The sequence below is a fragment of the Couchioplanes azureus genome, from assembly GCF_014648355.1.
GTDB classification, from domain to species: domain Bacteria; phylum Actinomycetota; class Actinomycetes; order Mycobacteriales; family Micromonosporaceae; genus Actinoplanes; species Actinoplanes azureus.
This window is the reverse complement of record NZ_BMQY01000018.1, coordinates 1-57,267: the sequence shown is the minus strand read 5'-3', so window position 1 is coordinate 57,267 and position 57,267 is coordinate 1. Positions and strand designations below refer to the sequence as shown.

51 protein-coding genes (1 of these 51 only partly in view) are annotated in these 57,267 nt (G+C 69.2%); 21 read left to right on the top strand and 30 right to left on the bottom strand.

The window, feature by feature from the left end; genetic code table 11:
* The 4 genes from IEY99_RS33190 to IEY99_RS33175 all read left to right on the top strand — a co-directional run.
* On the top strand, nt 1-487 hold the 3' portion of the coding sequence (locus IEY99_RS33190; protein WP_189208081.1) for a matrixin family metalloprotease. Its footprint begins 92 nt before the window's first position; the window shows 487 of its 579 coding nt (coding positions 93-579); its start codon lies beyond the left edge, outside the window; it ends in the stop codon at nt 485-487.
* A 21-nt stretch (nt 488-508) separates the two neighbouring features.
* Complete coding sequence (locus IEY99_RS33185; protein WP_189208080.1) at nt 509-1,066, top strand: hypothetical protein; 558 nt, start codon at nt 509-511, stop codon at nt 1,064-1,066.
* Nucleotides 1,067-1,977: 911 nt separating this feature from the next.
* Nucleotides 1,978-2,724, top strand: coding sequence for a DUF6193 family natural product biosynthesis protein (locus tag IEY99_RS33180; RefSeq protein ID WP_189208079.1), 747 nt, complete (start codon nt 1,978-1,980; stop codon nt 2,722-2,724).
* Nucleotides 2,725-3,069: 345 nt separating this feature from the next.
* Nucleotides 3,070-4,776, top strand: coding sequence for an IS481 family transposase (locus tag IEY99_RS33175; protein WP_229799491.1), 1,707 nt, complete (start codon nt 3,070-3,072; stop codon nt 4,774-4,776).
* 205 nt (nt 4,777-4,981) lie between these two features.
* Here the strand turns inward: IEY99_RS33175 and IEY99_RS35345 are convergent, their stop codons facing one another.
* From IEY99_RS35345 to IEY99_RS33155, 4 genes are all read right to left on the bottom strand, one after another.
* A complete protein-coding gene (locus tag IEY99_RS35345) occupies nt 4,982-5,221 on the bottom strand; it encodes a transposase (protein ID WP_189208078.1) in 240 nt (79 codons plus the stop codon).
* A 197-nt stretch (nt 5,222-5,418) separates the two neighbouring features.
* Nucleotides 5,419-5,919: a DUF4265 domain-containing protein gene (locus tag IEY99_RS33165; RefSeq protein WP_189208077.1), complete on the bottom strand. Its 501-nt coding sequence runs from the start codon at nt 5,917-5,919 to the stop codon at nt 5,419-5,421.
* A gap of 2 nt (nt 5,920-5,921) precedes the next feature.
* Nucleotides 5,922-12,464 carry a polymorphic toxin-type HINT domain-containing protein gene (locus IEY99_RS33160; RefSeq protein ID WP_189208076.1) on the bottom strand — a complete coding sequence of 2,181 codons (6,543 nt, stop codon included), beginning with the start codon at nt 12,462-12,464 and terminating at the stop codon, nt 5,922-5,924.
* A 970-nt stretch (nt 12,465-13,434) separates the two neighbouring features.
* Nucleotides 13,435-14,814 (bottom strand): Shedu anti-phage system protein SduA domain-containing protein, encoded by a 1,380-nt coding sequence (locus IEY99_RS33155; protein ID WP_194505985.1) that lies wholly within the window; start codon nt 14,812-14,814, stop codon nt 13,435-13,437.
* Nucleotides 14,815-15,249: 435 nt separating this feature from the next.
* On the opposite strand from IEY99_RS33155, the gene IEY99_RS33150 reads away from it, so the two are divergent.
* On the top strand, nt 15,250-15,573 hold the full coding sequence (locus IEY99_RS33150; protein WP_189208074.1) for a hypothetical protein: 324 nt from the start codon (nt 15,250-15,252) through the stop codon (nt 15,571-15,573).
* A gap of 238 nt (nt 15,574-15,811) precedes the next feature.
* Nucleotides 15,812-16,471, top strand: coding sequence for an HIRAN domain-containing protein (locus tag IEY99_RS35340; protein ID WP_189208073.1), 660 nt, complete (start codon nt 15,812-15,814; stop codon nt 16,469-16,471).
* Between the two features lie 391 nt (nt 16,472-16,862).
* Here IEY99_RS35340 and IEY99_RS33140 read toward each other — a convergent pair whose 3' ends face one another.
* The 8 genes from IEY99_RS33140 to IEY99_RS33105 all read right to left on the bottom strand — a co-directional run bounded on the left by IEY99_RS33140 (nt 16,863) and on the right by IEY99_RS33105 (nt 22,230).
* Nucleotides 16,863-17,189 (bottom strand): hypothetical protein, encoded by a 327-nt coding sequence (locus IEY99_RS33140; protein WP_189208072.1) that lies wholly within the window; start codon nt 17,187-17,189, stop codon nt 16,863-16,865.
* A gap of 223 nt (nt 17,190-17,412) precedes the next feature.
* A complete protein-coding gene (locus IEY99_RS33135) occupies nt 17,413-18,012 on the bottom strand; it encodes a hypothetical protein (protein ID WP_189208071.1) in 600 nt (199 codons plus the stop codon).
* Nucleotides 18,005-18,769: a hypothetical protein gene (locus tag IEY99_RS33130; RefSeq protein ID WP_189208070.1), complete on the bottom strand. Its 765-nt coding sequence runs from the start codon at nt 18,767-18,769 to the stop codon at nt 18,005-18,007. Before IEY99_RS33130 ends, IEY99_RS33135 begins: the two co-directional genes overlap by 8 nt.
* Before the next feature lie 17 nt (nt 18,770-18,786).
* Nucleotides 18,787-19,107: a PE domain-containing protein gene (locus tag IEY99_RS33125; RefSeq protein WP_189208069.1), complete on the bottom strand. Its 321-nt coding sequence runs from the start codon at nt 19,105-19,107 to the stop codon at nt 18,787-18,789.
* A 30-nt stretch (nt 19,108-19,137) separates the two neighbouring features.
* Nucleotides 19,138-19,737 carry a YbaB/EbfC family nucleoid-associated protein gene (locus IEY99_RS33120; protein WP_189208068.1) on the bottom strand — a complete coding sequence of 200 codons (600 nt, stop codon included), beginning with the start codon at nt 19,735-19,737 and terminating at the stop codon, nt 19,138-19,140.
* 90 nt (nt 19,738-19,827) lie between these two features.
* Nucleotides 19,828-20,094, bottom strand: a complete 267-nt coding sequence (locus IEY99_RS33115) for a transcriptional regulator (protein WP_189208067.1) — start codon at nt 20,092-20,094, stop codon at nt 19,828-19,830.
* 211 nt (nt 20,095-20,305) lie between these two features.
* The gene (locus tag IEY99_RS33110) at nt 20,306-21,022 is read right to left on the bottom strand and encodes a creatininase family protein (RefSeq protein ID WP_189208093.1); all 717 of its coding nucleotides are present in this window, start codon (nt 21,020-21,022) and stop codon (nt 20,306-20,308) included.
* Nucleotides 21,023-21,042: 20 nt separating this feature from the next.
* The gene (locus IEY99_RS33105; protein WP_189208066.1) at nt 21,043-22,230 is read right to left on the bottom strand and encodes an NsdA family TPR-like regulatory protein; all 1,188 of its coding nucleotides are present in this window, start codon (nt 22,228-22,230) and stop codon (nt 21,043-21,045) included.
* 164 nt (nt 22,231-22,394) lie between these two features.
* Between IEY99_RS33105 and IEY99_RS33100 the strand changes: the two genes are divergently transcribed.
* The 11 genes from IEY99_RS33100 (at nt 22,395) to IEY99_RS33050 (ending at nt 31,375) form a co-directional block, all read left to right on the top strand.
* Complete coding sequence (locus IEY99_RS33100) at nt 22,395-23,261, top strand: hypothetical protein (RefSeq protein WP_189208065.1); 867 nt, start codon at nt 22,395-22,397, stop codon at nt 23,259-23,261.
* A gap of 63 nt (nt 23,262-23,324) precedes the next feature.
* Nucleotides 23,325-23,780 carry a single-stranded DNA-binding protein gene (locus IEY99_RS33095; RefSeq protein ID WP_189208064.1) on the top strand — a complete coding sequence of 152 codons (456 nt, stop codon included), beginning with the start codon at nt 23,325-23,327 and terminating at the stop codon, nt 23,778-23,780.
* Nucleotides 23,781-23,790: 10 nt separating this feature from the next.
* A complete protein-coding gene (locus IEY99_RS33090; RefSeq protein WP_229799489.1) occupies nt 23,791-24,720 on the top strand; it encodes an FtsK/SpoIIIE domain-containing protein in 930 nt (309 codons plus the stop codon).
* Between the two features lie 73 nt (nt 24,721-24,793).
* Nucleotides 24,794-25,174, top strand: coding sequence for a hypothetical protein (locus IEY99_RS33085; protein ID WP_189208063.1), 381 nt, complete (start codon nt 24,794-24,796; stop codon nt 25,172-25,174).
* 135 nt (nt 25,175-25,309) lie between these two features.
* Nucleotides 25,310-26,158: a DUF6197 family protein gene (locus IEY99_RS33080; RefSeq protein ID WP_189208062.1), complete on the top strand. Its 849-nt coding sequence runs from the start codon at nt 25,310-25,312 to the stop codon at nt 26,156-26,158.
* Entirely contained in the window at nt 26,158-26,838 is a 681-nt protein-coding gene (locus tag IEY99_RS35165; RefSeq protein WP_308427114.1) for a hypothetical protein, read from the top strand. The genes IEY99_RS33080 and IEY99_RS35165 overlap by 1 nt, the downstream gene beginning before the upstream one ends.
* The gene (locus tag IEY99_RS33070; RefSeq protein ID WP_189208061.1) at nt 26,835-27,119 is read left to right on the top strand and encodes a hypothetical protein; all 285 of its coding nucleotides are present in this window, start codon (nt 26,835-26,837) and stop codon (nt 27,117-27,119) included. The genes IEY99_RS35165 and IEY99_RS33070 overlap by 4 nt, the downstream gene beginning before the upstream one ends.
* Complete coding sequence (locus IEY99_RS33065) at nt 27,116-28,117, top strand: hypothetical protein (protein ID WP_189208060.1); 1,002 nt, start codon at nt 27,116-27,118, stop codon at nt 28,115-28,117. The genes IEY99_RS33070 and IEY99_RS33065 overlap by 4 nt, the downstream gene beginning before the upstream one ends.
* A 101-nt stretch (nt 28,118-28,218) precedes the next feature.
* A complete protein-coding gene (locus tag IEY99_RS33060) occupies nt 28,219-29,889 on the top strand; it encodes a replication initiator (protein WP_373293489.1) in 1,671 nt (556 codons plus the stop codon).
* 80 nt (nt 29,890-29,969) lie between these two features.
* On the top strand, nt 29,970-30,170 hold the full coding sequence (locus IEY99_RS33055; protein WP_189208058.1) for a helix-turn-helix transcriptional regulator: 201 nt from the start codon (nt 29,970-29,972) through the stop codon (nt 30,168-30,170).
* Between the two features lie 2 nt (nt 30,171-30,172).
* Nucleotides 30,173-31,375 (top strand): tyrosine-type recombinase/integrase, encoded by a 1,203-nt coding sequence (locus IEY99_RS33050; protein WP_189208057.1) that lies wholly within the window; start codon nt 30,173-30,175, stop codon nt 31,373-31,375.
* Nucleotides 31,376-31,456: 81 nt separating this feature from the next.
* Here IEY99_RS33050 and glnA read toward each other — a convergent pair whose 3' ends face one another.
* Complete coding sequence (gene glnA, locus IEY99_RS33045; protein WP_189208056.1) at nt 31,457-32,881, bottom strand: type I glutamate--ammonia ligase; 1,425 nt, start codon at nt 32,879-32,881, stop codon at nt 31,457-31,459.
* Between the two features lie 221 nt (nt 32,882-33,102).
* Here glnA and IEY99_RS33040 point away from each other — a divergent pair, with 221 nt between their 5' ends.
* On the top strand, nt 33,103-33,486 hold the full coding sequence (locus IEY99_RS33040) for an RDD family protein (protein WP_189208055.1): 384 nt from the start codon (nt 33,103-33,105) through the stop codon (nt 33,484-33,486).
* Here IEY99_RS33040 and IEY99_RS33035 read toward each other — a convergent pair.
* The 11 genes from IEY99_RS33035 to IEY99_RS32985 all read right to left on the bottom strand — a co-directional run bounded on the left by IEY99_RS33035 (nt 33,461) and on the right by IEY99_RS32985 (nt 47,112).
* Entirely contained in the window at nt 33,461-34,630 is a 1,170-nt protein-coding gene (locus tag IEY99_RS33035) for a glycosyltransferase 87 family protein (RefSeq protein ID WP_229799488.1), read from the bottom strand. The genes IEY99_RS33040 and IEY99_RS33035 overlap by 26 nt on opposite strands.
* A complete protein-coding gene (mptB, locus tag IEY99_RS33030) occupies nt 34,627-36,039 on the bottom strand; it encodes a polyprenol phosphomannose-dependent alpha 1,6 mannosyltransferase MptB (RefSeq protein ID WP_229799487.1) in 1,413 nt (470 codons plus the stop codon). Before mptB (IEY99_RS33030) ends, IEY99_RS33035 begins: the two co-directional genes overlap by 4 nt.
* Entirely contained in the window at nt 36,036-37,520 is a 1,485-nt protein-coding gene (gene mptB, locus IEY99_RS33025) for a polyprenol phosphomannose-dependent alpha 1,6 mannosyltransferase MptB (RefSeq protein WP_189208054.1), read from the bottom strand. The genes mptB (IEY99_RS33030) and mptB (IEY99_RS33025) overlap by 4 nt, the downstream gene beginning before the upstream one ends.
* Nucleotides 37,521-37,553: 33 nt before the next feature.
* A complete protein-coding gene (locus tag IEY99_RS33020) occupies nt 37,554-38,522 on the bottom strand; it encodes a hypothetical protein (RefSeq protein ID WP_189208053.1) in 969 nt (322 codons plus the stop codon).
* Between the two features lie 4 nt (nt 38,523-38,526).
* Nucleotides 38,527-39,237, bottom strand: a complete 711-nt coding sequence (locus tag IEY99_RS33015) for a hypothetical protein (RefSeq protein ID WP_189208052.1) — start codon at nt 39,235-39,237, stop codon at nt 38,527-38,529.
* Nucleotides 39,238-39,341: 104 nt separating this feature from the next.
* Nucleotides 39,342-40,934, bottom strand: a complete 1,593-nt coding sequence (locus IEY99_RS33010) for a hypothetical protein (RefSeq protein WP_189208051.1) — start codon at nt 40,932-40,934, stop codon at nt 39,342-39,344.
* Entirely contained in the window at nt 40,927-43,962 is a 3,036-nt protein-coding gene (locus tag IEY99_RS33005; protein WP_189208050.1) for a bifunctional [glutamine synthetase] adenylyltransferase/[glutamine synthetase]-adenylyl-L-tyrosine phosphorylase, read from the bottom strand. Before IEY99_RS33005 ends, IEY99_RS33010 begins: the two co-directional genes overlap by 8 nt.
* A 1-nt stretch (nt 43,963) precedes the next feature.
* Nucleotides 43,964-44,749 (bottom strand): type 1 glutamine amidotransferase, encoded by a 786-nt coding sequence (locus tag IEY99_RS33000; protein ID WP_189208049.1) that lies wholly within the window; start codon nt 44,747-44,749, stop codon nt 43,964-43,966.
* Between the two features lie 35 nt (nt 44,750-44,784).
* Entirely contained in the window at nt 44,785-45,222 is a 438-nt protein-coding gene (locus IEY99_RS32995; protein ID WP_189208048.1) for a GNAT family N-acetyltransferase, read from the bottom strand.
* Between the two features lie 33 nt (nt 45,223-45,255).
* Complete coding sequence (locus IEY99_RS32990; RefSeq protein WP_189208047.1) at nt 45,256-45,681, bottom strand: DUF350 domain-containing protein; 426 nt, start codon at nt 45,679-45,681, stop codon at nt 45,256-45,258.
* Nucleotides 45,682-45,759: 78 nt separating this feature from the next.
* Entirely contained in the window at nt 45,760-47,112 is a 1,353-nt protein-coding gene (locus IEY99_RS32985) for a glutamine synthetase family protein (protein ID WP_189208046.1), read from the bottom strand.
* Between the two features lie 130 nt (nt 47,113-47,242).
* On the opposite strand from IEY99_RS32985, the gene IEY99_RS32980 reads away from it, so the two are divergent.
* Both IEY99_RS32980 and panB read left to right on the top strand, forming a co-directional pair.
* On the top strand, nt 47,243-49,051 hold the full coding sequence (locus IEY99_RS32980) for an NAD+ synthase (RefSeq protein WP_189208045.1): 1,809 nt from the start codon (nt 47,243-47,245) through the stop codon (nt 49,049-49,051).
* 99 nt (nt 49,052-49,150) lie between these two features.
* The gene (panB, locus tag IEY99_RS32975) at nt 49,151-49,981 is read left to right on the top strand and encodes a 3-methyl-2-oxobutanoate hydroxymethyltransferase (RefSeq protein ID WP_189208044.1); all 831 of its coding nucleotides are present in this window, start codon (nt 49,151-49,153) and stop codon (nt 49,979-49,981) included.
* A gap of 1 nt (nt 49,982) precedes the next feature.
* Here the strand turns inward: panB and IEY99_RS32970 are convergent, their stop codons facing one another.
* The 4 genes from IEY99_RS32970 to IEY99_RS32955 form a co-directional block, all read right to left on the bottom strand.
* Complete coding sequence (locus tag IEY99_RS32970) at nt 49,983-51,410, bottom strand: RNB domain-containing ribonuclease (RefSeq protein WP_189208043.1); 1,428 nt, start codon at nt 51,408-51,410, stop codon at nt 49,983-49,985.
* Between the two features lie 75 nt (nt 51,411-51,485).
* Complete coding sequence (locus tag IEY99_RS32965; protein ID WP_189208042.1) at nt 51,486-52,739, bottom strand: hypothetical protein; 1,254 nt, start codon at nt 52,737-52,739, stop codon at nt 51,486-51,488.
* 86 nt (nt 52,740-52,825) lie between these two features.
* Complete coding sequence (locus IEY99_RS32960) at nt 52,826-53,032, bottom strand: hypothetical protein (protein WP_189208041.1); 207 nt, start codon at nt 53,030-53,032, stop codon at nt 52,826-52,828.
* 157 nt (nt 53,033-53,189) lie between these two features.
* Complete coding sequence (locus tag IEY99_RS32955) at nt 53,190-54,215, bottom strand: aspartate-semialdehyde dehydrogenase (protein WP_189208040.1); 1,026 nt, start codon at nt 54,213-54,215, stop codon at nt 53,190-53,192.
* A 60-nt stretch (nt 54,216-54,275) separates the two neighbouring features.
* Here IEY99_RS32955 and IEY99_RS32950 point away from each other — a divergent pair, with 60 nt between their 5' ends.
* Nucleotides 54,276-55,076 (top strand): class I SAM-dependent methyltransferase, encoded by an 801-nt coding sequence (locus tag IEY99_RS32950; RefSeq protein ID WP_189208039.1) that lies wholly within the window; start codon nt 54,276-54,278, stop codon nt 55,074-55,076.
* On the opposite strand, the gene IEY99_RS32945 is transcribed toward IEY99_RS32950, so the two are convergent.
* Entirely contained in the window at nt 55,073-55,681 is a 609-nt protein-coding gene (locus IEY99_RS32945; protein ID WP_189208038.1) for a M15 family metallopeptidase, read from the bottom strand. The genes IEY99_RS32950 and IEY99_RS32945 overlap by 4 nt on opposite strands.
* 74 nt (nt 55,682-55,755) lie before the next feature.
* The gene (locus tag IEY99_RS32940; protein WP_189208037.1) at nt 55,756-56,892 is read right to left on the bottom strand and encodes an ABC transporter permease; all 1,137 of its coding nucleotides are present in this window, start codon (nt 56,890-56,892) and stop codon (nt 55,756-55,758) included.
* Nucleotides 56,893-57,267: the final 375 nt, after the last annotated feature.

The following is a 57,267-nucleotide window of genomic DNA, read 5'->3' as shown; positions in this document are numbered from 1 at the left end:
GGGCAACTCGCTGAAGTGGCAGAATGTGAGCTCGAGTAACGCATACTCCAACCCTGCCGAGTGGAGCATCATCGCTTGGAACTCGTCGTCGACGCAAATCCAGTTCACCAAGGTCAGCTCGGGAGCGAACCTCCGCATCACCGATGGGAACTTCGGCAACGTGATTTTCGATGGAGTTCTGCTCGACGCCAGCGGAGTTCATCCAGACAATGACAACCCGTTGCACACCTGTCAGAACGGCTTCTGGTCGCAGACCAACACCGCCTGGTCCAATCGTTACCACACTGACAGTTATCCGGGAGCCAAGAAGCAGAGTGTGATCGTTCACGAGATTGGACATGCTCTGGGCCTCTGGCACCGAGAAAGGCCTACCGGGCCCTGTTCCGATGTCAGCGTGATGCATGGCGACACGGGGCGTCGCTACGACGTCTGCGGCGTCAATACCGTGACGCCCGACGACAGACTCGGCGCCAACTCGCTCTACTGATGCGGTCCAGAAGGAGACTAGATGTTCACCCGTAAGATCGCATTGTTGGTGGCCGCGACCGTCGGCATCACCGGATGCAGCGTAGGGCGCACACAGGATGCCCCGGTTCCACCGGCCGAGCCGAAGAAGGCCGAGCTTCACGTAAGTCGTGCCAAGGATTACACGACGATGGCTCAGTTGAAGCGCGACAGCACCGCCATCCTCATGGGTACAGCGGGCGCCTCTTCGGTCGAAGAAACGGCCGGAATACAATTCACGGTCACCCAGTTCACGGTGAACAAGGTCATGTGGGGAAGCGTTCCGTCGGGAACTGTCGCGATCAGGCAGCTCGGCGGCCCCGCGGCCGACTCTGAAGACACCTCGGTGCTTCTGTCCGAAGGATCGCGGTATGTCGTCTTCCTCAAGCCGTTCGAGATGACACCTGGCGTCGCAACCGGACAGTACATCGTCACCGGCGACAGAGGCCTGTACCAGCTCGACGGCAAGGGACGCCAATACACCTTCAAAGGTGGTTCCGAGTCGTCGCTTCCTTCTTCGATTTCTACGGACAGCGCCGACACGGGGCAGTTCCTGAAGTAGCTGCGTCGCTCTTGGGGCGCGGCGACCTGGTTGCTGAATCGACCGCCGCGCCCCTCTCCCTCTCCCGTTTCGACAACGTCGCGCCTGCCGTTTGCCGACAGACCCAGGCCGTCCGTCAAGCCCGTGCGACCCCGGTACGGGATGAGTGACCGACTGAGTGACCACCGGCGTGCGCAGCTCCGGACGGCATGGACGTCGACGGATTAGTTACGCAAAACGGCGGCCATGGCGGCTAGGAGCCGAGCATGACCGCCGTTCTTCGCGCGGTACCCGAGGTCGGATCAGCGGGCGCTTCTTCGATCAGACGTTGTAGTACATCTCGAATCAAACGCGCTGTAGCGTTGACCTGCACGAGGGCTAGAAATCTGAGGGCTGACCTGCTTCAACGCTGGCCGCTGGTTCTCATTGTCTTCCACTCGTTTTGCGGCGGAGTTGTCGCGTGGTTGTCGCGATCGATCTTGGTCGCAATGCATCGGACAGTGAATCTGCGACCCCTCGGCCCCCAGGATGGTCAACACGCTCCGTTGACCAGCACAGGCGTGCGAATGTGCTGGTCACGCTTGGTGGTGCTCGTATGTCTTATGTGGGTCGGCAGGGTACGGAAATCAAGATCGTCTCCCAGGCTTCTCCCAACGAGCGGGGTGGCTTCTGCCTGTGCGGGCATCCCGTCGCGCAAGCCTCGCTCGGCCGGGCCGCGCCTGCCCGGTCAAGGTGGAGCGCCCCACCGGACGAACGACCTTGACCGGGCAGGCGCGGGCTGGTTGCCTCCGGTGTGCGCTGGGTTGACGTTCAGGTGCAGGCATCCCGGAGTCGCCGGGTCCAGGGGCGGAGCCCCGGCCGCCGGAGGCCCGTCCCGGGTCGTAGGGCCGGAGGCCCTACCCGCCGGAGGCGAATACGGCAGACTCGCTGCTGTGACGAGTTACCCTGATCCAGCCGACCTGTATCCCGATGTGGCCGCGATGGGCAGTCTCGCCGCAGCGCTGCAGGCAGCGGCGGCCGAACACGGGCTTTCGCTGGGCCAGGTGGTCGCCGACGAGAGGCAGCCGCTGTATTACGCCGGCGTCACCAGCGCGACCCCGTTGCGCAAGGATCTTGGCGTTACCGCCGGAGCGGTCGAGCGTTGTTGGGTGATCACCGGTTGGGGTCAAGGCATCTGGCTGATCGGCGGCTCCACGCAACATCTGACCGATGTCGCCCGGGCGGCGCAGCTGTGGCGCGACGGGGTACCGCTACGCGACATCGAGCAGGCGGTGCCGTTTGTGGAGCTGCCACGACTCGCCGAAGCTGCCGAACAAGGGCCGGCGCAGGTCGTAGCGACCCAGTGGCAGCTCTTGCGTGAGGCCGCTGACCAGGCACCCTGGCCAGAATACCGAGAGCTGCTCGACGCGGCCTACGCCGAGCCGAAGCTGCGCCAGCTATACCCCTACACGAGCCACTGGGCCCTGAAGTTCTCGACTACTACGGGGTACCCGTTTTCCCCCAACGCGGTGTGCGTGGAGACGCAGAATGGTCAGTTCGTGGTGAGGACCTCATGGGATGGCGTTGTCCTCGGCCAGCCCACCACCGCCGAGGAGGCCGTTTCGCTGGTCTTGTCCCGGCTGCCCAGCGATGTCGGGCCCGCGACGGCAGGGCCATACCCGTACGGGGACGAGTCCTAATAGGCTGACGCCCTTTGCACGTGAGCCCCGGTCGCCGCGGCGAACGAGCGACCGGGGCTTCGGCGTGTCCACCGGACGCCGCGGTGTTTGCTGCCGGCTCGCGCCGAGAGCGAAGCGGCAAGGCGCGAGCCGGCAAGCGGATCGGACCGCGTGGCGGCCCGGAGGGCTGCCTTGAAGACGTATAGAAAGTTCTCACGGGAATGATGTCGATCGTGATGTCCCGTCACGGCTGATGCTTGACAGTCGCGTCCCACCTGATGCTTGACATGATCACCGTTTGGCTTCCTGATCACGTGTTGTTGCGGCAGCGCGGGGTCTGGGGGCCGGGGATTGGCACTGGTGGCAATGTCGATCGTGGTACAGCGGTATCAGGCCGTGCTGGCGGTCCTGGCCGGGGATCCGGTCGTGGAGGTGGCCGGCAAGGTCGGAGTGTCGCGGCAGAGCGTGCATGCCTGGCTGCGCCGTTATGCCGACGAGGGTCTGGCCGGTTTGCAGGACCGGTCGCATCGCCCGGACAGCTGTGCTCATCAGGCATTGCCGCAGGTGGAGGCGTTGGTGTGTGAGCTGCGCCGGCATCACCCGAAGTGGGGGTCTCGGCGGATCGCGTTCGAGTTGGGCCGCAATGGCTGCCCCGGCGATGTGATGCCGTCACGGATGACGGTCTATCGGATCCTGATTCGTCATGGGCTGATGACTCCGGCCAAACGGCGCCGGGGCCGCAAGGACTATCTGCGCTGGGAACGCGATCGGCCGATGGAACTCTGGCAGATGGACATCGTCGGTGGGATCTTCCTGACCGACGGGACCGAGGCCAAGGTCGTCACCGGCGTCGACGACCACTCCCGGTTCTGCGTGATCGCCTCGGTGGTGCGCCGGGCCACCGGCCGCGCGGTCTGTCTCGCCTTCGCCGAAGCGCTGTTCGAGTTCGGGGTGCCCGAGGAGGTGCTGACCGACAACGGCAAGCAGTTCACCGCCCGCTTCGGTAACGGTGGCGAGGTGATGTTCGACCGGATCTGCCGGGAGAACGGCATCGTGCACCGCCTCACCCAGCCCGCGACACCGACGACCACCGGCAAGGTGGAACGCTTCCACCAGAGGTTGCGGCGGGAGCTGCTGGATGACGTCGCGCTCTGGCCGGATCTGGACAGTGTGCAGGCGGCGATCGACGTGTTCCGTCACGAGTACAACACCGACCGGCCGCATCAGTCGCTGGACATGGCGTTTCCCGCCACCCGATTCCGGCCTGCCGAACCCGGCGTGATGCCCCTCAAGCTGCCCGCCTCGCTCACGACACCAGGCGAACCGGCCCTGCCGCCGGTGCCGCTGCTGGTGAGCGCACCCGCGGTGACGTCCTGGTCCGGCGACGCGGTGGAATTCGACCGGGTCGTGCCACCGTCGGGCAATCTGCAGGTGGCCGGGAAACAGTTCTGGCTCGGCCCGAACCAGTCCGGGATCACGGTGACGTTCTGGGCCGACACCGACGTCATCCACCTGCTGATCGGCGGCGCCCGGATCAAATCAGTGCGGTCGCACCTGTCCGTCGCCGACCTCACCGGCCTGCTGCGTCAGGGCGGGCGCCCGGCCGGTCCGCCACCGCTGCCCCCGGCCGAGCATGGTGACGCGGTCGAGGTGGACCGGAGCGTGAACCGGGCCGGCAGCGTGTCGCTGGGTCAGCATCTGGTCCTGGCCGCGGAGATCCTCGGCGGGCGCCGGGTCGGGATCCGCATCGAAGCGGCGACGCTGAGCTTCTTCGACCTCGACACCCGTCACCTGCTGCGGACCCGGCCGAACCCGCTGACCCCGGCCGACATCAGCCGGCTCCGTGGCGTGCGCCCGGCCGGCCCGCCGCCGCAACCCGCGACCGCCGCAGTGCCTGTTCAGCGGCGGGCGTCGAACTCCGGCGTGGTCATGGTCGTCGGGCAGAAAGTCGCTCTCGGCCGCGCCCACGCCGGCAAGACCGTCACGATCGAGGTCACCGACACCGACCTGACCATCCACACCGACGCCGGACCCCGCACCGTGCGACGCACCAACGACCAGCCGATCCGGTAACCTCAAAGCCAGCCGACCCCGCAAGGTCAGCACCGAAACCTAGACCAACCGTCAAGCAACAGCTGGGACGCAAACGTCAAGCATCAGGTGGGACTAGACATGATGTCGATCGTGACCTCGGTGACCGCGTCTGACCCCTAGTGCTCACCGGCTTAGTGGCTGCCGTCCATCACCGCCCGCGACCAGTCGATCCCGCCAGCGGCGGTCAGTTCGGCGAGCAGCAGCCGGTGCAGCCGATCGAACACTGCAGCTCGGTCCAGCGCTTCAAGCGCCGCCAGCGCGTCATGCCGGAGCCGAAGCCGAGTTCTTGAGACATGTCCTCGCAGCCGATGCTGGCGTACAACACCAACAAGAGGCCGTGCAGGCAGAACCGGTCCGGCACCGGCCGTGGCCGCGGCGCCCTATCCGCCACGGGTTGCAACAGCGGCTCGATGCGATCCCACAACGCGCCATCGATGCCACCAACGCTCGATGCAACGCTGATTCACGAGTCCGTTTTAGCAGCTCTTAGCACTCAGTACAGATCGACCGCGGGTGGGCGCCGGTTCTCGCAGCGCGATCGGCTCGCTCGCTCTTTCGGGGCCCAGTTTCTTGATATCGGGTCCGTTGCCAATTGCGTGATCCACACCGCGCGCCTCACATTCATGCGCTCGAAGGCGGCAATTGCTGTTGATGGATCGAGGAAATTGCCGCCTCCTGCAGTCCCACTAATCCGTCGTTCTTCATTTCGACAAGCCGGGATCTGAGCGCAACGTAGTTCACAGACGGGGGTATGTCTACCGCCATGTAGTTGGGCGAGTCGCTGAACTCCCACGAGCAGCCGGACTCCATAAGCATCTGCTCCACGAGAGCCTCGGCGCGTGATTCCATTAAAATGATGCGGATTGTTGAATGCCCGGACCCTTCCACGAAGCTCTCGAAAACTACTTCACGGCGCTCATGGTCGGGTACCACCCTGATGATGTCGCCGTACGACACGCCTCTCACGTAGAAAGGAATGTTCAAAACTCGAAGATGCAGCTTGACTTGCGTCTTCGCGGCCCAAAGACGTTCCGTGGAGAAAGGAGGCCAATCATCCCGTTCTCGTGGAAGGTCGAACGTGACCTTGAAACGCCTTTCCTCACTTGCAGTCGATTCACTCATCTTCAGTCCAGAAGGTCTCTAAGCTCGGCATCCCACTTCCAGAGGGGCTTCGTCGATTTGTGGCGGTTGCATCTCCGGCAGGAAACGGCTCCATTGTGAGATCCTCCGTGACCTCCCAGTACGCGCGGTTCCCTGTGGTCAATCTGCGCATCATCGGGCTTCCCGGGGACGCCTCTCGTGGAGGGCCGGCGAACCACAGTAATATTGCAGTATTCACATTTTAGAATGCCGCCGTTCTTCTTCAGGTTGGCCTCGTAGACCTTCTCTCTTTCCGCATCGGTGAAGTCCAGTCCTTCTCGATCACAGTTGTGCACAAGTACCGGGGTTTTGTCGGCGAGTACATAGTACGTGTGGATGTCGGCGACGGTGAGGTTGTACATCGTGCGGCGACCGTCGAAGGAGCGCACATCTATGACGCGCTGCAGGGTGTTGTCGGCTGCGAGCAGGCTTGCAGCCGTGGTCAGCTCCCCAGCGCCGACCCACTCGTCGGTGGACTGATCCCAGAAGGGGTGTTCCTGAGTGGTCCGGATGAGCGCCTGCTTTCCGTCTGACGTGCGAACGGTCAGGTTTGTGAACTTGCGGTCGTCGTTGATGTGGGTGGCGGTAACCTCGCGACCCTCAGTGCGACTGGTTTTCGGATCGGTGGCGAGTACCTTGTCGCCGACTTTGATGTCGGCGATCTTCTTGCTGCTGCCATCGGCCATCAGGACCCGCGTGTCCGGGGTGAAGCTATTGCCCGAACAGTCGTCGCTGGATGGATCCTCTCTGTCTGGCTTGGGCTTCTTCGGTGCCGGTTTGGCATTGGGTTTGGGTTTCGCAGGATTTTTGGGGCGCTGGTTTGCAACCTTCCTGCCACCAGACTTTTTCCCGCCGGCCCCCTTGGTGGAACTCTTGGGTCGGCTCTGTGGCTTGGCTTTGCTGCCTCCAGCCCTGGGCCCCCTGACGATCTTCTTTGGAGGCTTGGGCGTGGATCGCCTGGAGGCGCGGGAGCGTCCGAATACCTTCTCGTTGTGCGCGTCTCGTGATTCAGAGCGGCTGAACCTCGGGGTGACCGTCTTGCCAGGCTTTGCTTTGGCGTTTGAACCGCGGCCCTTCGAGCTGCTGCCCTTAGAAGTGCGCCTGAAGATGTTGTTCCAGCTGGGCATGGCAACGCGGGGTACTGCTGCGAGTCCGCCGCCTCCGCCGCCGGCGCGGGGGTCGAATGCGAGTCCGTCGGGGTCGGAGAAGCTGATGGGGTTGTTGTTGGCGTAGGCGTAGGCGTGCAGGGTCTGTGGGTCGCCGGGGGTGGTGAGGGGGTCGACGGAGATGAAGCGGCCGGTGGTGGGGTCGTATTCGCGGGCGCCGAGGTGGGTCAGGCCGGTGGGGTCGGTGGTGCCGCCGACGAAGCCTTTGCGGTCGGGCCAGATCGCGGCCGGTCCGCGGGCTTCGCCGAAGGGGGTGGTCCGGCGGCGGGTGGAGGTGAGGGTGGCGGCGTTGATGGCGAGTTGTCCGGTGCCGTGGTGGTCGCTGATCATCCAGGTCAGGCCGTCGGCGGAGGTGCGGACGGCGTCGCCGTAGTAGCGGGTGCCGGTGGCTTTGCCGGTGGTGTCGACGCGGATTTCGCTGTGACCGAGTTCGAGGGTTACCGCGGTGGGGTCGATGGTGATGAGCCGGGTGCCGTCGGCGTCGTAGGTGTAGTAGTGGGTGCCGCTGGCCGCGGTAGCGAGGCTGGAGAGCAGTCCTTCGGCGTCGAAGGTGTAGGTGTCGGTGCCGGCGGTCGTGGTGCGGGTTTTGAGGTAGCCGCCGGGGTCGTAGGTGTAGGAGGTGGCCGGGCCGCCACCGCGGGTTTCGCGGCGGGTCAGGGTGTGCGGCTGCGCAGCCCCGGCGGCCGGGGTGGTGTAGTCGCGGATGGTGTCACCGGCCGGGCTGTGGCGGGTGTCGGTCTTGCGGTTGCCGACGAGGTCGTAGGTGAACGACTGCCAGTACGCATCCGGTCCACTGACCGCGGCCTGGGTGGGGCTGGTTTGGCAGGTCGCGGCGGTGGTGGTCCAGGCCTCGGTGAGGCGGCGCAGGTAGTCCTGCTGGAAGCACTGCTGGGTGACGGTGGTGTTCCCGGCGGCTTCGTTGACTTCGTTGATCGCGGTGATGTTGCCGCTGGGGTCGAAGCTGTAACGCTCGGTGAGCTTCTCGTCGAAGCTGTCGGCCGCTCCCGGCCGTTCGGTGGATACCTGCGCCTTGGTGCGCCGCAGGGTGGAGTCCTCGTAGCTGTCGATGAGGCGCACGCGTTTGCCGCCGCTGCCGAGCAGGCGCTGAGTGACGCCACCGTGCCAGGCGTAGGTGGCCGACGCGAGGTAGGTGTCGGTGCCTGCCAGGCTGGCGAGGTCACCGGCGTCGGTGTAAGTGGGCGTAACGGTCTCGGCGGGCAGGTCCGCGACCGCCGGGTACTTCACCGAGGCCGGGGAGCCGTCCGGGTGGTAGGTGTAGCCGGTGGTGTAGGTGCCGCTGATTCCTCGATGCCCCTCCGGAATCGTGACGGTGGAGCCGGTGGGGTCGTACAGGTCGGTGTAGCCAGTAACGGACTTGGTGTACTGCTTGTCACCGATATGGCGTACCGCGGAGGTGAGCTCGCCCTTGGCGAGGGTGTCGTAGGTCCACGTCGCGCGAAGGGGTCCGGTCGCGTGGGCGTCACGCAGCTCGGTGACACGGCCGAGTGCGTCGTATTTGCGCCACAGCTTCTTGCCGCGCCCGTCGGTGGTGGCGGTGAGCTGGTCGGCGTCGTCGTACTCGTTGACCACGGTGCCGGCGTCGGGGTCGGTGCCGCCGGTCAGCCGGCCGCGCAGGTCATAGGTGCGGGTCCATTTGTTGCCGGCCGGGTCGGTGATGGAGGTGAGCTGTCCGAGCCGGTCGTAGCCGTAGTTGGTGATGTCGACCGGGTCCTGCGCGCCCGGGCCGCGGTGTTGCTGCAGCCGGGTGACATCACCGGTGACGTCGAGATACGTCGTGGTCTTGGTGCCGCCGGTCGGCGGGGTCACGGTGACCCGATCACCGCCGTACGCCGTTGTAGTGGCCCACTTCTTGGCATTGCGCGACCACAGCGCGGTCTCGGTCGGGCGTTCCAGGGCGTCGTACGTCGACCGTTCCTGAATGTCGACCGCGGCGTCGTCGAACGTCGCCAGGGTGCCGGTGGGTCCGGAGGCGTTGTTGTAGAACTGGGTTTCGGCGCTGACCAGCCCGCGTGCGTCGTAGCGCAGGTCGGAGATCACCCGCTTGCCGTCGGGTGCGGTGCTCTGCTGCTGACGCGGCCGCTCGAGACCGTCGTAGATTTCGTACGAGCTGATCTGGTTGCCGTTCGGGCCGAGCTCGCGGGTGCGGGTATGGCTGGGCCCGGCGGTGCCATTGACGGTGTAGTCGTACTGGGTGTTCGGTGTCTGGCTAGTGGTCCGTCCGGGCAGCCACAACTTTGTAAGCCGGCCCAGCGGGTCATACTCGGCCCGGGTGGTCTTGCCGTTCGGGTCGGTTTCGGTGGTGGCCTGACCCCGGACGTCAAGTTGAGTCGTCGTTGCGTGCTGGGCGGGGTTGGTTTCCGTCTCCGCCGTGACCGGCCCACCGGTGGCCGGGGTGTAGTCCGTCTTGGTGGTTCGGTTCAGCGCATCGGTCTCCGTACGGACGCGCCCGTACGCGTCGTAGGTGGCGGTACCGGCAGTGACCCAGTTGGCCGTGGTTCCGGTGTAGGAGGCCAGGTCGTCGGTGCGGGTGTCCAGTCCTCGCGTGGGTGCGGCGCCGAGGGTGGTGGAGCCGTCGTAGTAGGTGCGCTCCCCGGACAGCACGTCGGCGGGGCCGGGGTTGTCGGCGCAGTTGGTGACCAGGTCCTCGGCCGGGTAGTCGATCAGCCAGGCGGCCGGGTTGGTGTTGCGGGCATAGGTCGTGGTGGTGCAGGTGTCGTCGTCGGTCGGGCCGACGAGTCCGCGGTCGATTTCCTTGGTGACCTGGCCGTAGGTCGGGTCGTAGACGAACTCGACCTCGCGTTCCCGCCAGGTGCCCGAGGCGGGCAGGAACTCGAACGTCTCTTCCTTGGCGACGTCGGTGAAGTACGAGCGGGTGGTGGTGGGCTGGGCGTGCGCGGCCGCTTCCACCCGCTGTCCGGTCTGGTTCTGCCACGGGTGGAAGCGGTGCTTGAACAGCGGCGTGGTGGCGTCGGCGTCGTAGTCGACCTGTTCGAGCAGCTGGCCGGCCCGGTAGCCGTAGTCCGTCCACTCGGCGCCGTGCGAGTCGGTGATCGACGCCGTCCGGGCGGTCTCACCGGCGTCGGTGCGGTCGCCGTGCATGCCCCGGAAGTACCGGTATTCCGACCGGGTCCGGGTGCTGCCGGCCACGCCGGTGGTGATCGAGACGTTCGAGTAGCCCCGCCAGTCCGACCAGGTGCGCAGCGGCAGCGAGAGTCCCCACTTGTCGCTGTCGTTGTGATGCCACAACACGCTGGAGTCGGAACCGGTGGTGCTGTAGCCGTAGCTGTGCACAACGTCCGGTGATCCGCCGACGAGGTCGCGTTCGGTCACGCTGATGACCCGGTACTTGTTCCACCACGACCAGCCTCCCGGGGAGCCGGGCGGGGCGTAGTACTGCGGGAAACACCGCATCGAGTTGTTGTCCGGGTTCGGCAACGCAGTGGGCGAGCAGTTCGAGTCGCCATAGGCGATCTGCAGCTCGCCGCCGGTCTCCGAGGTGATCCGGGTGAGCCGGTACTTGTTCGACGTGGGCACGGCCGCCGCGGTGTTGTAGTCCGTGCGGTTCGGCTTGCGCGTACCGCCGAACTCGACCTTCGGCAAAGCCTGCGTACCGCCGGTACGGCCGGTACGGGTGATCGACGCAAGCCACAACGACGGATCGGTGCCGTCATTGGTCACCGGGAATTGATGCGTCAGCGCCCACTCGTCGACGGGCGTGTACGCGCCTGCCACCAGTACCGACGTGGTCACCTTCGCCAAACGCTTAGCGGTCCAGAACGACGGCGCCGGGTTGTTGTTGCACGGCGCCGCGTTGCACTGCAGATCCCACGGGGTGTCCGGCCAGTTCGCCGTGACCGGCGTGCTGCCGTTCCAGCAGGTGGCCAGGCACCGATCACCCGGCGTGAAGTCCACCTTCATCGGCGCTTTCGCGCTGGTCTCGCTGCCGGACCGGCTGCCGTAGTCGATGCGCGCGAGCCAGCCACCGCGGTCGTAGGCCGCCACGGTAGCGGTTCCCGCGAGCTTCGTGCGGCTGGTCTCCTTCTGGTACCAGTACGACATCGAGTTGCCGTCCGGGTCCACGACGTAGTCCAAGTTCCAGCGCCACGCCATCGCGCAGTACGAGCCGGCGAACCCGCCGGTCTTGTAACACGGCTCGCCAGTGCGGTTGGCGAACACCGGCACACCCCACACCGACGAGGTGACCGGCTGGCCCTCCTGCCAGCCCGGCAGCCGGCTCTTACCGAACCAGTACTGGGTGCCGTCCGGAGTGGTCAGCTTCCAATGCTCATTGTTGTAGAGGCCGGTGCCGCTGCCACCGGTGACCAGCTCCAGGTAGGAGCCGTCGTCCTCGGCCAGGCGCCACTTACCCGTCGCGTCGTCGAGCACCAGCTCGGTCGACTGGCCCCGCCACGACAGCACCGCGTTCTGATCCCGGTAGCACAGATCGTCGGTGGCGTTGGTGTACTGCGCGGTGGTCGCCCCGGTCACGTCGTCGCGGCACGCCCGGTACTGCCGCTCGATGAAGCCCGGCTCGAAATTCCAGCCTTCACCGATCCAGGACGGCTGCGCATTGTTCGCGTTCGTGCGCCCGTCGACCGCGCCGGAGCTGTAGCCCAGTGCCAGTTCCGGCTCCAGCTCGCCGGGGGCCGGCGGCACCTGCAACGGGTACGACCAGGAGAAGTCGCCGGACTGCTTACCCGCCGACCACGACGCCGCCTCGGTCAGACTGCTTCGGGCGAAGGTGCCGGTGTCCACACTGGCAGCGGCGGCGGTGACGGCCAGCACCATGGCCTGACCGTCCTTGGCCGGTGGCACCTGCGCATCGGCCACGACCGTCGACTTCGCCACGTCGTTCTTCGCCGGCACCGGGGTCGCGGCCTGGCACTGCTCTTTCGCCGGCGTCTGCACCGCACAGGCCGGAAGCTGTACCACCTGCATGCGTCGTGCCCAGTCGCCGCCGAACGCGTGCTGCAACGACGAGTAGTCGATCTCCACCGACATCGGCGCCTTCGCCGCCGTCTCGTCGGTCCGCGACAGGCGCAGCATCAATCCGGTCACCCCGGCAGCTGCCGCCTTGTCCCGGCCCAGCACCTCGGACTCCACCTGCGCGACCGGCTCGTCGGCGTTCAGGCGCGCAGCCGGTTTGCCGGCGGCTCGAGCTGATGCCGTCGCCGGGCGCCCGATACGGATGGGCTGCCCGGGCACCTCGACCAGACCCGAGTCCGGGATGGCCACCTCGGACTTGTCAGCCGCCGGCCACTGCACCGCAGGCGCCTTCCACAGGTCCACCTGCGACTCCGACACCTGCCCGTCACGCGTCTTGGCCTTACCAACCGCCACGGACCGGTTCCGGTCGACGCCCGGCGGCGGCTTCGGCTCCGCCTGAGCCTGCCCCGCGAACGGCAACGAACCAGCGAAAACCACCATCGCGACCGCGATGACAGCCCGCCGAATCCAGGGCCACAGCACCGAAAAGACGCGCGACGAACCGACCTCAGAGACCATGCCAGGCCACCCTCCCCCGTATGCCCAGAATCGAGCGGGCTGGATACTACGGGTCGCCTACGACACGTCGCAAACAAGATCACAGAGCGTTAGGTTCTACCGTCAAGGGCACTTCAACGCTGTCCAGGAAGGTCGTTCGGCGGACATAAGCTAGGTCCGAGGCTACGGGTACTGTGTGTAACGCCGCGAAATACCTGCGTGATGCAGGCTGGAGACCTACCCGTGGCCGCTGTGGAACGAGCACGCATGACCAGCGGCGCCTGGGCCCTCGGCTGGTCACGTCGATAGAGCCACGCCGCCCCGAGCAGGCGAAGGTGCTACTAGAAGTTGTTCAGAGTCTCTGTACGCCTTCAAGGCGGCCCGGAACGGGCCGCTCACGCCGCCGCCCAGGGGGCGTCCGCGCAGCTCCGCTGTCGCTACGCGCGCGGACGCAGGCAGCCCGGCGGCTGGCGTGGAAGGCGGATCGGGCCGCGCCGCCGACAGGGCCTGAGGGTCGGGTGATGGGGCACCCGGCGGCGGCCACGGGAAGGCTAGGCGACGCGGTCCGACAGACCTCGCCAGGCCGTAGCGCGTGACCGGGTCGATGGCCGGTCGGGCCTACTGCGCCTCCGGCGGGGGCACTCCGGTTCTGGGATGGTCCCGCCGCCCGTCACCCTCGTCCCGGGCAAGCCGAGCAGACCCCCGCCGGCGCCCGCCAGCGTGGGTGCCTAGCGTCAAGGCCGTCTTGACGCGGCGGACGCCGGCGGTGCCCCGCTCCCACGATGGGCGGGTCGAGGGCGACGGGATGGCAGAGCAAGCCGTGTCTTCATTCGGTTGAGAGCGACGCCTCGTTCTCGAATACGTGCCATCTCGCTCTTGCAAGCAGCTCGTCGAATGTGACGATCTCCGGCTCGTATACGTTTCGCCGGTACAGCTCGAAGCACTGATGCTTCGGCTGGTGCATTTTCCCCTCCGCTGAGCAGAGGGACTCGAGGCTACCGAGGATCAAGTACGAGCGAGGTCGCACGAGTGCGGTGAACTCCCCTGTAAAGTAGCCCGACTTCTTTTCGGCAAGGTAGGTGCCAATGTCATCACAGGCTTTATGAACGGTCTGCTGAATTTGGGTAACGCCGCCAGCAAGGTCTACGGAGGGCGCCCAACATCCAGGGCGGTATTCTATCTTTTGCAGAAGGGAGGTTTGATGATGTTTGATTTCCGCGAAGACGAGGCTTCGTATCCTGCCGCTCGTACGCAGTAAGGCATCGACCCTTTTGCCGGGCCCGTCAATCGAAAAACCTGAGACGGTCTGCTCCAGTTTCTCATCACTCCATGAGGTAAGAAGCTGACCACCTAAACTAACACCCAAGATCCAGGGATTCTCTTGGAGGAAGTCTTGCCACACTCTTTCTGGGCCTACACCACCCTTAGGCTCTCGCTCGGACTCGAAGAACTCGGCGTCGTCCAGCAACCTCTGGAATCTTTCCAGTTGTTTGCGTCTCTTCGCGAGCGCAATGATGTCGTCCGCCGTTACATCGTTCTCGATGGCAATTCGGAAAGCTTCAGGATTCTGCCGGTAAGCCGTACCGGCACCTCCTGGACTCGCGAGTAGCTCTGCGATATCTTCGTCGAATTGGACAACGTTTTTATAGAGGTTCATTAAGCCCTGGAGGGTCAACCCATCAATGCCAAGGCTCTTCATGTGGGTGCTGAAAGCGTGACTGAGAGAGTCGGGGGTATACGGCTCGCCTCGCGAATTTGAAATGATATACCCTGCGCCAAGGTTCCGCACGTGGCGCCATACTTCCGGGTGAGTTGACACGAGATTTGCGTCACGCCGATCGCTACGGACGTGAATGCTCTGGTCGTCGATATCTTCTCGCAGCAGCTCCGCGATGTTCATAGGCCCAAGGCCTGCAAATAGCGCCAAGGTCGCTACAATTCGCCAGCGTCCATCAGCTTCGCGCATCACTCGCTGATAGTCCTTGAATCGTGCCGGTTGACGCCTATTGCGACGGCTGGGCGGGAGCGTTACCCCCTCGGTTGGATCTTTAGTCAGTTTTCCAACTGAGAGAGCCCAGGAGTAATATCGACGCAGGTGTCCGAAATAGGTTCGCCTGGTCTCGACGGCATTCTTTCTGTCGAGCCATCCTTGCAGCTGCTCAGTCGTTACGGCATTGAGGTCGCCGAGATCGATGAATACCCGCATGAGAACTTTGTACTGGTCCCCGATCGTATTCTTCGCCAAGCCTTGAGCAACGCGGAACTGCTCATGAGCATAGATGTCGGAATGCGACAAATGCGAGCCCTCCTCGCTCTGAAGCGCCTCGATGGCGTGGCGTGATAGTACGGCGATTCACCGCGTCGCACTAGCTGAGCGCCCTCCGAGGTCGAGGCAGGTCGATCGAGGGGGTGCGGGATGCTCGCGTCCGAGTGCGCTACGACGGACGCAATACCCCTCAGTGCAATTGACCGCAACCAGTTCGGATGATCTCGGGCAGACCGAGGCGGCCCCGGACGGCTTCCGAGGTCGAGGCCAAGGACGGACGACGCCGGACGAGCCACCCAGGACTTGCAAGCATGGGTTTGAAAGAAGCGGACGACTTGTCCGCCCACCGGCTTCAACTGGACGCACTCTGGCTCCATGTCCGAAGAAGATCAATTGCGCGCGAATATCAGAAGACTTGAGACGCAGCGTGTAGCAACCGCCGAGATCCACGAAGGGCTCAAGGGAACCATCCAGTCGCCAGAGGCTCATGTCCTGCAGGAGGCATACGCGACCAGAGACAAGATCGTGCAAGCGGGCCGTCTCGATCTCTTGCCCAAGGCTGAAGAGGTGATCCGCAACCTTGAGGAGAAGGAGCAAGCAGCGCGAGATGCGGCACTTGGACTTGCGCGCGCTGATGAGCAGGCAGCCGACGTGATCGCGGAGACGAAGAAGCTGCTTGACGATCAAGGCGACAGCTAGCTGCGGTAGAGCCGGCTCGTACATGGCAAGTGTGGGTGTCTAACTGGGTGACAACCGGAAAACAACGGCGGTGGACAACCATGGACACGGATGGACGGTTCCCGCAGCTCAAGCATGCTGCAGTTCGAGGCCGCGACACCATGATCGTTCCTTGACACGGAAGCGGTCCTGTCTTCGGGCAAGGAAGAGCAGTCGATCGGCCGTCGAGGTTGATGCCCGTCGCTGCGAGGGTGGAGCCATGGGACTCCTCGACCGGATTTTCGGACGCCGATCCAGCGAAGCGACCACGCTGACACCGCGTCACGGGCAGGGGGATGCGGCCACCACTTCGGGCGTAGCTCCCCAGCCAGCACCTGATGAGCGATGGTACGTGCCTCACGACGGGAACCGCGACCGCTTCGTCGGCTCTAACGGGATCCCTCCCCTTCACCTTATTCCCTATCGCGACTTCCAGGGCGAGTCGGTCTTGCGGCTGTGCGAGGACGCCACCGGCCTATTGATAGGCCCGACGGATAATCGGCTTGCGAGAGCCGGGGTCTATGTATCGCAGCTCCGGGGTGAGGCTTACCACCGTGAAGCGTGCCGGGCGGGGGACTTCCACCCAGGCCGGCCCGTTCGGCTCGTCCGAGAACCAGCCAACGAGTTCGATCCGAACGCAGTGGCGGTCTACGACGACACGGGAAAGCACATGGCCGCCTACGTCAACAAGCAGAAGGCGCGGACGTTGGCCCGGCTACTGGACTCGGGCGAGCCTATCGAGGCAGTGTCTATCCGGGGAACCGGCTCGGGTGTCCCTTGCGACCAGGTTGCCATCTTGGCTGCCTCGCCGGAGGTTCTACGCCGACTCCTTGAACCACGACCGGCGCACTTGCCTCCGCTAGTTCATCAAGGCCGATGAGCATGATTGTATGCGATGGCAGCCAAGATCCAGCCAGGGAAGCTCGCATGAGCCACACTGCGCAGTCCGCTCGTGGGGCAGGCTCAGCGGCACGAGCGACGAGGGTGGTCGCGCAAGGGCGACGCACAAGAAACGATTGGCGGCCGTCCGGGCGGCACAGGACGAGGCCGAGCAAGCCGGCGATCGGGTCCTGGCGGAGGCGTGGGCTTCGCTCGCCACGTCGCTGCACCGTCAGGCGTTGTAAGCCGCACCGCAGGCGTTGACAGCAACGGTGACAGCAACCGGCCCGAATGACAACGGTTCGCACGAAGCGGTGATGTACGGCCGTCCGAGGTCACGGACGGGGGTGGACGCTGCCGGACGACCCGCCTAGGACTTACAAGCGAGGGATCTACTCGTCCGGCCACTCGTGAACGCTGATGGTCCATGGAAGGTGCGGTTCGTCGCGTTCTGCGATGTGCCCCGGTTCAAGAGTCGCGAGTTCGGCGACAGATGGGTCGGCATCCGCGACGTGCCTGATACAGGCGACGACGCTCGCTCCGTCGTTCGGGTCGTTGACGCCATCCCCGACTAGCCAGTCGTTGTCCTCATCGTGAATGACGACCCGGGCCGGCTCCTTGCCGGTCAGCACGGTGCGTTGGATCACCGCGCCGAGGTGTGCGGGGAAGCGACCGTCCTCGAACGGGAAGGCTACGTCTCGGAACACCTCACCTGACATGAGGCGAGTATGAAGGTGTCCAGGTCGGCCCCGTGGCCTAGTTGACCAACTTTGTGACAACGGGATCCTACGGCACCGGACGATCGTGGACGGTTCGCCCAGTTCAGGCTGCAAGGCGCCGCGCCCAGAGCGCCATGATCGTTCCTTGACACGGAAAAGGTCTCGTCGCAGGCTGGTCATGAGCCAGCTCAAGCGCCTTGCGCAAGATCGCAGAGCTGCGCGTCTACAACGATCGGTGAAGTATCCGAGTCAAGGCCGTTGCGGCGATGCTAGCGGCGATGAACCAGGCGAGGTAGTAGAGGTTTCCCGCATCCGTGAAGGGCGAGTCGAAGACCTTGATGGAGGTGAAGAGGCGAGCGGCCTCCGGCGTGGTGGCCAACGTGCTGGCACCGCGGTGGAGAAACGTGCCTTGAGCTACGAGCAGCACTGCTGTGCACGCGGCTTGGATCTTCCACAGGAGGCCGAGGATGCGCCGTCCGGTGTCCCCGCGTCCGCGGAGCAGAAGCAGGAGCAGGGTGGTCGTGACGGCCGTGACGAACGCGAGGATCGCCACTGTCCACGCGGATCCGAGGACCAAAATTCTGGTGTGCCGCAGCAGCGACAGCTGCTGGTCGATGAGGTCCGCAGCGTCGGGGGCGCACGCTGGTACGGACTGGCACTCACGCCTCGCAATATCGGCTTCGCCGGTCAGGGGCAGCAGCATCTGGCGGATGTAGGCGCCGGTTGTGAGCCACGCGAAGATGACCGCGGAGACAATGGCGAAGCTCCAACTGCCGGCGAGGTGCCAGAGTCTTCGGGGGCTGCCGGTCGAGTGGTCAGCCAACGTTGACCGCCTGGGGCCAAGTGCCGGCTGGGGGCCCAGACAGCTTCTCTACGTTGTTGATCGAGGCAGTGGCATCGCGTGCGTTCTTGAGCAGGTCGACAACTCGGTTGGCGATGTTGAACAGCTGGTTGAGCGCCTTCTCGACCAGGTCGCCGGCGGCGTCGGCGACGGCGTTGATGGCTTCGATGAGCCCGAAGACGGAGGCGGCGTCCACAGCGGCCTGGGTGACAGCGCCGGCGATAAGGGAGATGTACTCGCCCATCTTCACCGCGTAGTCGACGTTGGCCTTGGCGATCGTGAACAGCCAGGTGCTGATGAAGTCGGCCTTGGTGGCCATGTCGCTGGCCGCCGCCTGCTGGAATGGCAGCTTCGCGGTGTACGCGTCGGCGGCCTGGCCCTTCCAGTAGACGAGCTTGTCGCCCTTGACGGGCACTCGGCCAGCAGCGGCCGAGGCCGGCTTCTGCACCTGATTCAGCCAGTCGAAGCTGGTGAGGATGAGTGAGACCACCGGAGTTGAGTGTTCGACCGTGTATCGGGCCTTCTCGATGATCTTCCGCAGTCCGTCCTGGGCGCCCTCGAGTTTTTCTTTGATCCACAGCAGGACGGCGCCACCGAGCAGCCACCGCTTCTCGTTGATCTCACCGACGAGCCGGTTGAAGCCGTCGATGATCTGTTGAATGCCGGTGCGGACCTGCTCGATGGCGCGTTGAAACTCTGCCGTCAGGCCGTCGGGGGTGACCGCGGGATCCGGGGCCATGGGTGCTGCTCCTCGCCTCAGAGGTTTCCGTAGATCTTCGTCAAGGTCTCGGCGGACACCGCGTCGCTGCCGTCATACTCGTCGGCGGCCCGGTTGAGAGCCCCAGCGATCTGATCGAACTCGGCGGCACCCTCGCCGCAGCGGTCCTGCACGAACTTCTGGTAACCGGCGTAGATCGGTGCCGCGGCGATCGAGATGCCGTCCCCGCACCAGAACGCGCTCGTGTCCAAGGTCAGGTTCGCGACGCTTCCCGCGACGGTGTGCAGCTCGTCGGACAGGGCAAACCACTTCTTGGCTTCCTGACGCAGTGCGTCGGTGACGACTTCGGTCTTGCTCATGAGAAGGGTTCCTGTTCCGTGGGTTAGCCGTCAGCTGGCGGCGTGGAAGGCGGCCAGTGCGTCGGCGGCGAGCCGGTTCGGCGATTCCTGCAGGGCGGCCGGCGTGTCGATCTGCACCTGCGAGATCGTGAACCCGCTGACGATCAGGCGGACCAGACCCGCTGGGCCTGCCACCACCCGTTCCGTGATCTGTCCCTGTGCCAGCCGACGGGAGGAATCCAACGTGTCCTCGATGCGGTCAAGCCGTCGCCGCAGGTTCTCGAACCAGGCGCGGTCGTCAGGCTCGCTGGGCTCTTCGGCAGGCTGCCGTACTCGCACGGGCGCCTGATCCACCACAGATGTGGGATCGATGCTGGCGGCAGCGTCGACCAGAGCCGCGCGATAGGCGCTCAACACCGCATCCTGTAAGCCGGAGGGGGTGAGCTCGTCGCGCCACCAAGCGCTGATCAGTACGTCCGTTACCCGTCCGCGGCGATCCATCCGTACGACCACAGCTCGGGTCGGATCGCGACCTTCCACCTCAGGCTCGGCGCCGGCGCCGGCGCCGGGAACGGTGTGATCAGCTGCGGCCGCTCGTAGCTCCTCATCGCTACCGAGGACGTCGAGCGATACCAGCTCAGGACTGCTCACCGCCACCTCCGCACGTAGGCCGACTACCGCTCGGCATAGTAGCCGCCCTGGGTACGCGCCTGGCGTCCCGTAACAGCGGGTGACTGTGGCTCAGCCCGGCGTGCGACGTCGCATGACCGCACACGCGTGGTTGCTGTTGGTGAACTCCGCAACGTTGACCAGGTCCCAGCCATACGGAAGCAACATCTCAGCTCCAGCCAGAACAGCGCTCAAGTTGTCCATCCCCGTCCCCCGTTGCGACACCACCCCGAGCAAATGGAAGGGGTAGCCGTTCAAATCGGCTTGCCCCTCGAACAGAGCCTGAGCCGTTACCAAGCGCGAACTTGCGATCATTTCTGCTGTCTCCGGCCTGACCATGAGATCACTCTAGAGAAGGCGCCAACGCTGCTGTACAGCAGCGAAGTACAGCAACCGACGCGCTGTAATCAGCTTGTACGAGACCTCTCCACCCCCGGCTGGCCTGGTACACAGCTCAGCCCGACCGCGTGCCCCGAATCCCTCGATCGCAGGTCTGCCCTGGCGGAAAGTGCCCGGCGCGCCCATCGTTGGAACCAAGGGGATCAAGAGCTTAAGCCCTGTCCGGTTCCGTCATGAGTGAGTAGGTGGAAGCGAAGGTACGAACGAGGCTGGCCATGGCACGGACACCCTTCTCTGCTGTGCCGAGCGAGGGGCGACCAATGACTCCCGACTTCGTGTACGCCGTCATGCCAAGGGTGAGCAGTTGCGGCCGCTCGGAGGTCCAGTCAGCCGACTCGTTGCCCGGGCGGACTACCTCGGGGCAGTAGGCCAGCAGCAGCGAGGTCTCCAGCTCGCCTGCATGCATGTCCTCGTGTCCGTTCGTCTGCATGCCGGCGTCCTCCCGCGCCTGGTGCCACTCATGGCCCTGAGGGAAGACAGCAATTCGCGGGCCGCTGACGGAGGCCTCTTGTGCAACGTTGCTCAGCACGTAGTTGCCGCCGTGACCGCTGATGATTACCAAGCGCTCCACTCCGCTCGCTGCGAGAGAGCCGGCGATGTCGGTGACGACCTGGTGCAGGGTTCGGGCGCTGATGCTGACGGTCCCGCGCCACCCCGCGTGCTCGTGCGAGCACGAGATTGTGATCGGTGGCAGCAAGAGCGCCGGATACCGACCGGCGATCTCCCTGCCGATCAGGCCTGCGACGATCGTGTCGGTGGCGAGGGGCAGGTAATCGCCGTGCTGCTCGAAACTACCGACGGGCAGCAGCGCGACCGGCGCGTCTCGATCGGATTCGTCCCTCGATGTCGCCGTGGTAATCAGATCGATCAAGGCCGGGCTCCTCGTAGCTACGCGGCCGGGCGGAACAGGCTGCGGATCCGGTCGCTCAGATCGGATACTTCCGCATCACGCCGCCACGGCGCCAGTTCAACGCGCAGACGCTGGAGCTCGGCGAGTGCCCGACCTGAGGGAGCCGCACGAACGACGTCAACGGCATGGCGACCCTGGACGCAAGCGCGCTGGACATCCTCGCTGGCGGCGTACGCAAAGCTGAGTCGCGCCAGGCAGAGACCCTGATCTCGGCGCAGCTCCGCTGGCCAGGTGCTCAGGCTCCGCTCGTAGGCTGCGATCGCCTTGCCGAACTGTTCAAGTCTGCTCCAGCAGCTCGCGGCCTCCATGCCGATGTAAGCGGGCGTGCAGTAGTCCGTCAGGCCATCCGGCTCGTGGTCCCGCTCGACAGCTGCCCGCGCGGCATCCAGTGCTCGTTCACACTCTCCGGCGTCGCCGAGCCGGGCGTGAGCGCGCCCGCGCAAACGCAGTACAAGCGCTCTGCCCCTCGGCGAGAGCTTCCCGGGACCGCGAAGCGCGGCCTCGGTCAGGCCGATCACTCGCTCCGGCTTGTCCAGATCTGCGGCGATGTCCGCCTTGCGCATCAGCACGTAGGACGTTTCGGAGGTCCGGCCGATTTCCAGCGCATAGTCCATGGAGCGGTCGGTGAACCTCATCGCCTGTTCAGCGATGCACGCATCCTGATAGAGCCATCCCGTGAACTCGTTGTAGCGAAGCGCCAGCAGAAGCAGCTCGTCGCGGACGCCGTCGCGCGCATTGGGCAACATTTGGTCGAGTAATGCGGCCTGCGCCCTGACGACATCGACTAAGTGGCTCGGTCCCATCAGGTTATCGGCGCGCAGATGTTCTGCAAAAACATTCCGGAAATACTGCACCATCTCTGGACCCACAGGCGGCGCGATGTGAGAGCGTGCAGGAAGCTCCACATCACCCGCGGTGAAGCCGAGTTCGTCCGGAGTCTGGCAATAGACCTGGCAGAGCAGCCGTCGGTACAGCGGATCGCGGAGAGGAAGCCCGTTCTCCCAACGCGAGAGCATCGTCTTCAGGCTGTTCGACGTAGCGACTTGCACACCGGATGCGGCGGCAGCCTTCTGGAGAGCACGGATCGTCTGGTCCTGCTTCCAGCCGAGCTCCAGGCGAGCAGCCTGCAAGGGTGTTGCAGCGCGGGCTGACATTCCGTAAGCCATGCCGAGTTCCTCTCGATGCGGACGCGTCCAGTGTGCACACATTGACCCTGGTCGCGCACCGGTTAACTCGTTCGATCAGCGGCTGTTAACTTCCATCATCTGACACTGCCGATCTTCACCGTCGTCTTATGGATCCGGACGAAATAGCGAAGGGAGGCTCTTGAATGGGAAGGCGACTGGTTGACAGGTCTGCCATCGGCACGGTGGCGATCGTGGATGCACCGGAGTCGCAGTGGTACGCGCGACGTGCACGCGTCACGGCTGTCGTCGTTGGTCTGTCAACGGATGCGTTGGTAACGGCGGTGTCGAGCGTGTTCTTTCCGCTGCTGTTGGCGGTGGCCCTGGGTGCGCTGGCCGGTGTCGCGTGTGCCGTGATCGCTGCGGTGCTGGTACGAATCTGGCCGGTACTGCGGGTGGTGTGGTGGTGGTCGATCGAGATCACGACAACGGCGGGCGTGGTTGGCGGTTGGGTCTCGCTGGCCCATCTGACCACTTCGTGGCTCGCGTCGGCGGTCGGACTGTTCTTGGCTGCTGGATGCCTGTTGCCGCCTCGGGTTCGCCGATTCGTGTGGGCGTGGTCGTGGTGCCTGGTGGTCCGTCACCGGCTGCGGTTGTACTTCGCCACGCTGGCACGTGCTGTGGTGCGCACCGGTGGCCCACGTCCGGTGGCGTTGCCGTTGTTGTTGTGGGCGCGGCCGACGCCTGCGGGTGAGCGGGTGTGGTTGTGGCTGCGTGCGGGTCTGTCGCTGGAATCCCTGGAGGGTAAGGCTGGACTGATTGCGGTGGCGTGCATCGCTAAGCAGGTCCGGATCGCGTCTGCGTCGGAGCGTTACGCCGCGCTGCTGCGTGTGGATATCGCCCGCCGTGACCCGCTGACGGGCCGGATCGACTCGCCCCTCGCAGGGCTGATTCCGAGCTTGCGCAACACCGATGCAGATGTGCCGGTGTCGCCGGCCATGCCGCCGGTCGGCTTGGAGCTGGCCGACATCGAAGACCCCGCACCCGAAGCGCCGCGTGGTGGTCGCCGATGACCTCCCAGGTGCGGGTGCCGGAGCAAGTCCCGTTGCGAGCTATCACCGACAAGGAGAACTGAGATGGCGAACGAAACCACAATCACCATGGTCGGCAACCTGACCGCCGACCCGGAACTGCGGTTCCTGCCCAACGGCACCGCGATGGTGAAGTTCACAATCGCGTCCACGCCGCGCACCCTCGACCGGCAGTCGGGCGAGTGGAGAGACGGCGACCCGCTGTTCCTGACCTGCACGGCCTGGCGTGACATCGCCGAGCACATCGCCGAGTCCCTCGCGAAGGGCACCAGGGTCATCGTCACCGGGCGGCTGAAGCTGTCGCGGTGGGAGGACAAGGATTCCGGCGAGAAGCGCTCGGCGTACGGGGTAGACGTCGACGAGATCGGCCCGAGCCTGCGATTTGCTCAGGCCAAGGTGCAGCGGATGAACCGCAGCAGCAAGAACGACGGGTTCACCCCCGACGCGCCGCAGGACGACGCCTGGAGCATCGCCGCTCCGGCTTCTCCAGCGGCGGCCTGAGGGCTGAGCGGTGCAACCCGTCCTCGCCGCGAACACGGCACTCGGCCCGGTCAAGCCCGGACTGCGCCTGTCAATCTTCGACCCGATCCCGATCGGGATCGACGAGTTCGGCATGCAGGTTTTCATCCGGCTGATCTGGCGCAACCTGCTGATCGGCGGCGAGCCCGGCGCCGGCAAGTCGGCACTGCTGAACGTACTCGTCGCGTACGCGGCGCTGTGCGCGAACTGCAAGCTGATCCTGCTGGACGGCAAGCAGGTAGAACTCGGCCAGTGGCGTAAGTGCGCCGACGCGTTCGTCGGCCCGAACATCGTCCAAGCCTTGGTCCTGCTGACCAAGTTGCAGAAGATGATGGACAACCGGTACACGTTCCTGCTGGACTGCGAACGCCGCAAGGTCGTCGAGAAGATCCAGACGCTCTCACCGGTTACCGGCGAGATCAGCTGGGTACCGGACGCGTTCCAGCCGTACGTGGTCGCGATCGACGAGATCGCCTACTACTCGGCCACAACCGGGGACAAGAAGCAGCGCGAAGAGTTCGCCGCGCTGCTGCGCGACCTGGTCGCCCGGGGGCGGGCGGTCGGCATCATCGTCATCGCCGCCACACAACGCCCGTCCTCGGACATCATCCCGACATCGTTGCGGGACCTGTTCGCGTGGCGGTTCGCCGGCCGGTGCACCAACGACAGCAGCTCGGACATCGTCCTCGGGCACGGCTGGGCCAACAAGAACTGGACAGCTAACAGCATCAGCCCGAACAACCCCGGCGCGGGACTGCTCATCGCCGAAGGCGGCAGTCCGCAGCTCGTGAAGACCGCCTACCTGGATGACCGCACGTGCGCGGCCATCGCCGCCTACGCGGCCACCCTGCGCGCCACCGTCATGCACACCGAGGCTCGCAAGCTCGCCCCGGTCCCGGTCCCGGTCCCGGCCGCGGCTTGACGCGCCTACTCCAAGCCACCCCGCACATCCGCGCGGCTGGAATCCATCCATTCGAATCGAAGGGAATCGATCAATGACCAAGCGTCTCCCGGCCACTCGGCCGCCCCTACCCCGGGTCGTGCACTATGTCGACCCGTCCACCCCGGCCGAGCTGGCCTACCCGATGAACCCGGCCCAGCTCGCCGCCCGCCAGCGTCAGCAGCAGGCCATGTACCTGCGCTGGAAGGCGCGCCAGGAAGCCATCGCCGCCCGCGACCGCAAAATCCGACGGTTCTGGCTCGGCTTCGGCGCCGTCGTCGGCCTGGCCCTCGTCACCGCCCTGTTCGCGGCGGGATGGCTGCTGTGGACCGGCATCGGCCTCGGCGCGCTCGCCGTGCCCGTACTGATCGCCATTGTCGCCGCGCTCGCGGTTGGCGGTCACCGCTGCATCACCGTCGTGCAGCACTGGCACTGACGGCCATGCGGCCATCACAGCTGTCCCTGTCCCTCCTACTGCAAGCCGACGACACCGGAACGAGCCATGAGAAAGCGATCCCGGTGTCGCCAGCCCTGAAGCACTGACCTATCCCGTTGGAGAGGAGCCAGCATCATGCACGGTACCCAATCCCAGGGCGGAGCCCGCCCTGAGCCCACCCGCCGATTCGACGGCCGGCCCGAATCGGACTACGACCGCAGGTTCTTCGACCTGCGTGAGTCCGACGACGCGGCCGAGTACTACAGGCAGAACGAACTCGATCACGACCGGGTGCCCACCGGAGACAGCTTCATCGCCTGGTGCCACAAGCAGGCGCAGGCCTCTGACGGCTACGTCGTCACCGAGGCTGGTCTGCGGGCCCTCGCCGGCACCGAGCCGGTGGAGGCTCCGGGTTCGGTCGGCTCGGTGTTGCGCTCCGCGGCGCTGTACCTGGAACGGCATGGCTGGATCCAGGGCGCCTACTACGACAGCACCACCACGTCGTTCACGCCTGCGGCGTGCATGGTCGGCGCGATCGGCATGGCCTGCTACGGCGGCCCGGTCGAAGCACCGGCGCAGCACTTCGACGACCCCGGCTTCCTCGACTTCGAAGAAGCCGTCCTGCACCTCGACCGCTTCCTGCTGGTCGAGGACGGCTCGCAAGCGTATGAGTTCAACGACGTACGCGGCCGCACCGTCGACATGGTCACCGACGTGTTGCGCAAGGCGGCGGCACGCCCGGCCGAGGAACTGATCGACGCACTTCGGCTCATCGATGCGCGCAACGCCGACATGGCCGTGCTGGCGCAGTTGCTCACGCCGTGTGGCATCTGGAGCGAGACCGACACCAAAGTCACATGCCCCAGTTGTGGGCGTCGCGTACCGATCATCGATGGCCGGTTGGCCACTCACCTGCGACACCCCAGTACCCCGACCGACAACTGCGACGGCGGCGACCCTGCCCTCCTGGGCGGTGACGCCTGATGAGCAAGAACACCGTCAAGGCTGGCTTGACGCCCAAACCGCGCACCAAGCGCACCAGGCGTGAGGTGGAGAACGCGGCGTTCGACGCGTTCGTGCGCCGGATCCTGCTGGCCTACGGCCGCCGCGTCGCCGCCGGCGACGTCGAAGCTCTGCGTTCGCTCGCGTTGTTGTCGGCTGAGGTCGACGCGGTGACCCGCCTGGCCGTGGCCGGGCTGCGCAAGAGGCCCTACTTCTACTCGTGGTCGGAGATCGCCGACCGGCTTGGCGTGTCCAAGCAGGCCGTGCAGATGCGCTACGGCGACCGGACCGACCGCGGCGCCCTCGACCGCCGGCTCGTGGAGACCGGTCTGGGCGTCACCGTGGCGACCCTCGTGCAGGTGTTCGCCGATCACCACCCCGGTAGTCCGGCCACCAGCGTGTGTCCGGGCTGCGGCTACCGCTACCCCGACGGGGTCAGCGACTGCCCCACCAACGCCACCGTCCGGCCGCTGCTGCGCCGGCGACGCCACGAAGACGACGACGCGGTGGCGCGGTTGTCCCCTGTCCAGTTCGCCGACCTGCACGCCACCAAGCCCCGCATCCCGCGGGCAACGGCGGTCCGGCAGGCGGCCTTCACCGCGCTGATTCCGGACCGACCCGCAGCACTGTTCGACCTCACCGGAAAGGACTCAACGCCATGACCAACAACCCGTCCCACACCAACAGCAACCACTCCCAGACCCCTGAGCGGGATGTCCCGGCTCTGCCGTTCCACTACTTCGTCGCCATCATGTCGGCCGAGCCGAGGGGCATGCGGACCATGCAGATCGAGGTCCACCTCTCCCGGCGGATCACCACCATGGACCAGGTCAAGGACGTCCAGGAGTGGGCGCGCACCACGCACCACCTCAGCAACCCGCTGATCGTCGGGTTCACGCTGCTGCGTAACGACCTGGCCGACCGGCGCCGGACTCGGTCATGACCGTCAGCGGTCGTGGCTGGGCCTACATCGGTGCTGCCCTGGGCGGCACCGTGTCGATCGCGGCGAACATCGCCCACTCTTACGTCCCACCTGCGGGTGCGACCGACGGGTGGCACCCGAACCTTGGTGCCGTGATCGGTGCCGTGTTCTGGCCGGTCGCGTTGTTCGTGACCACCGAAATCCTGACCCGGGTGGCCTGGCCGTCCGGGCACGTCTGGCAACTGCTGCGCTGGGCGGGCATGCTCCCCGTCGCCGCCGTCGCTGCGCTGGTGTCGTACCGGCACCTGTCCGGGCTCCTCGACTATTACGGCGAAGAGCCCCTCGTGTGTGTGCTCGGCCCGCTCGCTGTCGACGGGCTCATGGTCATGTCGGCTGGTGCACTACTGGTCACCGTCACCCACCCGCACACCCCATCCGTATCCGCCCCGGCCGATCTCGACCCCAAACAGGTCCCGGCCCCTATCCCGACCGCCGTCCCGGCGCCGCACCACGCCGCGCCACCGGCGGCGAACCCGAAGCCGCCCATCCCACCGGCAATGACGCCGGAACCTGTGACGGCTTCGCGGACCGACCTCGTGCCGACCCCGGCACAGGTCGCCGCACGAGTCACCCCGAGCCCGACGAGCATCCCGCTACGACCGGCCGCCGACCCGTCGGCTGCCAGCGTCTCGAAGCCCCGACCCCGCACGACCGAGCAGACGACCACGACAAAGCCGCTGGCCGCTCCCGCCGCCGACACCCCTGTCACCGAGCCGGAGCCCGCACAGCTTGCCCTGCCGTACGCCGTCGACCCCGGTCTGCTGGCCAAGGCCCGCGAGATCGCCACGCAGTACCGCACCGAAACCGGCGTCCCGATCAAAGCAGGTCAACTCGCCGCCCGCTTACGGGTGAACTCCGAGACTGCGACCCAGGCCCTGGCCGTGCTCGACCTCGGCCCGAACAGCCCCACCACCGAAATCCCGACCGTCAACGGCCGCCCATCGAGGGCGTCCCGGTGACCGTCTCCACGTTGAGCGTCGTACCCGAAGCACCCGCTTCGGGTACGGCCCCTTACGCGCAGCCGGTTCCTGTTCCGCCCTGGTACGCCCGCTCCACCGACATGCGCCTGCAGGCCATCGCCCGCGCGGCCCGCCCCGACTACCAAGCCTGGCTCTCCCACGTCAAACCTGCGGCCGCGTGCACGCGCCCGGTTCGGCTGGCCGGAACCATCGCCACCGTCGACACCGCAACAGGCCATATCCTGTCCGAGCGGCACACCGCGGACCTGCCGGACGGGATCATCTACAAGCCCTGTGGCAACCGCCGCGCAAGCGTGTGCCCGTCCTGCTCCGAGTTGTACAAGCGCGACGCCTACCACGTCGTGCGGTCCGGGCTGGTCGGCGGCAAAGGCGTCCCCGAGCAGGTCGCTCACCACCCGGCCGTGTTCCCGACCTTCACCGCGCCCTCGTTCGGGCAGGTCCACACCCGCGTCGTCCGCCGGCACACCTGCACCCGCCGCACCGACTGCGACTGCCGCCCCGAACCGTGCCACGCCCGCCGGGACCTCACCACCTGCCCGCACGGCGTACGGCTGGTCTGCTTCGCCCGGCACGCCGAAACCGACCGCAACCTCGGCACCCCGCTGTGCCGCGACTGCTACGACTACGACGCGCAGGCCGTATGGAACGTGACGGCCGGCGAACTGTGGCGGCGAACCAGCATCGCCATCAACCGGCACATCCGGCGAGTCGCCAAGCAACGCGGCGTCGCCGACGTGCCCGTCACCACCTACGACAAGAGCGGCCAAGCCCGGACCCGGTGGGTGTGCCCGCTGCGGCTGTCGTTCGGCAAGGCCGCCGAGATGCAGCGACGCGGCGTCGTGCACTTCCACGCCATCATCCGCCTCGACGGGTACAACCCCGACGACCCGGACGCCATCGTGACGCCCCCGCCCGAGCTGGATGCTGCGGACCTCGTCGCCGCCGTTGACCACGCCGTTACCACGGTCGGCTTCACCACCGACCCGCACCCCGCCAACCGGGACGGGTGGCTGATCGGCTGGGGCGATCAGCTTCTCACCAAGGTGATCACCGTCGCCGCCGACGGACAGGTCACCGACGCCCAGGTCGCCGCGTACCTGGCGAAGTACGCCACCAAGTCCACCGAGGTCACCGGGCACGCGTCCAATCGGCTCAGCGACGACACCGTCACCCTGTACGCCGACCCGGACGGCAGCCACACGGAACGACTCATCGACGCGTGCTGGCGACTCGGCAACTTTCGCGCCGACCCCGAACCGCCCGCCCCGCTCGCAACCGGGCGACGAGCCGAGCCCATCCCGGCCGACCCGTTCGGCCCCCTGCGCACCGACCCGGACTGCGGTGGCTGCACCCGCTACCGGGCTTGCCCGACCTGCGCGGCCGAGCAGGTCGCCGCAGAGGACACGGCTCGCCGCATCCAGGCAGGGCCACCGGCAAGCCCGTACTTCCGGCTGCGCCGGTGGGCGCACATGCTCGGCTTCGGCGGCCACTTCCTCACCAAATCCCGCCGCTACAGCATCACCTTCGCCATGCTGCGCGACCAACGCGTCACCTTTCGCCGCGCTCGGACCGGCGGGCCCGAGCAGGCCGAACCCACCGCCGAGCCCACCACGCTGGTCGTCAACTTCCTCCAATTCGTCGGCGCAGGCTGGCAGACCCCAGCCGACGCCATGCTCGCCAACACCTCCGCCGCAATGGCCCGAGAGCACTCCGAGGCCGCCAGGCAAGCCTTGGCCACGCTGGCCGCATGAGCGGCCGTCGACCGTCAAGGCCGCCTTGACGGTCCTCTGCGAGACAAAGCGGTGGGAACTCTTAGATAGGAGTGACAGAGATGGCGACAGCGTCCGCGTCGGGGGCGGCGGTCGAGAGGCTGTGGACGATCGATGACGTCTCGGCCTTTCTTCGGGTGCCGACCGCGACGCTCTACCAGTGGCGGCATCACCGCGCCGGCCCTCCCGCGTTCAAGGTCGGGCGGCATCTGCGCTACGACCCCGCCGCGGTGCGGGCCTGGCTCGACAACCAGGCGGCGTAGCGATGCCAGTCGATGACGTCTGGTACCTCAAGGCCCGCGGGAATGACGGGTCCCGGCTGCAGTCCAAGGCTCACGGCCGAGGCAAACGGTGGAGGGTCCGCTGGGTCGACGACCAGGGCGCGACCCGGACCCGGTTTTTCGAACGTCGCACCGACGCCGAGCGGTTCGACGCGAACGTGCGTGCTGACCTGAGCCGAGGCCAGTACATCGACGACCGGAGCGGGCGGATAACCGTCGCCGAGCTCGCCGAGCGGTGGCGCGCCGATCAGCTTCACGTCGAAAGCACCGCCATTCACGTCGAGCACGCGGTTCGGCTGCACATCGTCCCGGTGCTCGGGGACCTCCCGATCGGACGGGTCCGGCCCAGCAACATCCAAGGCTGGGTGAAGGACCGGTCCGGGGTGCTCGCCCCGACCACGCTGCGGGTGGTCTACAGCTACCTGAAGTCCGTCTTCTCGTCGGCCGTGCGGGATCGCCTGATCGCCAGCTCGCCGTGCGTCGGGGTCAGGCTCCCGACCGTCGACCGCGACAAGCGGGTGATCCCGTCGCCCGAGCAGGTGCACCGCCTCGCGCGACTCATGCCGCCTCGGTTGTCGGCCGCGGTGTATGTGGCGGCCGGCTGCGGACTGCGACTAGGGGAACTGCTCGGCTTGGAAGTGGAGGACATCGACTTCGACCGGAAGGAGCTGTCCGTACGGCAGCAGCTCAAGTCGCACAAGGGCCGGCCGCCCTACCTGGCCCGGCCCAAGACCAAAACCAGCACTCGAGTGGTGGAGCTGCCCGACGTCGTCGCGGACGCACTCCGCAGCCACCTCGCAGACGCGCTAGACCCGGTCGAGGTCGCCGACGACACCAACCCCCGGAAGCCGACCCGGCGGCTCGCAGCGCTGGTCTTCCGGAACGCGGACGGCGGGCCAGTGCTGGCCTCGACCTTCTCCCGGACCTGGACCCCGGTACGGACCAAGGTCGGGCTTCCGCCGCGCTGGGGGATCCACGGTCTGCGCCACTACTACGCGACCCTGCTGATCCACGCGGGGGCGAGCGTCAAGACGGTGCAGCTGGCGCTGGGGCACTCCAGCCCCACGATCACGCTCAACGAGTACGTGCACGAGTGGCCGGACGCTCTCGACCGCACCCGGTCGTTGGTCGACGGCGCCCTCGGACAGCCAGAAGCGGCGACCATGCAGGCTCCGAGCCGGGCATGACCGCCGCTTCTCAGTTTGTCGCCGAGTTGTCGCGGCACCCTCGACCTGAGGAGAAACCGCAGGTCAAGGAGCTACAACCGCCTAGACGTTGTAGTACATCTCGAACTCGTGCGGGGTCGGGCGGAGCCGGACCGGGTCGATCTCGTTGGCACGCTTCCAGTCGATCCAGGTCGAGATCAGGTCGTCGGTGAAGACGCCGCCGGCGGTGAGGAAGTCGTGGTCGGCCTCGAGGCTGTTGAGGACCGCGTCCAGTGAGCCGGGGACCTGCTTGACGCTGCCCCACTCCTCCGGCGGGAGGTCGTAGAGGTCCTTGTCGATCGGGGCCGGCGGCTCGATCTTGTTCTTGATGCCGTCGAGGCCCGCCATCATCTGGGCCGAGAACGACAGGTAGGGGTTGGAGGACGGGTCCGGCACGCGGAACTCGACGCGCTTGGCCTTCGGGTTGCTGCCGGTCACCGGGATGCGGGTGCAGGCGGAACGGTTGCGCTGCGAGTACACCAGGTTGACCGGGGCCTCGAAGCCGGGCACCAGGCGACGGTACGAGTTGACCGTCGGGTTGGTGAACGCCAGCAGCGACGGGGCGTGGTGCAGCAGGCCGCCGATGTACCAGCGGGCCGTGTCGGACAGGCCGGCGTAGCCGGTCTCGTCGTAGAACAGCGGCTCGCCGCCCAGCCAGAGGCTCTGGTGGGTGTGCATGCCGGAGCCGTTGTCGCCGAAGAGCGGCTTGGGCATGAAGGTGACGGTCTTGCCGTGCTCCCAGGCCGTGTTCTTGATGATGTACTTGAACATCTGCATCTGGTCGCCGGCGTGCAGCAGGGTCGAGAACTTGTAGTTGATCTCGGCCTGGCCCGCGGTGCCGACCTCGTGGTGCGAGCGCTCCACCGTGAAGCCGACGTCGATGAGCCGGCGGACCATGGCGTCGCGCAGGTCGGAGTAGTGGTCGACCGGCGCCACCGGGAAGTAGCCGCCCTTGTACGCGGTCTTGTAGCCGCGGTTGCCGCCCTCCTCCTCGCGGCCGGAGTTCCAGGCGCCCTCGATCGAGTCGATGTGGTAGAAGGACTCGTGCGCCGACGTGGAGTGGCGGATCGAGTCGAAGATGTAGAACTCGGCCTCGGCACCGAAGTAGGCCGTGTCCGCGATGCCGCTGGACGCCAGGTAGGTCTCGGCCTTCTTCGCCACGTTGCGCGGGTCACGCGAGTAGGGCTCGCGGGTGAACGGGTCGTGGATGAAGAAGTTCAGCGCCAGGGTCTTCTGGATGCGGAACGGGTCGATGAAGGCCGTCGTCACGTCCGGCAGCAGCATCATGTCGGACTCGTGGATGGCCTGGAACCCGCGGATCGACGAGCCGTCGAAGGCGAGGCCGTCGGTGACGACGCTGTCGTCGAACGACTCCACCGGCATGTTGAAGTGCTGCATCACGCCGGGGAGGTCACAGAACCGTACGTCGACGAACTTGACGTCCTCGTCCTTGAGGTATCGCAGGAGTTCCTCGGGATTGGCGAACACACGTCCTCCTGGCACAGATTTTCGAACCGGGGCGGCGTGGGCCGCCACGTGGCTAGGCTGGTCGCGACGCTATGGGCCGGGGGTTGCCCGGGCGTATCCCTATTGTTTCCGCCGTGTTACGGAGCCTGTTGACATGGTCCGGCGAGGTCGCGACCCTCGAGGACCCTAACCTCCGATCCCCCGCCTCCGGGTACGGAAAGCCCCGATTACCCTGATCGACCGTGCCGACTCCCGCGAACCAGACCCCCGAGCCGGCGGACTTCGGTCCGCGCTTCGCCGCCCTGCTCGTCGACTGGGCGCTGTGCCTGCTGGCGGGCAGCTTCTACGCCGATCCGCGGGTGGTGGCGTGGCCGCCCGTGCTCGTACTCGTCGTCTTGAACGGTGTTCTCGTGGGTCTCTTCGGACAGACGCCCGGCATGGCGCTGGCCCGGCTGCGCTGCGTGTCCTTCGCCGACGGCGGGGCGATCGGCGTCGCCCGGGGCCTGCTGCGCGGGCTGCTGCTGGTCCTGCTGATCCCGGCGGTCATCCAGGACGCCGACCGCCGTGGCCTGCACGACCGCGCGGCCGGCTCGATCGTGCTCAAGCGACCGAGGCCTGCCGCCTGAGCGGCACCCTCTCCGCGGAGGGCTCGTCGGCGCCGAGTTCCACGGTGACGGGCAGGAACAGCAGCAGGGCGACACCGAACAGCACGTAGAGGTTCGCGCCGAGGAAGGCGAGCGGCGGCTTCGGGCCGGTCTCGTACAGGAACGTCACCCGCGTGCAGAGCACGACGTAGCCGGCGACCGCGAACCGGAAGATCTTCTTATGGGTACGGGCGAGCTCGACGCACCGCACCAGGGCCGGCAGCAGCCAGACCCAGTGGTGCACCCAGGTGACCGGGCTGATCAGGCAGCCGGCGATGCCGGTCAGGGCCAGCCCGCCGAGGGGGTCAGCGGCGCGCACCCGCCACGCCCACAGTCCCAGCACGGCCACCACGCCGGCCACCCAGAGCTGCGACTCGACCGCGTCCACCGGCAGCCGGGCCAGGAAGCCGCGCAGCGACTGGTTGGAGACGTACTCGAGGTTGCCGACCCGGTTGGTGTCCCACAGCGCGGAGGTCCAGAACTCCCGCGAGGCGTCCGGCCAGAACGCGGCGGCCACCAGCGTGGTGGTGGCGGCCGCCGCGACCGCGGTGCCCGCGGCCCGCCAACGCCCGGTGATCAGCAGGTACAGGATGAAGATGCCGGGAGTCAGCTTGATCGCGGTGGCGACCCCGATGCCGACGCCGGCCCAGCGCCGGCCCCGCCCGGCGCCCAGCAGCACGTCCCCGGCGACGAGCGCGAGCAGCAACAGGTTCACCTGGCCGAAGCCGAACGTCTCCCGCACCGGCTCGAAGAACAACGCGAGGCAGGAGGCCACGGCGACCGCGTACCAGGGCGTCCAGCCGCGCCGCTCGATGAGCGGACCCAGGAACCACCACGTGACCAGCACCGTCGTCACCACGGTGGCGACCGAGGCGACCGTGACGACCAGCCACAGCGGCAGCACGGCCATGGGAATCATCACCAGGGCGGCGAAGGGCGGATAGGTGAAGCCGTACGGCGTGCCTTCCTTGAGGTAGTCGTAGATCATGCCGCCGTCACGGAACCAGTACCGGACCGCACCGGCGTAGACACCGGAGTCGAAGTAGAAGTGGTGCACGGCGGTCCACGCGAGCGCGGCGGCAGCGGCCGCGCCGAGCGCGGCGAGGATCACGATCCGGCGGTTCACGCGCTCACCCTACGAGCCCGCCGCTCGCGCACCGCGACGACCAGCAGCGCACCGAGCGCGGCCGTCACGACCAGGGCGCCGGGGACCTTGGTGAACAGCGCCCAGTTGTATCCGGCCGGCAGCGTCAGCGTGCCGGCGAACGCGCAGCAGCCGAGCAGCCGGCGGCTCTCCCGCCGGGTCGCGGCCAGGACGGCCAGGGGCCACGTCGCGTACCAGGGGTGGAACACCGGTGCGCAGAGGACGGTCGCCGCCAGGGCCAGGCCCGCACCGGCGAGCGCCCCGCCCGCCCGGGCGCGCCACCACAGCACCGCCAGCAGCACGGCCAGCACCACGACGCCGAGGATCCGGGTCACCGGCACGGCGGCGACCCGGGCGCCGGCCAGCCGGGCGACGGACTCCACGGCCAGCCCGACGGCGGTCGAGGGCGAGGTCCAGGCCACGGTGTCGCCGCTGCGCAGCAGCCCGGCGACCCAGCCGACGCCCCGCCCGGACACCACGGAGACGAGCGCGACCGCGCCCGCGGCTCCGGCGCCGACGACGGTCGCGGGCCGCCACAGCGAGCGCAGCGGGCTGCCGGCCGGGACGGCGGCGAGCACGGCGAACGGCAGGACCACGACCGCCGTGGCCTTCACGGCGACGGCCAGCCCCAGCGGCACGCCGGCCAGGACCAGCGCGGGGGTCGCCACGACCGCGCCCGGCGCCGCGGCGTCCCGGCCGGCGGCGACCAGGGCGAGGCCGAGCACGAGCAGGCCGACCATCAGCGCGTCGTTGTGCGCGCCGGAGACCAGGTGGATGGGCACCAGCGGGCAGGCGAGGACGGTCCAGACCACTCGGCCCGGATCGCGTCCGCAGTGCCGCGCGAGTCTCGCCAGCCCCGCCGCGAGGACGGCCAGGCCGATCAGCGCGATGATCCGCAGCCCGGCGATGACGCCGGTCAGCGAGCTGCCGAGGGCGACGGCCCAGCCGGCCAGCAGCAGGAACAGCGGACCGTACGGTGCCGGGGAGGCCCGCCAGGTGGTGGACACCGACTCCAGCCACGGGCAGCCGAAGGACTGGACACCGCCGGCGTACGGGTCTCCCCCGGCGTGCTGGACGAACCCCTGGCACGCGTACGAATAGATGTCCTCGCTGCCCAGCGGCAGCACCGGAAGCAGCGGCAGCGACCACAACCCGGCGGTGACGACCGCCCACCGGGTGGACGGGACGTGGTGGCGCCCGAACCACCAGGCGCACGACACCGCCGCGAGGCCGGCCACCCAGCACAAGGGCATCACGACGCCCTGGCTGCCGGTCAGGATCGAGCCCGGGGTGACCGTCGTGCCGCGGGCGAACGGCGAACCGCCCAGGTGGGCGGCGACCGCGATCAGCAGGCTGCCGGCCAGCCCGCCCCAGCGGACCAGTGCTCTCACGGCACCGCCACGGACGTCTTCGCCGCCGGAGCGCCGATCGCGTCGTCCGCGGCCAGTTCCACCCCGCGCAGCCAGGCCACGGCCCGCCGGGCGACCCAGATCACGAGCACCACCATGGCGAACGAGAGCGGCACGCCGAGCGGCCGGAACGTCCCCGTCCCCTCGGGCAGGATCGTGGCCATGGCGAACACCACCGTACCGGCCAGCCACCGGGCCCGCGCGGCGCTCACCGCGAACAGCGCCAGCGGCCAGGTGAGATACCACGGCTGGGTGATCGGCGCGAAGAAGATGACGGCGAGCAGCGCCAGCCCGGCGCCCGCCAGCGGATCGCGGTCGCGAGAGCGCCAGAGGATCACCAGGAGCGACAGGCCGAGCAACACCAGCGCGACGGCCCGTACCGCCGGCACGACGGTGAGGTCGGCGCCGAACCACCGACCGGCCGCCTCCGCGGCCAGGCCGACGGCCGTGGGCGGTGAGGACCAGTTCACCGACTCACCGGCCCCGGAGAGCGCGGTCAGCCAGCCGAAACCCAGTCCCGACGCGAGCGAGGCGGCGGCCAGCACGCCCAGGGCGGCGGCCAGCAGGGCCGCTCCCCGGCGCAGCAGTGCCGACCAGCCCGCGCGGCGCAGCCCGCCCACCGCGAACAGGGCCGCGAACGGCAGCACCACGCCAATGGTGATCTTGGTGGACACGGCGAGGCCCAGCAGGGCGCCGCCGGCGAGCAGGGCGCCCCAGCTCCTCGACGGCGCCGCGAGCACCATGAACCCGGCGATCATGAACGCCACCGTGAGAGCGTCGCTGTGCCCGCCACCGATCAGGTGCACCGGCACCAGGGGGCAACAGAGCACGAGCCACAGCGCCCGCTCGACCGGCACCCCGGCGCGCCGCGCCAGCACGGGCAGGCAGGCGGCGAGCGCGGCGACGCCGAGCACGGCGAGGAGCCGGAAGCCGGCCAGGGCCACGGCCTGGGAGCCGAACGCCGCCGCGAGCCCGGCCAGGACCAGGAACACCGGCCCGTACGGCGTCGGGGTGTCGCGCCACACCACCGACACCGAGTCCAGCCACGGGCACGGTTGCGCGGAGACGCCCACCAGGTACGGGTTGAGCCCCGCGTCGACCAGCGCACCCTGGCAGGCGTTGGCGTACATGTCCCGGCTCGCCAGCGGGGGCACGAAGACCAGCGGAGCGGACCACAGCGCGGCGGTGACGGTGATCCACCTCGGGGTGAGGACGCCGTCGCGGAGCAGTCTGCGCCCGTACCACCAGGCGGTGCAGAGCGCGGCCAGGCCGGCGAACCACAGCAGGAGGATCGCCGGCCCGGCGGGCTCGCGGAAGATGCTGACGACGGTCACGTTGCGCCGGATGTACGGCGCGGCGCCGTACACGAAGGCGTCGACGGCACAGCAGACGGCGCCGAACAGGCCCAGGTAGCGCAGGAAGGCGGGGCGGGCGAGCAGGGCACCCGCTCCTGACCGTGGCATGCGCGCCAGCGTACCGGGAGCAGCCCCGCCGGCTCAGCGTGGCGCGGACGGCACGAACAACCACACCACCACGGCGCCGAGCGCGACCAGCGCCCCCACGGCGAGGAGCCATCCGGGCATCCCGCCGTCGCCGTCGCTCACGTCGAGGGTGACCCGGTGGGCGTAGAACAACGGCTGGATGTCCGTACCGATGTCGAAGGCGACGACGTGCTCGCCGGCCGCACGGGCGGTGTAGGTGAACTCCGCTTCCCAGCGGCCCGTCATGCCGGTCGTGGAAAGCTTCGACGGCGAGTCGAGCTGCAGGGTCTCCGCGGGGCGCGCGGACACCGTGAGGGTGCTCACCGGACGGGTGCCGGTGTTGACGACTCCGACGCGAACCTTGACCCGGTCACCCGGCCGGACCACCGCCGGCTGGGTCTGCGTCTCGACCTTCAGCGTCTCCGGGGTCAGGGCGGTCCGCATGAAGCAGGTGTCCGGCAGGACCTCCACCTTGTCCAGCCGTGCGCCGTCCAACGGCTCGACGCGGAACTCGCCGGGCACGATCCCGCCGCGGACGCCGTCGAACTGCAGGTAGTTCTCGAGCCGGACGTCGGCGGTGCGGCCCTTGATGCGCTCGGTGGTGACCGGCGCGGTCAGCGACGCGGAGACGAAGTCGACGGCTCCCGGCGACAGCCGGAAGTCGGCACGGGCGCCCACCCGTTCGTTGGTGTCGGCGCTGACGAAGACCTGCCCCTTCGCCGCGGCCGGCGCGGTGATCCGCACGTGCAGGCGCACCAGGTACCAGTTCGGCTCACCCTGGACGGCCCCGTCGGGGAACGACAGGGAGAACCGGGCCAGGCTCGCCGCCTTGGTGACCCGTTCGGCGGAGACAGCACCCAGGCCGAGCTCCGTCAGCGTGACGCACCGCTCGGGAGTGGTCAGGGGCACCGGAGCCACCGCCGCCCGCGAGGGGGCGGCCCCCGCCAGCACCGCGAAGATCATCGCGATGACGACGAGGGCCACCGCCTCACTTGACGACGATCTGCGTCGCCTTGCCATTGTTGTTCCAGTTGTGGATCTGACCACCGGTGTGGTCGTTGCCGGTCTGGGCGTTCTTCAGGTCGATCTTGTTCTTGTAGACGGTGGAGCCGTTGATCTTCCAGATGTCGGCGACGTAGGCCTCGGCCTGCTCCTGGCGTCCGTACGACTCTCCCTTGGCGTTACCGCAGCCCTCGGCGAAGTCGTCGTGTGCCGTACCGATCACGAAGTGACCGTATTTGTTGCTGGTGAAGTAGTCGGTGCTCGGCGGGGCGTACGTCCGGTAGTGGTAGTTCGACGCCCTCCGCTTGCACCCCTTGTTGTCGTACTGCTTGAGCCCCTTGCTCGAGTCCCACCCGCCGTTGACCCACGCGTTCATGGCGGAACCGCGAGTCCAGTCCTTGTTGAACGAAGACCACCCCGCGGACGTCTTGTTGACCGTCGCGTTGTTGGTCCAGAGCAGGTTCACCGCCCAGTCGACCTTGTCGTTGCTGCGGATCTTTTCCTTGTTGTAGTCGTAGTTGTCGAAGGCCATGCCTCCACCGGGCAGCTTGACGCTCTGCAGCCGCGTGGCGGATGCCGCTTCCGCGGGTGCGGCGTACCCGAGCGGACCCGCTACCGCGGCCGTGGCGACGACCGCGACCAGCATGCGGAGCTTGCGCCGGACGTCGCGGACCTTCTTGACATTCCCCGTACCCATGTACCCACCAATGCTTGGAGATCAACAGCGGCGCGACTGTACCCGGTGGTCAGCGCCGTTCACCCTGGCGGAAACGGGCGGTGCGCTCAGCGGAGCGGCCAAGATCACAGGTGGCTGGTCAGCCGGTACTCCCCGGCCGCCGTCGCGCGCATCCTCGTCCAGCCGTCCGGGCCGGGCGTCAGGGAGACGCTCCGCGAGTCCACCACCCGCAGCCAGCGTGACCACCGGACCCTGACCAGGACGTCGGCGCCCGCGGGCACCCGGACCGTCACGCCGCCGCGATCGCTGCGGACCAGCTCGCCCGGTGCGCAGACGAGCGGCTGAGCGTCGACGACCTCGAAGAGCTGCCATGTGCCGTCCTGCCAGACCGGGCGTAGCTGCGGCAGGCCGCCCCGGACGAGTGCCGCCTCGGTACGGGCGTACCGGTCGGGCACCGAGCCGGGGGCGATCGCGACGTAGGACACGGCTTGGGCCCGTAACCAGCCGGCATAGTCGGCGGCGGTCAGCTCGTCGCGGTAGAACAGCGCGTTGCGGTCGGTGTCCACCTGGCGTTCCCAGCCGCGGGCCAGCGGAACCTCCCGGGCGACGTACGCGGACTCCCAGTGGTCGCGCAGCGGCACCACCTCCACCCGTCCGGGCGCGCGGCGCCGCAGTTCCTCGACGAGCGGCCGGTAGAACTCCGCCCGGGACTCCGCCGAGCCCGCCCGGGCGAGATCGGAGGTCACGACGAACGGCTGCCACCAGAAGACCGCCGCCAGCAGCAGCGCGAGCCGGGCGCGGCCGAGGTCGGCGTACGCGGCGATCACCGGGATCGTGAACAGCATGGGCAGGCGCAGCGCGTTGGAGCCCACCGGGCTGGCCAGGGAGAACGCGCCGACGAGCAGCACGACGGTGAGCACCGCGCCGATGCGCAGCGCCTTGCGGCGGGCCGGCACGACCAGGATGACCAGCACGGCCAGGGCGACGTGGATGCGCATCGACTCCGCGGTGAACGGCTGCCGCCCACCGTTGCCGAACAGCAGCGCCATCGGGGCCAGGGCGAGCACCGGACCCACGCAGAGGCCCCATGCCTCCCGCCACCGGGGGCCGGTGAACAGCGTGACCCACACCCGCGGACCCGAAGCCGCGGCGAGCAAGACCGCCGCGCCCGCGAGACCCGTGAAGAGACCCGCGACCGGGCTGGCCCACGTCGCCAGCGCCGACAGCGCCACGACGCCGGCGACCCGGCCCCGGCGGGCCCGGTCGGGAACGCCCGGCCCGGCGGCGGCCAGGCCCAGAGCGGCGAGGGCCAGCGCCAGGCCCACCGCGAAGGTGATCCGGCCGCTGACCAGGTTGGCGGCGAAGACGACGGCGCCGAGCAGGCCACCCAGCAGTGGGCGGTGGGCATCCGTGCGCCACAGCAACCACTGGAAGGCGACGGACGCGCCCACCGCCGCGACCGCGCCCAGCACCCGCATCCCGACGAGAGACCCGAGCGGCGCGGTCAGCAGGCTGTAACCGAACTGGGCCACTCCGCCGTACCAGCCGAAGTCCACCGGGGCCGTGCCGTGTGCGCCGAAGAAGTCCGCCCGTGCCTGCTGGGCGGCGAGGTCGGTGCCCATCGGCGGGGCGATCAGGAAGGCGACGGACATCAGCACGGACGCGGCGGAGGTCCAGGCGAGTGCTCGGCGGAGCCCGGTGCGGTGCTCCTCAGGCATCGAGGACGCGTTCCATCGCGGCCCGGGAACGCCGGGTGATGCGCAGATACCGGTCGACGAACTCCCCCGGATCCCCGCCGCCCAGCAGTTGCACCACTCCCGCCAGCTCCGCACCGTGCCGCGGCAGCTGATCGGTCGGCCGCCCGCGGACCAGGGTCAGCGCGTTGCGGACCTGGGCCGCCAGCGTCCATCCCGCGGTCATCGCCGCCGCGTCCACCTTGTCGATGAGCTTGGCGTCGAGCTCCGCGGTGAGGGCCTCGAGCGTGCAGGTCATCCGCAGGCCCGGCAGGGCGTACCCGTGCCGCAGCTGCAGCAGCTGCACCGCCCATTCGACGTCGGCGAGCCCGCCGCGGCCGAGCTTGGCGTGTGTGTTCGGGTCGGCCCCGCGGGGCAGCCGTTCGGTCTCCACCCGGGCCTTGATCCGGCGGATCTCGACGATCTGGTCGCGGGTGAGGCCGCCGTCGGGATAGCGCATGCCGTCGGCGAGGCGCTCGAACTCGCGGCCGAGGTCCTCGTCGCCGCAGACGAAGCGGGCGCGGAGCAGGGCCTGCGACTCCCAGACCCGCGACCAGCGGGCGTAGTACTGCGCGTACGCGTTGAGGCTGCGCACCAGCGGCCCCTGGCGGCCCTCGGGGCGCAGGTCGGCGTCGACGCCGAGCGGCGGGTCCGGGGCGGGCGCGCCGAGCGTGCGGCGCATCTCCTCGGCGATCGCGTGCGCGGCGCTGCTGGCCTCGGCGTCCGGTACGCCCTCGGGCGCGGCGAAGACGAACAGCACGTCGGCGTCGGACGGGTAGCTCATCTCGTAGCCGCCGAGGCGGCCCATGCCGATCACCGCGAAGCGCAGTCCCTCGGGGCCCGGGCGGACCCGGCGAGCGGCGTGCAGCGCGGCGCCGAGCGTGGCGTCGGTGACGGCCGACAGGGCGACGCCGATGGCGTGGACGTCGAGCGGCTGGGCGGGGGCGAGCTCGCCCGCCTGGCTGAGGATGTCGGCGCACGCCAGCCGGAACAGCTCGCGGCGGCGCAGCGCCCGGACGGCGGCGATGGCCGGGGCCGGGTCGGTGGCGCCGTCGCGCAGGTGCCGGTCGACGGCCGCGGCGAAACCGTCGCGGAGCACGTCGCGGGGGCGGGGCTGCAGCTCGGCGTCGTCGGCGAGCAGGCGCAGCGCCTCGGGGTCGCGGGTGAGCAGGTCGGTGGCGTACCGGGAGAGGCTGAGCACCCGGGCGAGGCGGCGGGCGACCGGGCCGCCGTCGCGCAGCAGCCGCAGATACCACGGTGTGCCGCCGAGCTTGTCCGAGACGTGCCGGTAGTTGAGCAGGCCGCGGTCGGGCTCGGGGGCGTCGGCGAACTCCTGCAGCAGCATCGGCAGGAGCGTGCGCTGGATCGCCGCGGTGCGGCTGACCCCGCCGGTCAGCGCCTGCAGGTGCCGCAGCGCCCCGGCGGGGTCGGCGAAGCCCAGGACCTCCAGGCGGCGCCCGGCCGACTCCGTGGTCATCCGCAGCGCCTCGGCCGGCACCCGGGCGACCGCCTCCAGCAGCGGCTGGTAGAGCAGCTTGACGTGCAGGCGGCGGACGTGCGCGGCGTGGCCGACCCAGTCGGAGCGGAACGCCGCGACCGCGTCCCGGCCGGGTTCCGCCGTGTAGTCCAGGGCCGCGGCGAGCCAGCGCAGCAGCCGGGGGTCGTCGGGGACGGTGTGCGTCCGCTTCAGGTTCTGCAGTTGCAGCCGGTGCTCGACGGTCCGCAGGAAGCGGTAGCCGCGCAGCAGGGTCTCGCCGTCCTCGCGGCCCACGTAGCCGCCGGCGACCAGGGCGCGCAGCGCGGGCAGCGTGCCGCCCAGGCGCAGGCTCTCGTCGACGCGCCCGTGCACGAGCTGCAGGAGCTGCACGGCGAACTCGATGTCGCGCAGGCCGCCCGGACCGCGCTTGATCTCGCGCTCGACCTCCTTCGGCGGCACGTTGTCGATGATCTTCCGGCGCATGTCGCGGACGTCCGCCACCGCCTCCGGACGCTCGGCGGCGTGCCACACCAGCGGCGCGAGGTCGTCCAGCCATTCCCTCGCCAGCGCCAGGTCGCCGGCCGCCGGGCGCGCCTTCAGCAGGGCCTGGAACTCCCACGTACGGGCCCAGCGCCGGTAGTAGGCCTGGTGGCTGGCGAGCGTACGGACCAGCGGCCCGCGGCTGCCCTCGGGCCGCAGCGCGGCGTCGACCGGCCAGGCGACCTGACCGCAGACCTCGATCAGCTTGGCCGCGACCGTGGTGCCCGCGGCGAGGTCCTCGTCGCCGGCGGCCACGAAGATGACGTCCACGTCGGAGACGTAGTTCAGCTCGTTGCCGCCGCACTTGCCCATGGCGATCACGGCGAGCCGGGGCGCGGCGGCGGAGGCCGGCAGCCCGGCGACGGCGATGGCGTACGCCGCGGCGAGGGTCTCGTCGGCGAGGCGGGAGAGCGCGGCCATGGTGGGCTCGAGGCCGCGGGCGCCGGTCAGGTCCGCCGCGACGATGCGCAGCAGGGCGATCCGGTACGCCGTGCGCAGCGCCGCGACGGTCGGCGGTCCCTCGCCGGTGGCGTCGCCGAACTCGAGGTGGCCCTCGGCGCTCGGCGGCATGCCGGTCTTGCCGGTGGCCAGCACCCGCCACTGGCCGGGGTTGGCGACGAGGTGGTCGCCGAGCGCGCTGGACGCGCCGAGGACCGCGACCAGGCGGCGGCGCAGCGCGGGATCCGCGGCGAGCTCGGACAGCAGGGCGTCGGCGGCCGGACTCTCGACGATCTGTCCCCCGGGCCCGGTGACCGGGCCGCCGTTGTCGCGCAGCGCCGCCCGGGACACGGCGTCGACCAGCCGGTGGAGCTGGCGCAACGCAAGGGAGGGGTCGGCGGCCCGCGACAGCGCCTGCAACAGCTCCGCGGCGCCCGGGCCGACCGGCTCCTGGGTGTCGGCGTCCCACAGCCGCAGGCCCTCGGGGCCGAGCAGGTCGGCGGCGCGGGCACCGTTGTCGGCGAAGCCGTACCGGGCGAGCCGGCTGGGCCTGGTCATGTCATTGGCCCAGCAGGGGCAGGGCGCGGCCGGTGCCCGGGGCGGGGATGTCCGCGTCCGGCAGCTCGCCCAGGGCCAGGGCGGCGAACCGGGCCGCGAACGGCTGCCAGACCTCCTCGACGTCGGCCAGCACGTCCACGGTCGCGGCGACCACGACCTCGGGGTCGTAGCCCAGCTCGGTGAGCAGCGCGTGGTCGTTGCGGGCCCAGCGCTCGATCATGGCGCGGTCGCACTCGATGTGGAACTGCACGCCCCAGGCCCGGTCGCCGAGGCGGAACGCCTGGTGCGGATAGCGGGTGGAGGCGGCGAGCAGCACGGCGCCGGCCGGCAGCTCGGTGATCTCGTCGCTGTGCCACTGCACCACGTCCGGCAGCAGCGGCACGAACTTGAACAGCGGGTCGGTGTCGGCCGCGTCGCGGCGTCCGACCAGGGCCGGGCCGATCTCGGGGCCGGCGGTGCTGCGTTCGACCAGGCCGCCGTGGGCCTGGGCGAGCAGCTGCGCGCCCAGGCAGACGCCGAGCGTCGGCACGTGGTGGCGCACCGCCTTGCGCAGCAGCCCTTCCAGGGCCGGGAACCAGGGTGCGCCGGGCCGCCCCGCCGCGTCGGGGTAGGCGCACTGGTCGCCGCCGAGGACGACCAGGGCCACGTGCCCGTCGAGGTTCTCGGGCAGCGGGTCGCCCGCATGCGCCCGGACGACGTTCAGGCCGAGCCCGGCCTCGGTGAACCAGTCGCCGAGCCGGCGCAGGTCGTCGGACGGGTAGTTCTCGATCACCAGTGCTGTGCCCACCCTCCGAGGCTATCGGGTGGGTCCGGCGCCGGTGTTCACGCCGGGGTCCACCGCGCGACGATCTCGTCGTCCTCCGTCTCCCCGGTCTCCACGAAGCCGAGGGAGAGATAGAGCGCGCGGGCGGCGGTGTTCTCCGGCGAGTAGCTGAGCGCGATGTCGGGCACGCCCGGTTCGGCGGCGAGCCGGTCGCGCAGCGCGGTCACCAGGGCCCGGCCGATGCCCTGCCGCTGCCGGGACGCGTCGACGACCACCCCGCCGATCCAGCGGCTGGCGTCGTCGTCGACGGCCCACATGCAGAACCCCGCCACCTCGCCGTCGACGGTCACGGCCAGCGGGTGCCACGTGCCGCCGTAGTGGCACAGGCAGAGGTAGTGGCTGACGTCGTTGACGAACTCGCGCTGTTCCGGCGACACGGACAGCGCGACGCAGGCACGCCAGTTGTCCTTGGTGACGGGTTCAAGATCGATTTGCATCCCGGCATCATCGCAGGGCGCGGAAAGAGGGCGTCAGGCGATGCAGGCGCAGACGATGAGGGCCGCGCCGAAGTGCGAGGCCGCGCTGACCAGCGCGCCCGGGTGCCGCTCCTGGGTGCAGATGACCTCGCCGAGCTTGCCGGGCGTCATCCAGTCCAGCACCAGGAACGCCAGTGCCATGACCGCGATGCCGAGCACGCCGAAGATCGCCGTGGAGGCCAGGCCCTCGCCGAAGTTCTCGTAGCTGGTGAAGATGGCCGTGAAGACGATCAGCGCGATGCCGAGCTGGTTGGCCGCGAGCAGGGTCGCCGCGTTCGGGTTCTTCTCGACCCAGATCAGGTCGCGCAGCTTGCCCGGGGTGAGCAGGTCGACGAGCACGAAGCCCAGGGCCATCAGCCCGATGCCGACCGCGCCGAACACGATGCTGCGCCCGGCACCCTCAAGCAGATTCTCCAGCACGGTTACTCCCTCGTCGCGGTGTCCGAGGGCACCGTATCCGACCAGCGCATCCAGGTGATCCACCGGCCGGGCGAAAGGTCAAAGTGTCCCGAGGTAGCGCTCTCGCTCGTACGGGGTGACCTCACGCCGGTATTGCTCCCATTCCTGGCGCTTGTTGCGGAGGAAGAAGTCGAACACGTGCTCGCCGAGCACCTCGGGGATCAGCTCGGACTTGGCCATCACGTCGATCGCCTCGGCGAGGTTCTCGGGCAGCGAGTCGTACCCCATCGCCTTGCGCTCCTGCGGCGACAGCGCGAGCACGTCGTCCTCGGCGCCCGGCGGCAGCTCGTAGCCCTCCTCGATGCCCTTGAGGCCGGCGCCCAGCAGGACCGCGAAGGCGAGGTACGGGTTGGTGGCGGAGTCGAGCGAGCGGACCTCGACCCGGGCCGAGTTGGGCTTGCCGAACGCCGGCACCCGCACCAGCGCCGAGCGGTTCAGGTGGCCCCAGCTGACGAACGCGGGCGACTCGGTGATCCGGTCGGGCAGCTGCAGCGGGAAGAGCCGCTTGTACGAGTTGACCCACTGGTTGGTGACGGCGGTGTACTCGCGGGCGTGCACGAGCAGGCCGGCGATGAACGCGCGGGCCGTCTTGGACAGCTTCAACGCGTCGGCGCCGTCGTAGAAAGCGTTGCGCTCGCCCTCGAACAGCGACAGGTGGGTGTGCATGCCGCTGCCCGGCTGGTCGGTGTACGGCTTCGGCATGAACGTCGCGCGTACCCCCTGCGACAGCGCGACCTCCTTGACCACGTGCCGGAACGTCATGATGTTGTCGGCCGTGGTGAGCGCGTCCGCATAGCGCAGGTCGATCTCCTGCTGGCCGGGGGCGACCTCGTGGTGGCTGAACTCCACGGAGATCCCGATGCGCTCCAGCGCGAGCACGGCCTGGCGGCGGAAGTCGCGCGCGACCGAGTGGGTGGTGTGGTCGAAGTAGCCGCCGCCGTCGACCGGGACCGGCACGCTGCCGTCCAGCGGTCCGTCCTGGACGAGGAAGAACTCGACCTCGGGGTGGGTGTAGAAGGTGAAGCCCTTCTCCGCGGCCTTGGCGAGCATGCGGCGCAGCACGTGCCGCGGATCGGCCCACGCCGCGCTGCCGTCCGGGAGCAGGATGTCGCAGAACATCCGGGCGCTCTCGCCGCTGTCGCCGCCCTCGAACGGGAAGACCTGGAACGTGGTGGGGTCGGGCATGGCGACCATGTCGGACTCGGACACCCGGGCGAAGCCCTCGATGGCCGAGCCGTCGATGCCGATGCCCTCCTCGAAGGCGGCCTCAAGCTCGGCCGGCGCGACGGACACGCTCTTGAGGGTGCCGAGCACGTCGGTGAACCAGAGCCGGACAAATCGGATGTCGCGCTCTTCGAGCGTGCGGAGCACGAACTCCTGCTGTCGGTCCACGGCCACCCCTCGTACTTGCCCGGCGATCAGTGTCTCCCGTGCCGGTTACGCCGAGATTACGCTGACCACGGGCCGACAGTACGGCAGGGGAAGCGGGTACGGGATGCCAACGCTGGGGAAGAATGACCGTATGCCCTCGATGCGCATCGCTCTTGCCCAGGTGAACCCCACCGTCGGAGACATACCCGGCAACGCCGCCGCCGTGCGCCGCTGGACCCGGCGCGCCGCGGACGCCGGCGCCCAGCTCGTCGCGTTCCCGGAGATGATGCTGACCGGCTATCCCATCGAGGACCTGGTCTTCCGCGAGTCCTTCGTGGTGGCCTCGCAGGCCGCGTTGCGGCAGCTCGCCACCGACCTCGCCGCCGACGGCCTCGGCGACGTGGCCGTGGTGGTGGGCTACGTGGACGCCGACGGGCCCGCGCCCACCAGCGCCGACGCGGTGCCGGGCAGCGGCCGCCGGGACGCCTCCGCGCTGCTGCTCGGCGGCGAGGTGGCGGCCACCTACTTCAAGCACCACCTGCCCAACTACGGCGTCTTCGACGAGGACCGCTACTTCGAGCCCGGCACCTCGCTGACCGTGGTGCGCTTCGGCGAGACCGACATCGCCCTGACCGTGTGCGAGGACCTGTGGCAGGCGGGCGGCCCGTTCGCCGCCGCCCGGCGCGCGGGCGTGCAGCTCGTGGTGTCCGTCAACGCCTCGCCGTACGAGCTGGACAAGGACGACGTCCGGCTGCCGCTGATCCGGCGCCGGGCGGCGGAGGCGGGCGCGACCGTCGCGTACGTGAACATGATCGGCGGCCAGGACGAGCTGGTCTTCGACGGCGACTCGATGATCGTGACGGCCGGCGGCGAGCTGCTCGCCCGGGCCGGGCAGTTCACCGAGGAGCTGCTGATCCACGACGTGGAGCTGCCGGCCGCGGGCGCCGCGCCGGAGGCGCCGGCCGCGCAGCCGGCGCCGGGTACCACCGCCGAGGCGCCGCACGGCGAGGAGCACGGCGACGACGACATGACGATCGAGCGGGTGAGCCTGGCCGCCGCGCCCCGCCCGGTCACCGACGGCCCGGCCGTCGGCGGCATCGCCGACCGGGTCACCGACGAGGCGGAGATCTGGTCGGCGCTCACCCTGGGCCTGCACGACTACGTGGAGAAGAACGGCTTCCGCTCGGTGGTGCTCGGGCTCTCCGGTGGCATCGACTCGGCGGTCGTCGCCGCCATCGCGGTGGACGCGCTCGGCCCCGAGCGCGTCGTCGGCGTCTCCATGCCCAGCGGCTACTCGTCGGCGCACTCCCGCGACGACGCGGCCGACCTCGCCAAGCGCACGGGCCTGGACTACCGCAGCGAACCGATCCAGCCGATGGTCGACGCGTTCCTGGCGAACATGTCGCTCTCCGGCCTGGCGGTGGAGAACCTGCAGGCCCGCGTCCGCGGCGTCATCCTCATGGCGCTGTCGAACCAGGAGGGCCACCTCGTGCTCACCACCGGTAACAAGAGCGAGCTGGCGGTCGGCTACTCCACGCTGTACGGCGACTCCGTCGGCGGCTTCAACCCGCTCAAGGACGTGCCCAAGACGATGGTGTGGCGCCTCGCCACCTGGCGCAACGCGGACGCCGCCCGCCGCGGCGACCAGCCGCCGATCCCGGAGAACTCCATCACCAAGCCGCCGTCCGCGGAGCTGCGGCCGGGCCAGGTCGACACCGACTCGCTGCCCGACTACCCCGTGCTCGACGCGATCCTCAGCGGCTACATCGACGGCGACCAGGGCCGCGACGACCTGATCGCCGCCGGCCACGACGCCGCGCTGGTGGACCGGGTGCTGCGGATGGTGGACATCGCCGAATACAAGCGCCGCCAGTCCGCGCCGGGTACCAAGATCTCCATCAAGGCCTTCGGCCGCGACCGGCGACTGCCGATCACCAACCGCTTCCGCGAAGGGGTGTGATCGGCTCCACTCACCTCTGACCGCGCCCGGTCCCCGGGTGCGACGATGCGAGGCGAACCCGGGGACCGCACTCCGCGGCCTCGAGGGAAGGAGACGACCATGTCCGAGATCCCCACCCTGTACGGCGGCCCGCCCACCCGCCGCGTCCGCACCCGCGACCTGCTCGCGGCCAAGGAACGCGGCGACCGCTGGCCGATGCTCACCTCGTACGACCAGTACACCGCCGCACTGTTCGACAACGCCGGCATCCCGGTGCTGCTCGTCGGCGACTCGGCGGCCAACAACGTGTTCGGCCACGAGACGACCCTGCCGGTCACCACCGACGAACTGCTGCCGCTGGTACGCGCGGTCGTCCGCGCCACGAAGACCGCCCTGATCGTCGCCGACCTGCCGTTCGGCTCCTACGAGGAGGGCCCGGTCCAGGGTCTGCGCACGGCCGTACGCTTCATGAAGGAGGCCGGCGCGCACGCCGTGAAACTGGAGGGCGGCCGCCGCGTCGCCGAGCAGATCCGGGCGATCGTCGGCGCCGGCATCCCGGTGATGGGGCACGTCGGTTTCACGCCGCAGAGCGAGCACACCATCGGCGGCTACCTCGTCCAGGGCCGGGGCAGCGCGGCGGAGGAGGTCATCGCCGACGCGCGCGCCGTCGCCGAGGCGGGCGCCTTCGCGGTCGTGCTGGAGATGGTGCCGGGCGAGGTCGCGACCCGGATCACCAAGGAGCTCACCATCCCGACCGTCGGCATCGGCGCGGGCCCGGACACCGACGCCCAGGTGCTGGTGTGGCAGGACATGGCCGGGCTGCGCGGCGGCAAGGCGCCGCGCTTCGTCAAGCGCTACGCCGACCTGGCGGGCGTGCTCGCCGAGGCCACCCGCCGCTTCGCCGACGAGGTGCGCGGCGGCGAGTTCCCCGCCGCGGAGCACACCTTCTAGGTCAGCCCTCCTTGGCGAACACCACCGTGCGGGTCCGGGGATCCGCCTCGGTCAACCGTACGGTGATCCGCTGCCCCAGCGGCAGCTCACCCAGGCAGCGTGCCTGCACGGCGGGATCGTCGACGGCGACGGTCCCGCCGCGGGGCCGGGGCCGTCCGCCCGGCCTGGGCGGATCGTCGACGTCGAGCACACCGGCCTCGAAGGTCTCGCCCACCCGGCCCTCGAGGAGCACCGCCTCGGCCAGCGCCACCGCGCCGCGATCCGCGGCGGAGGCCACCCGGTCCGTCGCGGCCATCGCCTCCGGCAGCCGCGGCAGCGCGGCGCGGGCCCACTGCGGCACGGCCGTACCGGCGTGCAGCGCCAGGCAGACCTCGGTGGCGTACCGGTCGGCGAGCCGGCGCAGCGGGGCGGTGACGTGCGCGTACGGGGCACCCACCCCGCCGTGCCCGGTCTCGGCCGGCGCCGCGCCGTCGAACGCCGTGTACGCCGCACCGCGCAACAACTCCGCCGCCTGGTCGAGAAAGGCGGCACCGCGGGGATCGGCCGGGTCGACCGACGACACGACCGCGCCGACCTGGGCGTCGCTCGGCCACGGCACGCCGAGCGAGGCGGCTGCGGCCCGCAGGGCGGCGACGGCCTCGGGCTTGGCCGCGGGCATCGTACGCAGCAGGCCGACCCCGCCGGCGAGCATCAGCGACGCGGCGGCCATGCCGGTGAGCAGCGAGATCTGCGCGTTGTGCTCCTCCACCGGCAGCGGCGCGCGCAGCACCAGCCGCCACCCGTCGCCGTCGGGCTCGACCTCCTGCGCGGGCAACGGCAGGTTGATCGCGCCGCGGTCGGCGGCCCGCGCGGCGAGCAGGCCGCCGATCTCGGCCAGCAGCGCGATCGGCTCCGGCGCCTCACCGGCCGCGAGGGCCTCCTGGAGTCCCGCGTAGTCGAGCTTGGCCCGGCTGCGCACCCGTGCCCGCTCGAGCGCGACGGCGGCGACCGCCCCGTCGGCGTCGAGGTCGATCGTCCACAGCACCGCCGCGCGGTCGACGCCGGGCAGCAGGCTGACCGCGTCCTCGCTGAGGACCGGCGGGTGCAGCGGGACCTTGCCGTCGGGCAGGTAGATCGTCTGGCCGCGTACCCAGGTCTCGGCCTCCAGCGGGCCGCCGGGCCGCACGTAGCTCGCGACGTCGGCGATGGCGTAGCGGACCCGGTAGCCGCCGGCCCGGCGGCTCAGGTGCATCGCCTGGTCCAGGTCGCGGGAGGTGGCCGGGTCGAGGGTCACCAGGGGCACGTCGGTGCGGTCGGTCGCGGGCGGCGACGTCGCCGCGGCCTGCCGTGCCTCGGCCAGCGCCTCGGCGGGGAACTCCGAGGGCAGGTTCAGTTCCTTGCGAAGCACGGAGAAGTCGATGCGCGGAGCGATGACGCGGGTGATCGGCACCGCTCATTCCTAACACGATGAGGGGCCGCACCCCGCCGGGTACGGCCCCTGCACCGCAGGTGTCAGCGCATCGGGTCAGCGCTTGGCGGTCGCCTTGCGCGCCGGGGCGCTCGCGGTGCGGGCGTTGCTCGCCGCGGTGGCCCGGCGGGCGGCCGCGGCGTTCGCGGGCTGCTTGACCCGGCCGGCGTTGGTGGCCGAGTTCTTCACCATGGTCGCGGGCTTGGCGTTGCCCGCCTTGCCGGCGCGCACCTTGGTCGCGGCGGCGTTGCCGGTCGCCCGGGTGGGTGCCGCCTTCGCCGCGGTTTTCTTCACGGCGCCCGTGGCCTTCGCCGCGGTCTTCTTCACCGCACCCGTGGCCTTCGCGGCCGTCTTCTTCACCGCACCCGTGGCCTTCGCCGCCGTGCTCTTCGCCGGCGCCTTCTTGGCCGTCGCCGACTTCGCCGTGGTGGCCTTGGCCGGCGCCTTCTTCGCCGTCGTGGACTTCGCCGCGGTGGCCTTGGCCGGCGCCTTCTTCGCCGTCGCCGACTTCGCCGCGGTGGCCTTGGCCCCGGTCGCCTTCGCCCCGGTCGCCTTCGCGGCCGCCTTCTTCGCGGTGGTGGCGGCCTTGACCGCCGCGGCCTTGGCCTTCGCCGCCGTCGTCGCGGCCTTCGCGGCCGTCGACTTGGTCGCCGTCGACTTGGTCGCCGTCGACTTGGTCGCGGTCTTGGTGGCCGGGGCCTTCTTGGCGGTGGTCTTGCTCGCGGGGGCCTTGTTGGCGGTCGTCTTGCTCGCGGGAGCCTTCTTGGCCGCCGTCTTGCTCGCCGGGGCCTTCTTCGCCGCGACCTTGCCCGCCGCGGTGCGGGCACCGGCCGTCGCGCCGGTCATGGCCGTGCCCATCCCGTTCTGTCCCGCCACGGCCTTGCTCGGAGCCGTCCGGCCCGCCGTGGCCTTCTTCGCGGTCGCCTTGCTCGCGGTGGGCTTGCTCGCGGTGGCCTTGGTGCCTGCCGCCCGGGTCCCCGTGGCGGTCGTCTTCGCCGCGGGCCGGGCGGTGGTCTGCGACCCGGAGGCGCGGCCCGCCATCGGCTTGGCCGCCTTGGCCGACGCACTCGCGGCACGCCTGGCGGGAGAAGTGGCGGCGGCAGCGGTGGCGGAGGCGCGCTTCGCCGTGGTCTGCGACGCGGCGGCCGACACCGTGCCGGGACGCTTGCCGGTGGTGGAGGTGGCGGCGGCGGTGCGCTTGGCAGCCGGCGAAGCGGCACCGCGCCGGGCGGCCGCCTGCTTGGCCGCGGCCGGGTCGGCGGCGGGTTTCTGGGCGGCCCGGGTCGGGGCAGCCTTCTTGGTCACGGCCATGGGGAACTTCCTCCTTGCGAATGACTGCGGGCTCGTCTCCGCCTGGAGACCGAAGATTCCGGCTTGGACACAGCGGTCGAGCCGGCCTAGCTGACCTCCCCGGTCCAGCGGGCATCCTCGGCATCCCACGCCGCATTGCGCTTCTCGACCGTCTCGAGCGCCCGCGTGGCGTCGTCAGCGGAGGCGTACGGACCGAGCCGGTATTGGGCAGGGCACACGCCATCCCCGGACTCGACCCGGTCATGCCGGAGGCACCAGAAGTAGCCGCCCCCGCCAGGCCCACTGTCGTTCATGCCATCACTGTGCACCTCAAACCGACCATGCGCTACCGATTCAGGCAAAAAGCCCCGTTTTTCCATAGTGGAGCGTCGGGAAGACCCCCCGAAGGAACGACAAAACGCCCCGTCCCACCTCTCGATGGAACGGGGCGTCCGGGCCCGGAAGCCGCGATCAGCGCAGCCCGGCGGCGACCACCTCGGCGACCTGCACGGCGTTCAGCGCCGCACCCTTGCGCAGATTGTCGTTGGACAGGAACAGCGCGAGCCCGTTGTCGACCGTCTCGTCGGCCCGGATGCGGCCGACGTACGTCGGGTCCCGGCCGGCCGCCTGCAGCGGCGTGGGAACGTCGGACAGCTCCACGCCCGGCGCCCCGGCGAGCAGCTCGCGGGCCCGATCCGGGGTGACCGGCCGCGCGAACCGGGCGTTCACCTGCAGCGAGTGGCCGGTGAAGACGGGCACGCGCACGCACGTGCCGGAGACCTTGAGCTCCGGGATGCCGAGAATCTTGCGGCTCTCGTTGCGCAGCTTCTGCTCCTCGTCGGTCTCGCCGCGCCCGTCGTCGACGATCGAGCCGGCCAGCGGCAGGACGTTGAACGCGATCGGCCGGGCGAAGGAGCGGGCCGCCGGAAACTCCACGGCACCGCCGTCGTGCGTGAGCTCGGTGGCCCGGTCGGCCACCTTCTTCACCTGCTCGTCGAGCTCGGCGACGCCCGCCAGCCCGGCGCCGGAGACGGCCTGGTACGTCGTGACGACCAGGGCGACCAGCCCGGCCTCCTCGTGCAGTGGGCGCAGCACCGGCATGGCGGCCATCGTGGTGCAGTTGGGGTTGGCGATGATGCCCCGGGGACGCCGGGCGGCGGCCTCCGGGTTGACCTCGGCCACCACGAGCGGGACGTCCGGATCCATGCGCCAGGCCGAGGAGTTGTCGATCACCACGGCGCCGGCCTCGGCGACACGTGGCGCGTACTCCTTGGAGCTGCCCTTGCCGGCGGAGAACAGGACGATGTCGAGCCCGCGGAAGTCCGCCTGCTCGGCGTCCTCGACGGTGACCTCACCGCCGTGCCACGGCAGGGTGCGGCCCGCGGAACGCGCGGAGGCGAAAAGCCGGAGCTGGTCAACGGGGAACTCGCGCTCGGCCAGGATGCGGCGCATGACGCCACCGACCTGTCCCGTCGCGCCGACGATGCCGATCCTCATGGGTCCCAAAGTACGGTCTGAACTGCGCGTACGGAAATTCCGCGCCGTAGCGTGGGAAACATGTCGGCGGTCTACACCCATGGGCACCACGAGTCGGTCTTGCGGTCACACCGCTGGCGCACCGCAGAGAATTCGGCGGCGTACCTGCTTCCCCACCTGACCTCCGGCGCGCGTCTGCTCGACGTCGGCTGCGGGCCGGGCACCCTCACCGCGGACCTGGCGACGCACATCACACCCGGACGGATCACCGCCCTGGAGCCGACCGGTGCCGCGCTCGGCCTCGCCCGCGCCGAGATCGCCCGGCGCGGCCTGAGCACGGTCGACTTCGCGGTCGGCGACGTGCACGACCTCGCCTTCCCCGACGCGACCTTCGACGTGGTGCACGCCCATCAGGTGCTCCAGCACGTCGGCGATCCCGTCCGGGCCCTGCGGGAGATGCGGCGCGTCACCCGGCCCGGCGGCATCGTCGCCGTCCGCGACAGCGACTACGCGGCCTTCACCTGGTTTCCGCGGCTGCCGGAGCTGGACGAGTGGCTGCGCCTCTACGGCCGGGTCGCCCGCGGCAACGGCGGCGAACCGGATGCGGGCCGCCGGCTGCTCTCGTGGGCGCACGCGGCCGGGTTCGCGGATGTCACCGCGACCTCGTCCACGTGGTGTTTCGCCGACGACGAGGACCGCTCGTGGTGGGGCGGCATGTGGGCGGAGCGCGTCCTCGCCTCGGATCTGGCCGGGCAGGCTCTGGCCACCGGCGCCGCCACCCGGGAAGACCTGGAACGCATCTCGCGCGCCTGGCGCACCTGGGCCGCGGACCCGGACGGCTGGCTGTCGGTGCTGCACGGCGAGCTGATCTGCCGGGTCTAGGCCGTCTTCGGCTTGTACGCCCAGTGCCACGGCTCGCGCGGCACGTTCTCCACGAAGCCGTACTTCTCGCCGTTGGCCCGCATCCAGGCCTGCGCCTTGGCGTTCAGGTCGAGGTCGGTCGCCATGCCCCAGCCGTGCTCGCTGGTGCCCGGCTTGGCGGCCAGCCCGCCCTGCGAGTACAGACCCTTGCGCCGCGCGACGTCGACCTGCTCGTCGTAGGAGCGGTACGAGTCGGTGATGCGGATGGTCACACCCTGCGCCTTGGCGTCGGCGATCATCTGGTTCAGCGACTCGGCGGCGGGCGCCCACAGCTTGTGGTTGGTGTTGCCCACCCGGCCCAGCGCGTTCGCCGGGATCTTGCCGTTGCCGTACGCGGCCAGCTCGGTCGGAATCCCCTTGCTGTTCAAGGTGTACGACTTGTTCGAGGCACCCGTGCTCTGCGTACCCATCGCGTCGGCGAGCGCCGTGGCGAACGAGGCTCCCGAGGCCGACGTGGTGCCTGTGGTGGAAGACGACGAAGAGGTGCGCGTGGCCTGCTGGGTCTGCAAGGCGATGATCCGGCTCTGGATGTCGGCGATCCGGTTGTTGACGTTCTCGATTCCCACCGCGGAACACCTCCGTGCGCAGACCAGCCTGACCCCTGCCTCTTCGGCGCAACCGGAAAAACCCTGAGCCGCAATCAGCCGATCGCGACCGGCTGGCGCACCTCGTTGCCCTCGATCCGGTCCTTGACCTCCAGATCGAGCTCCGAGGTGCGGTCCCCCCGGTTCGGCAGCAGGTTGGTGACCAGCACGATCAGACAGCCGATGCCCGCGTACAGCGCCAGGATCAGCAGCGGCCGGCCGATCGGCGCGTCCGGGAAGTAGAGGTCGTAGCGCACCGCCTGCACGCCCGCGCCGGTCGGCAGGTTCTCACCGAGCACGTGACCGAAGGAGGGCAGGAACTCCGGCAGGATGGTGGCGCCGCTGATCACCGTACCGATGGTGAAGTAGACGCCGCCGAGGAGCGCCCCGGCCGGACCGATGAGGGCGACCGCCCCCGCGGTCGACCCGGTGATCGCCAGCGACACCAGGGCGAAGATGCCGAACATCGCGGCGTGGTCGGCGCCCGCGCCGACGCCGAACCAGCTCATCGACCACAGCACGACGGCGGCCGAGGCCAGCGCGTACACGATGAGCGTGGCCAGATGTCCCAGCCCGCGCGCCCAGGAGCGGCGGGTGCGCGGAATGAGCCGGCCCAGGCCGACGGAGGCGATGGTCCCGCCGAGGGCGAGGGCCTGGACGAGGAAGCCGAGCGAGGCACCGTTGACGTCGTCGGCAGGCAGCGGCACCACGTCCGTGATCGGCGGCGGCGTGGTGAGGGCCTGCGCCTCGGCGACGGAGATGGTGTCACCCTTCGCGGCCAGGGCGGCGAGATGCTGGCCGTTCTGCTGGGCCACGACGGAGGTGTAGGTGGTCCGCAGCAGTGTGGCGGCCGCCGTGCCCGCGGCGCCGGCGACGTAGAGATGAGGCTGCGCGGCGGTGACGTCGACGCCGCCGTACACGTCGCGGCGCTCGATCGCGGTCCGCAGCTCGGCCACGGACGCGTAGACGCTCACCTCGAAGACGCCGTCGCGCTCCAGCAGATCGAGGATCGCGGCCTGCTTGCCCGGCGGCGACACCAACCCCACCGGCACGTCGTGCGGCGTCGCCCGATGGCCCATCCCCAGGTAGTAGGCGGTCAAGGCGAGCTGGACGAGGGCACCGGCAAGACAGACCACCGCGGCGAACCGGCGGAACTGCCGCACCGATTTGATCTGATTGTCCTCATCTGTCATGACCCCAGCATCGCCGACACCACGACCGCCCGCTCTCGTTTTCCGGACGCGCTCTTCCTATAAGTACGGGTCGGCGCCTCCCCAACCGCAGCACCCCCGCCCCGGCTACACGGACCGCACGGGCGCCGGCACCTCACCCCCGGCGGCAACGCGATCCGGCGCCCGGGCGCCGGCACCTCACCCCCGGCGGCAACGCGATCCGGCGGCGCTCGCCCGGCGCCACTCGTCCCAGCGACGGCGCGATCCGCCGCCCCGGCGCCGGCGCCTCACCCCCGGGCGGCGCCCGCGGGACCCGGCGCGCCGGCGGTGTTAGCGGGTGGACGCTCCTATGACCGGTCAAGAGGTTGACGGTGTGGTTTCGAGGCGTCGGTAGAT

Bases quoted from the DNA above. Each gene is read 5' to 3' on its own strand.
- IEY99_RS33185 (WP_189208080.1), top strand. From the start codon at position 509: ATGTTCACCCGTAAGATCGCATTGTTGGTGGCCGCGACCGTCGGCATC.
- IEY99_RS33175 (WP_229799491.1), top strand. From the start codon at position 3,070: ATGTCGATCGTGGTACAGCGGTATCAGGCCGTGCTGGCGGTCCTGGCC.
- IEY99_RS33165 (WP_189208077.1), bottom strand. From the start codon at position 5,919: ATGAGTGAATCGACTGCAAGTGAGGAAAGGCGTTTCAAGGTCACGTTC.
- IEY99_RS33155 (WP_194505985.1), bottom strand. From the start codon at position 14,814: ATGCGGGTATTCATCGATCTCGGCGACCTCAATGCCGTAACGACTGAG.
- IEY99_RS33150 (WP_189208074.1), top strand. From the start codon at position 15,250: ATGTCCGAAGAAGATCAATTGCGCGCGAATATCAGAAGACTTGAGACG.
- IEY99_RS35340 (WP_189208073.1), top strand. From the start codon at position 15,812: ATGGGACTCCTCGACCGGATTTTCGGACGCCGATCCAGCGAAGCGACC.
- IEY99_RS33140 (WP_189208072.1), bottom strand. From the start codon at position 17,189: ATGTCAGGTGAGGTGTTCCGAGACGTAGCCTTCCCGTTCGAGGACGGT.
- IEY99_RS33130 (WP_189208070.1), bottom strand. From the start codon at position 18,769: ATGGCCCCGGATCCCGCGGTCACCCCCGACGGCCTGACGGCAGAGTTT.
- IEY99_RS33125 (WP_189208069.1), bottom strand. From the start codon at position 19,107: ATGAGCAAGACCGAAGTCGTCACCGACGCACTGCGTCAGGAAGCCAAG.
- IEY99_RS33115 (WP_189208067.1), bottom strand. From the start codon at position 20,094: ATGGTCAGGCCGGAGACAGCAGAAATGATCGCAAGTTCGCGCTTGGTA.
- IEY99_RS33105 (WP_189208066.1), bottom strand. From the start codon at position 22,230: ATGGCTTACGGAATGTCAGCCCGCGCTGCAACACCCTTGCAGGCTGCT.
- IEY99_RS33100 (WP_189208065.1), top strand. From the start codon at position 22,395: ATGGGAAGGCGACTGGTTGACAGGTCTGCCATCGGCACGGTGGCGATC.
- IEY99_RS33095 (WP_189208064.1), top strand. From the start codon at position 23,325: ATGGCGAACGAAACCACAATCACCATGGTCGGCAACCTGACCGCCGAC.
- IEY99_RS33085 (WP_189208063.1), top strand. From the start codon at position 24,794: ATGACCAAGCGTCTCCCGGCCACTCGGCCGCCCCTACCCCGGGTCGTG.
- IEY99_RS33080 (WP_189208062.1), top strand. From the start codon at position 25,310: ATGCACGGTACCCAATCCCAGGGCGGAGCCCGCCCTGAGCCCACCCGC.
- IEY99_RS35165 (WP_308427114.1), top strand. From the start codon at position 26,158: ATGAGCAAGAACACCGTCAAGGCTGGCTTGACGCCCAAACCGCGCACC.
- IEY99_RS33070 (WP_189208061.1), top strand. From the start codon at position 26,835: ATGACCAACAACCCGTCCCACACCAACAGCAACCACTCCCAGACCCCT.
- IEY99_RS33065 (WP_189208060.1), top strand. From the start codon at position 27,116: ATGACCGTCAGCGGTCGTGGCTGGGCCTACATCGGTGCTGCCCTGGGC.
- IEY99_RS33060 (WP_373293489.1), top strand. From the start codon at position 28,219: ATGCGCCTGCAGGCCATCGCCCGCGCGGCCCGCCCCGACTACCAAGCC.
- IEY99_RS33055 (WP_189208058.1), top strand. From the start codon at position 29,970: ATGGCGACAGCGTCCGCGTCGGGGGCGGCGGTCGAGAGGCTGTGGACG.
- IEY99_RS33050 (WP_189208057.1), top strand. From the start codon at position 30,173: ATGCCAGTCGATGACGTCTGGTACCTCAAGGCCCGCGGGAATGACGGG.
- mptB (WP_189208054.1), bottom strand. From the start codon at position 37,520: ATGCCACGGTCAGGAGCGGGTGCCCTGCTCGCCCGCCCCGCCTTCCTG.
- IEY99_RS33015 (WP_189208052.1), bottom strand. From the start codon at position 39,237: ATGGGTACGGGGAATGTCAAGAAGGTCCGCGACGTCCGGCGCAAGCTC.
- IEY99_RS33010 (WP_189208051.1), bottom strand. From the start codon at position 40,934: ATGCCTGAGGAGCACCGCACCGGGCTCCGCCGAGCACTCGCCTGGACC.
- IEY99_RS33005 (WP_189208050.1), bottom strand. From the start codon at position 43,962: ATGACCAGGCCCAGCCGGCTCGCCCGGTACGGCTTCGCCGACAACGGT.
- IEY99_RS32995 (WP_189208048.1), bottom strand. From the start codon at position 45,222: ATGCAAATCGATCTTGAACCCGTCACCAAGGACAACTGGCGTGCCTGC.
- IEY99_RS32980 (WP_189208045.1), top strand. From the start codon at position 47,243: ATGCCCTCGATGCGCATCGCTCTTGCCCAGGTGAACCCCACCGTCGGA.
- panB (WP_189208044.1), top strand. From the start codon at position 49,151: ATGTCCGAGATCCCCACCCTGTACGGCGGCCCGCCCACCCGCCGCGTC.
- IEY99_RS32965 (WP_189208042.1), bottom strand. From the start codon at position 52,739: ATGGCCGTGACCAAGAAGGCTGCCCCGACCCGGGCCGCCCAGAAACCC.
- IEY99_RS32960 (WP_189208041.1), bottom strand. From the start codon at position 53,032: ATGAACGACAGTGGGCCTGGCGGGGGCGGCTACTTCTGGTGCCTCCGG.
- IEY99_RS32955 (WP_189208040.1), bottom strand. From the start codon at position 54,215: ATGAGGATCGGCATCGTCGGCGCGACGGGACAGGTCGGTGGCGTCATG.
- IEY99_RS32950 (WP_189208039.1), top strand. From the start codon at position 54,276: ATGTCGGCGGTCTACACCCATGGGCACCACGAGTCGGTCTTGCGGTCA.
- IEY99_RS32940 (WP_189208037.1), bottom strand. From the start codon at position 56,892: ATGACAGATGAGGACAATCAGATCAAATCGGTGCGGCAGTTCCGCCGG.